Raw genomic sequence first — 57671 nt, forward strand, 5'->3', positions numbered from 1 at the left:
CGGCTGGGTGGGGGGCCTAACCAGCGCCCCCCGACTCACATCCACTTGCTGCGCTTGAAGATCACGTAGAGCAGCACCCCGAGGGCGACCATCATCCCGATGGCCATGGGGTAGCCGAGCGCCCAGTGCAGCTCGGGCATGTCGTCGAAGTTCATGCCGTAGATGGCGCCGATGAGCGTGGGGGCGAAGAGGATGGCCGCCCAGCCGGAGATCTTCTTCATGTCCTCGTTCTGGCGCTGCGCGACCAGGGTCCCGTTGACGTCGAGGATCTGGGAGAGGGCCTCGCGCAGATCCCGTACGCGCGAGGCCGCCCGGGCCAGGTGGTCGTCGACGTCGTCGAGGTAGGCCTGCAGCTCGCCGGGGATCTCGTACTTCCCGAAGCCGGCCTGCAGGTCCTCGACCACGTCGCGCAGCGAGGTGATCACCTGCTGCATGTCGATGACCTCCTGGCTGAGCCGGTAGATCCGCTCGGCGACCGCGGCATCCCCGCTGAACACCTGCCGTTCGATCTGCTCCTGGTCGATTCGGAGTCCCTTCAGCACGGGGTCGTAGCCGTCGACGATCGTGTCGAGCACGCGGTAGAGCACGGCCTCGGGTCCGAGCTCGAGGAGGTTGACGTCCTCGAGCACCGAGCGCTCCCGGCGGGTCGAGGTCAGCGGGTGCTCCTCGTCGAGCTGCGGGCCGGGGGTGCCGTCGATCCAGCTCCCGTCCTGGCAGAGCACGGCCACCGCGCCGGGTCGCAGCAGCAGGTGGAACTCCGCGAAGACGACCTCCTCCTGCTCGTCGACGTAGCGGGCCGAGCGCACCACGAGGAACAGCACGTCGCCGTACCGCTCGAGCTTCGGGCGCTGGTGGGCGTTGAGCAGGTCCTCGAGCAGCAGTGGGTGCAGGTCCCAGGCCTCGCCGAGTTCCAGGATCTGCTCGCGGTCGGGCCGCAGGTAGAAGAACATCACCATCCGGTCCGGGGCCGCACGGGAGAACTCCAGCGCGTCGTCCATCGAGTGGCCGTCGGGTTGGCGCGCGGGGGCACCGTCCGTGACGTACCGGACCATCGGCGCTGCACCGGCGCCGGATCGGGTGGCTCCGTGCGCCTGCCCCCGGGCGCGTTCAGAGCGCCGGTTCCCGGACAGGCTGTGTCGTCGCATGCTCATCGATGTGTCTCCTTCCCTGCTGCTCGGCTCACACGCCGAACACGCCCTCCGCGAAGCCGATCACGTCCGCGATCACCTCGTCGCGATTGGTCTCGTTGAAGATCTCGTGCTCGGCTCCCGGGTAGGTCTTCACGAAGGTCCGTGGGCCGCGCAGCGACTGCAGCCCCTCCCAGCTGGCGGGGAGCGGCACCAGACGGTCCGCCTCGCCGTGCAGGTAGAGCATCGGATGCTCGCCCACGTCGCCGGCCTCCTCGATCGTGCGCATCGCCTGCTGGAGGCCCTCGAGCGTGGGGCGGGCGAAGTCGCCGTGCCACACCAACGGGTCCGCGGCGTAGGCCTCGCCGACGCCAGGATCGCGGGAGAGGGTGCCGGGGTCGATCGGGGTCGACGGGATCTCGTCGAGCGCGAGCAGCTCGTCCACGGTGGCCCAGGAGCCCAGCACCGGACCCGAGAGCACGGTCGCCGCCAGGGCGTCCGCGTGGACCTGGGTGTAGCGGGCGGCGATCAGCCCGCCCATGGAGTGCCCGATCAGCACGATCGGCAACCCCTCGTGCTGGGAGGCGGCGTGCTGGACCACGAGGTGGAGATCCTCGACGACCGGCTCGAAGTCGCTGATCAGCACGCGCTGGCCGTCGCTGCGGCCGTGGCCGAGATGATCCGCGGCGTAGACCGCGGCGCCGGCGTCGTTCAACCGGGCGGCGACCCACTCGTAGCGGCCCACGTGCTCGCCGTAGCCGTGGGAGAGCACGGCGATCCACCGCGCATCGGGACGGGTCCACGCGCGCCCGGCGAGGGTGCCGCCGTGGCCGGCGAGGGAGAACTCGGTGGAGGTGGGGCGGGCGTCAGAACTCATGGGGCCATGATGCCCCGTCATCCCGCGATGCTCGGTACCAGCGAGACGGGAGAGGCGGAGGATCGGGTGAGGGTGCTCATAGAGACGTGATGCCGTCGGGGTCGCACGGGCACACTGTTCCGTTCCGACCGTCCCGTAGGGTCGGGACTGCCTGACCTCGACCCCGAGAGGCATATGAACGACACCACTGGACCGCGCCCCGCCCCGCACGACCACCCCGGCCAGCCTCGTCGGCCCCGTCGGCCCCGCCGCCGGACGGCGCTGCTCGCCCTGCTCGTGATCGCCTGCCTCGTCGCCGTCGGCGGCGTCCTCACCGGGCGGTATCTGGGGTCGCTCGAGGAGGCCTATGAGAAGCGCAGCGTGGTCAGCCTCGACCGCGGGGCCTCCGACGGCGAGCGCCCGCAGGGCGAGGACGACGGCGGGCAGAACATCCTGCTGCTGGGATCGGATCAGCGTGCACCCCAGGACGCCGCCGACCAGGGGGTGACAGGCCAGCGCTCCGACACGATGATGCTCGTGCACGTCCCCCAGGACGGCTCTGCCGCCTACATCGTCTCCTTCCCGCGCGACCTCCAGGTGGACATCCCCGGGCACGGCGAGGACCGCCTCAACGCCGCCCTCGCCTATGGCGGCGTGCCCCTCGCCGTGAGCACGGTCGAGGACTACACGCAGGCCCCGATCGACCATGTCGCCCTCATCGACTTCGAGGGCATCCAGGGCCTCGTCGACACCCTCGGCGGCGTGGACGTGCAGGTGCCCGAATCCTTCGAGCGCGACGGGATGCAGTTCACCGAGGGCTCGCAGCATCTCGACGGCCAGGAGGCGCTCACCTTCGCCCGTGAACGCAAGCACCTCGACGGAGGCGACTTCGCGCGCAACGAGAACCAGCAGCAGCTGCTCAAAGCCATCACGTCCGAGCTGATCAGCGGGAACACCCTGTCCAGCCCCGGAAAGATGCGCGACACGATCGCGGCGCTCTCCCCGTACCTCACGACGGACGAGGGCCTGGACTTGACGGAGATCGTCCGGCTGGGCCTGGACAACCGGAACCTGCGCAGCTCCGATCTGCAGTTCCTGGCCGCACCGCACGGAGACCCGTACACCACCTCCGGCGGCGCGAGCGTGGTGGCGTCCGACGAGGACGGGATGGACTCGCTGCGCACCGCCCTCGCGGAGGACTCGATGGACGACTACGCCGCCGAGCACGCCGACTGAGCCGGCTGCGGGCTGCGGGCTGGGGGTTCAGGGGGAACCGAGCGCGCGAGGGTCCATCAGGAGATGAAAAACCCCGGTTCACCTGAGTGAACCGGGGAATTCCCGCGGTGCGCAAGGGGGGACTTGAACCCCCACGCCGTTTCCGGCACACGGACCTGAACCGTGCGCGTCTACCAATTCCGCCACTTGCGCGTTTCTCCGGCACCGGGTCTCAAGGCGCCGAGACCGAAGATTCCCCTAGGTTACCCCTGCATCACTGTCAGCAGAAGCTGAGGGCCGGCACAGTAACGAACGCCACTTCCCCGACGGATCAGCGCATGCTCTCGGCTTCCTCGAAGGCGTCCTCGATGTCCGCGGGATCGATGCGACGGCGGGCCACCGCGACGTAGAGGATGATCGCGACCAGCACGGCGGGCACGCCCACCATCGCCGCGATCTGCATGCTGGGGCGAACGGTCACGGTGGCGAGCACGGCGACCAGGCCGATCAGTCCCAGCACGGCCGAGAGCATCCCTCCCGGCATGCGGAAGGTGGCTCCCTCGACCTTGAGGCTGCGGAAGCGGAGGTAGGTGACGAGGATGAGCGCCCACACCAGGATCACGGCGAACACCACGAGGCTCATCATGTAGCCGAACACGCCGCCCACCTCGCTGAAGGCGAGCACGCCGGCCCCGAGGATGCCCAGCGAGCTGCAGGCGATGCCCACGATCGGCACCTTGCGCCGGGTGGTGATCGCGGCGATCCGCGGGGCGAGGCCGTCGGACGCCAGGGAGTGCAGCATGCGGCTGCCCGCGTAGAGGTTCGCATTCGCGGCCGACAGCGCCGCGATGAGCACCAGCAGGTTGGTGACGTGGGCGGCGCCGGGGATGCCGATCCGGTCGAAGACCATGACGAACGGGGAGGTGGCGACGTCCTCGCCGGTGCCGGCAGCCTGCTTCCAGGGCACCAGGCACACCACGATGCCGATGCACAGCACGTAGAAGAACGCCAGGCGCACCACCGTGGTGCGGGCGGCGGTGCGGATGGACCTCGCGGGATCCTTCGCCTCGGCGGCGGTGATGGACAGCAGCTCGATGCCGCCGAAGGAGAACATGACCACCGACAGGGCCACCCACACGGAGCTCCAGCCCATGGGGGCGAAGCCGCCCTCGGCGGTGAGCTCGACGAATCCGGCGGCAGGCTGTCCCGGCATCCCGAAGAGCACCAGGATCGCGCCGATCAGGATGAACACGACCACGGCGATCACCTTGATCGAGGACAGGAAGAACTCGACCACGCCGAAGGAGCCCACCGAGGTCATGTTGATCGCGATGATGACGGCGGCGAACAGCAGGATCCCTGCCCAGATCGGGATCGCCGGCACCCAGTACGCGAGATAGGCGGCGCAGGCCACCAGCTCGGCGCCGGTCACGCACACGGTGACGATCCAGTACAGCCAGCGCGTGAGGTACCCCCAGAACGGGGACAGGTAGCGGGCGGCGAGGGTGCCGAAGCCACCGCGCACGGGGTGCCGCGACGCCATCTCGCCCATCGCCAGCGCCACGCTCGCGGCGATCAGTGAGCCGAGCGCGAAGGAGATGATCACGGCGGGGCCGGCGATGCCGATCGCCTCGCCCGAGCCGAGGAACAGTCCGGTGCCCAGCGCCGAGCCCATGGCGATCATCGCCATCTGCCCGTGGCCGAGGGAACGGGCCAGATGCCCGTCGGACCCGCGCTCGACGGCGGGTGCAGGGTTCGTGGAAGGAGTGGTCACCGCACGAGGGTAGCCCGACGGGCCCTCCGGGTCAGACTCCGCGTCCGGTTCCCCGTCAGACTCCGCGTCAGACTCCGCGTTCCCGGTAGCGGTCGACGGCGTCCTTGGCGTCCTTCAGCCCGGCACCGGTGAGTTCGCGGTACACCTTGATGGCCTCGATGTGCCGGCCCTCGTCGGCCAGGGCGCGGCAGCGCTCGGGGATCTGCGCACCGGCCTGGCCACGCAGTTCCTGGAGCTCCTCCTCGCCCACGCCCGCGCGGGTGGCGAGGGCGTCCACAAGGCTCTCCAGCCTGCGCACGTGGGCCTGGAGGTTCTCGATCTGCTTCTGATGCTGAGCGGTGCGTCCGAACATGGCTCGACCCTAGTGGAAGACCGGCACCGCGAGAGCATGGGCCTTCGGCCGGCCCGACGGTCGGACCGACGGTCGGGCCCGGGCCGACGGGTGGGGCCCGGGCCGCTGGTCAGGCGTGGCGCAGCAGGCCCACCGTGATCTGGTCCTCACTCGTGGACACCGCCGGATACAGCGTGATCTGCGCAGAGGAGTCCTCGCCCCCTTCGCCTGCGACGGTGCAGGTGACGGCGGCCCCGTCCTCGGTCCGGCACCCCTGGACGCTCTGCGTGAGGCCCATGTCCGCAACGGCCATCTCGGCGCGGAGGCGGAGGGTCTCCGGGTCGAGACGTGCAGGGTCGGCGGTGAACAGTCGATCCTCCGCGGCGTAGTGGACGCTGACGTCGGGGTCTGTCACCTCGGTCGTGAGCTCGTCCGACAGCTGGGCAGCGGCGAGGAGGACGGCGAGGTCGGTGCCGTCCTCGCCGCTGCGGACGAGGTAGGCGAACAGGACGGAGTCCGTATCGCTGCCCGTGCAGGTGGTCACGGGGGCGGTCAGGGTGAGGTCGGCCTCGCACGTGATGGTGTCGATGCTCGTCATCTCGGCTCCGGCCGCCAGCCTCTCGGGGAGGTCCGGGAGGTCGTCCGGTTCGTCCACCGGTGCCAGGGCGAGCGGTGGGAACGCTCGGGAACCGGCCACGTCGTGCACCGCCGGTGTTCCCGCTGCGTCATCCGGCGATGTGGTGCATCCGCCGAGGGCGGAGGCCAGCACAGCGGCAACCAGGGGCACGTTCCCCACAGCACGGATCCGTCGACTCCTCAGGGCATCACCCGTCCGTCGTCCGCGCCCGCGCGCCGGAAGGGCAACGATCTGCCTCTGCGTTCTCCCGGCCATGGGCCGATGCTATACGAGCTGTTCATCGCCGAGGATCGCCCGAGGAGGATCCGGGGGCGCACGGCGGGGGCGCAGAACGAGGACGACCCCCTTCACGCCTCCCGTGAGGGGAGGGGTGACGGGGGTCGGTCTCGTCGAGCATGTCCGATCAGGCGTACCCGATCAGGCTCTGCGGCATCAGGCCTTGACGGCGCCCTTGGCGGCGACGACCTGGACGAAGAGGTTCGCGAAGATCTCCTCGTGCAGACGCACGGTCGCCTTGTGCTCGCCCAGCGCCTTGATCGGCGTGGGGAACTCGACGGTGCGACGATCGATGTCCTTGTCGAACACTGCCTTGACGCCCTCGGCGATCTCCTTGGAGGAGACGGCACCGAAGAGACGGCCGTTCTGGCCGGCGCGCTCGGCGATGACGACGGGCTTCGACTCGAGAGCCGCCTTGAGCGCCTTCGCGTCCTCGACGTTGGCGATCGCGCGCTTGCCACGGGCAGAGCGGATCTGGTCGAGCTGGCGCTGGCCGCCCTTGGTCCACGGGGTCGCGAGACCGCGCGGCATCAGGAAGTTCCGGGCGTAGCCGTCCTTGACGTCGACGACGTCACCGGCGGTTCCGAGGCCGGAGACCTCATGGGTGAGGATGAGCTTGGTGGTCATGTTTTCCCTTCCTCGCTCAGCGACCGGAGGTCGAGTACGGCAGGAGGGCGATCTCGCGGGCGTTCTTCACGGCCTTCGCGATCTTGCGCTGCTCCTGGACGGTGACTCCGGTGACCCGACGTGCGCGGATCTTTCCTCGGTCCGAGACGAACTTGCGCAGCAGCGCAGCGTCCTTGTAGTCGACGGTCTCGACTCCCGCGGCCTTCAACGGGTTCTGCTTCTTCTTCGGGGGACGAAGTGAGGGCTTGGCCATCGTGGTGCTCCTTCTTTCTGAGGGGAGCCCGGGCATGCACCCGGGATGGATTCATTCAGTGAACTGCAGTGATCGGTGCGAGGGGCCTCATCGGGATGAGGCACCCCCGGTCACGATCAGAAGGGCGGGTCGTCGTATCCGCCCTGGTTCCCTCCGCCGGCCCACGGGTCGGCGTTGGGGGCGCCCTGCGGCGCATTGCTGTAACCGCCCTGACCACCCGGGTTGCCCTGGCCGCCGAAGCCGCCCTGGCCACCACCCTGCGGGGCACCGCCCTGCGGAGCGCCGCCGAAACCGCCACGGCCCCCGCCGCCGCCCCCGCGCTGGACCTTGTTGGCCTTCGCGGTGGCGTACTTGAGGGACGGGCCGATCTCGTCGACGTCGAGCTCGATGCTCGTGCGGTTGTTGCCCTCACGGTCGGTGAAGGAACGCTGCTTGAGGCGACCCTGCGCGACGACGCGGGATCCCTTCTCCAGCGACTCGGCCACGTTCTCCGCGGCGTCGCGCCAGATGGAGCAGCGCAGGAACAGAGCCTCGCCGTCCTTCCACTCATTCGCCTGACGGTCGAAGGTGCGGGGGGTGGACGCGATGGTGAACGACGCGACCGCGATGCCGGACTGCGTGAAACGCAGCTCGGGATCCGCGGTGAGGTTGCCGATCACCGTGATGACGGTGTCATTCGCCATGGGTGCTCCTCTGCTCCGGGGTGCTGTGGTGTGGTGTGGGGGTCAGTGAGCGCAGGTCACTTGGCGTCGAGACGCATGACCTTGGTGCGCATGACGGACTCGTTGAGCCCGAGCTGACGATCCAGCTCCTGGGACGTCGAGGACTTCGCCGTGAACTGCATGACGATGTAGATGCCCTCGGTCTTCTTGTCGATCTCGTAGGCGAACTTGCGCTTGCCCCAGAGGTCGACGTTGTCGATGGTGCCGCCTTCGGTCGGGATGACCTGGACGAGCTTCTCGAAGTTTGCGCTGACAGTCCGCTCATCGACGGACGGGTCGAGGATCACGACCATTTCGTACTTACGCATGTTCTGGTACCCACCTCCTGTGGTCTCTACGGCCACGGTCTCTCCGTGGCAGGAGGGTTCATGCCGCCCGGTCCGAGCATCGGCGATGCACGTCACGGACCGGCCAAGACTACCTGCCGGTCCCGGTGAGGGCCAGGGAGTCTGTGGACGTGCGCCAGGCATCACAGCGAGCGGCCCGTCGGCCCCTCCTCGGGAGGCCCTGACGGAACCCCGCCCGGAGGCATCGGCGCTGGTAGGTTCGGCGAGGTGCAGCCCTACGACATCGAGCTGATGACCTCGCTCTCCCGTCCGTCGCTCGCCTCCGACGGCTCCTTCGCCATCTATGCCGCGTCCCGGCCCGACTGCCGGGCGAACCGGACCGTCGGCCAGCTGTGGAGGATCGATCTCGCCCCCGACCTGGCGGCGGCCGGAGCGACGGCGGCTGGTCCAGCGACGGCCGAACCGGTGGCACGCCGGCTCACCCGCGGGATCGACGACACCGCCCCGCAGCTGTCGCCCGACGGGACGACGATCGCATTCCTCCGCCCGGACTCCCGCGGCCGCCCCCAGGTGCATCTGGTCGACGCCCGGGGCGGGGAGCCGCTCCAGGTCACCGATCAGCTGCTCGGCACCGGTCCGGCGGCCTGGACCCCGGACGGCTCCCGCCTGGTGTTCACGGCGCGTGTCGCCGAGCCCGGGCGATATGGAACGGTCGACGGGCTGGAGCCCGGCGCGGAATCGCCGCGTCGCATCACGGGGTTGCGCTGGCATGCCAACGGCGTCGGCTTCTCGACGGATCGACTCACCCAGGTGTTCGTGGTGGAGGCGTCCTCGGTGGGCGACCAGCCCTTGTACGCCGCGGCGCCGCATCCTGGTGGCCCGCTCGCGACCACCCCTTCGATCCCGGCCCAGGTCACGCAGCTGACCAGCGCGTTCGCTGAGCACACGGCGATCGCTCCGACGGCCGACGGCACGGCGGTGCTCGCCGTGCGAGAGGCCTACGAGGGGCCGGGAGCGGCGCGTCGCGATCTTCGCACCGCGCTGGTCCGCCTGCCCGTCGGCGACCTGCCCGTCGGCGGTCTGCCCACTGACAGCGGCGAGGAGTCCGTGCTGCTCTCTCCGGAGGATGGCCTGCGGATCCAGGACCTGACCGTCCTGGCCGACGGCACGATCGCGATGCTCGCCTCGCAGCCCGGCGCCGGGCGGGACTCCGTCGCGCCCGACGTGGCGCTCTGGCTGCTGGGGGCCGACGGGCCCCGTCGGCTCACCGATCCGGAGTCCCTCGAGCTCACAGGACCGATCGTGACCCATGGCGAGTCGGTGCTGGTCGCCTCGCCGCATCGCGGCCGGGTACACCTGCTGCGCATCGACCGCGCGGGCGCCGTGAGCCGGGTGCTGGACGGCGATCTCGAGGTGCACGGCTGGGATGCCGCCGGCGATCTCGTCCTCGCTGCGGCCACCACGGCGGATTCCGCGGGTGTGCTGCTCGCGCGGACCGGGCACGGGGCACCGGACACCCTCGTGGACACCGGCGCGGACCTGCGCGACGCCGGCCTCGTCCGTCCCCGGGAGCTGGAGCTCGAGGGACGCTCCGGATATCCGGTCCACGGCTGGTCCGCGGTCCCCGAGGGCCCGGGGCCGTTCCCGACCCTGCTCCTGATCCACGGCGGGCCGCACGCGTTCTACGGCGTGGGGGTCTTCGACGAGGTCCAGACCCTGGTCGCTGCGGGATATGCCGTGGTCTACGGCAATCCGCGGGGCTCGGCGGGCTACGGTCGCGCCCATGGACGCGCCGTGCGCGGCGGCTTCGGGACCGTGGACGCCGAGGACGTGATCGACCTGCTCGAGGGGGCCCTCGCGGCCGACGAGCGCCTCGATGCGCAGCGGCTGGGCATCCTGGGCGGCTCCTACGGCGGGTACCTCACCGCCTGGATCATCGCCCACGACCATCGGTTCCGCGGCGCGATCGTGGAGCGCGGCTTCCTGGATCCGCTGAGCTTCCAGGGCACCAGCGACATCGGCAGCTACTTCGGCGACGAGTACCTCGGCACGGACCCCGAGGCCATCGCCCGGCAGAGCGCCTTCGGGCACGCCGGCTCGGTGCGAACCCCCACCCTGGTGATCCACTCCGAGGAGGATCACCGCTGCCCGCTCGAGCAGGGCACGCGGTACTACACGGCCCTCCGGCGCGCCGGAGTGGAGGCCGAGATGCTGATCTTCCCGGGCGAGGACCACGAGCTGACCCGATCGGGCCGGCCCCGGCACCGGGTGGAGCGGTTCGACGCGGTGCTGGAGTGGTGGGAGCGCGTGTTCGGCTCCGCCGAGTTCAGTTCCGCGACGGAGGAGGGCCCCCGAGGCGGCGACCCTACGACGAGCGGCCCATCGCCTTCCTGACCCGCGCGTACCAGCCGCCGGTGCTGCGGCCGCCGGCGACCCCGCCGCCGGCGACGACACCCGCGGTACGCCCCTGCAGCCGGGCTCCGCACCGGCCGCACAGGTACCTGCCGGTGACCGAGGTGTAGACCTTGCCGCGGATCTTGCCGCCGCACTGTTCGCATCGAGTAGGCATACCGGATGATGGCACGTCCGGCCTCACCCCTGTCCACCAGGCACCACGACCGCGGTACCTGACATCAATGTCAGATCATCGCGTCCTCACATCCATGTCACGTATGGATCACCTGGTCAGCGGCCCGTCGGACCGGGATCACCATCGGCGTCCCGCTCTGCGGGTCCACGGCGATCTCGGCCTGCAGGTCGAACACCGCGGCCACCAGCTCCGCGTGCAGCACCTCCGAGGGCGCTCCCTCCGCCACGATCCGACCCTCGTCCATGACCACCAGATGGTCCGCATAACGCGCCGCCTGGTTGAGGTCGTGGAGCACGGCGACGACGGTGCGTCCGTGATCGCGCATGTCCTGGCACAGGTGCAGCACCTCGATCTGATGGGCGATGTCGAGGAACGACGTGGGCTCGTCCAGCAGCGCGTACTCGGTGTCCTGGGCGAGGATCATCGCGATCCAGACCCGTTGGCGCTGTCCGCCCGACAGGCTGGCCACGGAGCGGTCGGCGATCTGCTCGACGGCCGTCGCGCGGAGCGCTTCCGCGACGACCTCGTCGTCCCCGGGCAGCCACTGGCGCCACGGCGAGTGGTACGGATGGCGTCCGCGGGCGACCAGCGCCGCCACGGTGATCCCCTCCGGCACGACGGGGTCCTGCGGCAGCAGGGCGATCCGTCGCGCGATGGCCTTGGACCGCCACTGCGTCAGGGGCCGGCCGTCGAGCAGTGCGGCGCCGGCACGGGGCCGCAGGGTGCGGGCCAGCGCCTTCAGCATCGTCGACTTGCCGCAGCCGTTGGGCCCGATCACGGCCGTGAACGCCCCTCGGCGCACCTCGAGGTCGAAGCCCTCGAGCACGGGCCGCTCCGCATAGGCGACGGTCGCCCCGGCGAGGCGCAGGGATGAGTGCCCGGTGGGGTCGGTGGGACCCGTGGCGTCAGTGGGCTCGGTGGTCTCGGTGGGTGGTGCGCTCATGCGTCGGCCCTCTTCCATTCGGTGACGAGCAGGTACCCCAGGTACAGGCCGCCCACGCCGGCGGTGATGACGCCGACCGGGAGGTCCTCGAACGGGGCGACGTGCTGGACGGTGAAGTCGGCGAGGACCATGATCAAGGCCCCCACCAGCGCGGACAGGGGAAGGTGCGGGCCCGGTGTCCCGCTCATCCGGCGGGCGATGTGCGGAGCGGCCAGGGCCACGAAGGCGATCGGGCCGGCCACGGAGACGGCGGCGGCGGCCAGCAGCACGGACAGCAGGATCGCCGCGGTCCGGGTGCGCGCCGCGTTGCCCCCGAGGGCGTCCGCCAGCTGATCGCCCAGGTCCATCATCCGCAGGTCGTGGGAGAGGAGGGCGATCAGGGGGATCAGCACGGCGAGGGCGACGGCGATCAGTGCGGCCTGTCCGAGGCTGCGGGAGTTCAGGGTGCCCACGAGATAGCCGGCGAGCTGGCTGGAGGCGTCGCGCAGGGACACCGCGACCACGTACTGCGTGAGCGCCAGGGCCATCGCCGCGACGCCGATCCCGGTGATGATCACCCGCGCCGGGGAGGCGAAGCCGAGCCCGGTGGAGACGTGGACGAGGCCGATGGCGACCGCCGCCCCGAGCACGGCGCCGACGGGGGCGGGCACGACGCCGGGCGCGAGCAGCGTCACCAGGGCCACGCCCGCGCCTGCCCCGTTGCCGAGCCCGATCACGTCGGGGCTCCCGAGAGGATTCCGCGTGACGGTCTGGAACAGGGCGCCGGCCAGCCCGAACGCGAGCCCGGCGCCGATCCCGACGAGCAGGCGGGGCCCGCGCAGGCGCTCGAGGACGAACGTGACCTTCGTGCCGGCCCCGCCCTGGGCGGCGGTGACGAGATCGCGCGGCCCCACGCCGAGATCGCCCCAGGCGAGGGTCGCGAGGCCTCCGCCGAGGATCGCCGCCAGCAGGAGCAGACCGAGGGTCCAGGAGCGGCTCATCAGGTGGTCACCATGCCGCGGCGCACGGCCCACAGCAGGAACGGGGCACCGAGGAAGGCGGTGATCACGCCGACCATGAGCTCCTGGGGACGCACGATCACGCGAGCGATCACGTCGGATCCCAGCAGCAGGGCGGCGCCGAGCAGGAGCGAGGCGGGCAGCTGCCAGCGGTGGTCCGTGCCCACGAGGGCGCGCACGAGGTGCGGCACCGCGAGCCCGATGAAGGCGATCGGGCCGACGGCGGCGGTCGCGGCGGCCGCGAGCAGGGTCGCCGCGAGGATCGAGGCGGCGCGCAGCAGGCCCACCCGGGTGCCGAGCGCGGTGGCGACGTCGTCCCCGAGGGCCAGGGTGTTCAGGCCCGGCGCGACCAGGGCGGCGAGGAGAAGCCCGAGCAGCAGGGCGGGAGCCACCGCCGCGAGGGTGCCGTAGGAGGCTCCGGCCAGGGATCCGACCACCCAGTGCCGGTACGACTCGAAGACGTCCGGGCGGGTGAGGATCATGGCCTGGATGTAGGCGTGGAGCACCGCGGAGATCACCGCGCCGGCCAGGATCAGCGGCACCACCGAATGGGTGCCGGCGGGGCGCCCCAGCAGGTAGACCACCACGACCGCGAGGAGCGCACCGGGCAGCGCGACCCACACGGTCCCTGCGCCACCGGAGAAGCCGAGGAAGGCGGTGGCGGTGACCACCGCGGCCGAGGCTCCGGAGGTCACTCCCAGCAGGCCGGGCTCCCCGAGGGGGTTGCGGGTGACGCCCTGGATGAGCAGTCCCGACGCGGCGAGCGCCGCCCCGACCGCGGCGCCGAGCACGGTGCGCGCCCCGCGAGCTGCGACCACCTGCCGCAGGTGCTCCTCCCCAGGGCCGCGCAGCACCGACCACACGCCTCCCAGATCCGTCTCCCGCGACCCCAGGAAGAGGCTCGCCAGGCAGGCCACGACGAGGAGCCCGGCGGTCAGCACCAGCGCGGCCCAGCGCGGGAGCCGGCGCCCGTCGGCCCGACCGGGTGCACCGCCGGCAGCACCTCCGGACGCCCGGCCGGGCCCGGCCGACGCAGGGTCGGCCGGGTCGTGGCGGATCGTGGCGGTCCCGGTCATCTCAGGAGGCGGGGACCTGCGCGATGGCCTCGTCGATCATCGGGAGGTACCGCTCCAGCGCCCACGGGACGGTGAGCGGGGTGATGATCGAGGACCCCGTCACGAACGCCTGGTCCGTGGGGGCCACGATCGCGCCGTGCGAGATGGCCGGGATGGAGGCATAGAGATCCTGCCCCTCGATCTCGGCCCGGTTCGCCTCGTCGGAGTAGAACGTGAAGATCAGATCGGAGTCCTTCAGCTTGTCCGCGTTCTCCAACCCGATCATGGCGGAGTCCGTGCCGGGGACGTCCCACTCGCCGAGCTCCTGGTTGACGGGGTCCACGCTCAACCCCAGGGCACGGACCATCGCCACGCGCTGCTCGTCCTGGTAGAAGACGCCGAGCGTGCCGGGCCCCGAGTTGTAGATGAAGGAGAAGCTGACGTCGGCGTAGTCGGGCTGGGCGGCCTCGTCGAAGGTCGTCCGGATCTCCTCGATCAGACCGGCGGCCGCCTCGTCCTCGCCCAGGGCCCGGCCGATCGTGGTGATCTGCTCTTCCCAGGTGATCACCCAGGGCTGCTCCGCGTAGGCGACCGTGGGAGCGATGTCCGTGAGCACGTCGAACTGTTCCTGGGTGAGACCGGACCAGGGGGCCAGGATCACGTCGGGCTCGAGAGCGAGGACCGCCTCGACATCCAGCTCGGTGCCGCCCGTGAACTGCTCGGGCAGCTCGCCGCCCGCCTCCGAGACGGCGTCGTGGATCCACGGCAGGTAGCCGGTCTCGGGGTCGGCTCCCCAGGGGTACTCCTCGATGCCGACGGGGATGAGCCCGAGGGCGATCGCGGTCTCCGCGGAGCCCTGTCCGAGGGTCACGACGCGCTGCGGCTTCTCGGTGATCTCCGCCGTGCCCAGCGCGTGGTCGAGGGTCACCGGGGAGAAGTCGCCCGCGGATCCGATGTCGGCGCTGTCCGATCCGGCGCCGTCCGATCCGGGCCCGTCCTCCTCGGCGCTGCAGGCGGCGAGGACCATCGGCGCCGCGAGGGCTCCCACGATCCAGGTGCGTCGGGTCGGGCGGCTGAGAACGGGGCTCATGGCACTCCTGCGATGACGTCGAGACCGGCCGAGGATCTCCGCGGCCTACTTAGGTAAGCCTAGCCTCACGTAATTCATCAGCACAGGGGTCGCGGGGCTCGGATCGGTGATCCGGCTCACGCGTCCTGCAGGCCGTCAGGACATCCCGCCTCGGGCCCTTCCCACCATCAGGGCCTCGCATCCATACAGGCAGTTCGGGAGGCCCCGTCGGCTCAGGTCGCGTCGCCCTCCGCCGCCTCGTCCTTCTCCGGCTTGGCGGATGGCTTCTCCGACTTCTCGGGCTTGTCCGACTCCTTGGGATCGTCCGGCTCCTTGGACGGCTTGTCCGTCGAGCCGTCCGGCTTCTTGGGCGACTCGTCCTTCGACGTCTCGGAGTCCTCCTTGGACTTGTCCTTCTCCTCGTCCTTGGACTTGTCCTTCTCCTCGTCGGACGGCTTCTCGGAGGGCTCTTCCGACGGCTCCTCGGAGGGCTCCTCGGTCGTCGGCTCCTCTGTGGGCTCCTCTTCCGTCGGCTCCTCGCTCGGCTCCTCCTGCGTGGGCTCCGGAGCCTGTGTGGCCGGCGGGGCCTGCGTCGGCGGCGGAGCGTTGCGCTCGCGGGTCTCGTTGTCGAGTGTGACCTCGCCGGGGAATTCGAGCATCTCCTGACCCTCGAGCGAGTGCGACATGATGTCGCCCCAGATCGCGGTGGGGAAGGTGCCTCCGGTCATGTTCTGCTCGCCGCCGAAGGGCGTCAGCCGTTCCTCCGTGGTGCCGTCCTCGGACGGCTGGAACATGCCCACGGCCGTGACCAGCTGCGGGGTGAACCCCACGAACCAGGCCGAGCGGAAGCTCTCCGAGGTGCCCGTCTTGCCGGCCACCTGGCGGCCGTCCATGACGCCCTGCAGGTCCCGAGCGGAACCGGTGGTGGGGGGACCCTGGAGCGCGACCGTCGCATTGATGGCGACGTCCTCGTCGATCACCCGCTTCTCGTCGACCTGGTGCTCATAGCGCGAGGAGCCGTCGGGCCGGGTCACGTCCTGCACGATGTAGGAGTCCCGGTGCATGCCGCCCGCGGCGATGGTCGCGTAGACCTCGCCCATCTCGGTGACCGTCGGGGAGGCCGAGCCGAGCACGTTCGAGGCATCGGCCGAGAGCCCGGGGGTCTTCTCCGGCAGCCCCAGGGCGATCGCGGTGTCCATCGTGCGCTGGGGACCGACCTCGAGGTTCGCCTCGGCGTACGCCGTGTTGATCGAGCTGGCGGTGGCCTTCCTCAGGCTCACCCGGCCGTAGTCGGTGTCGCCGAAGTTGTTGACCGTCCAGCCCGGGAAGGACTTCGGCGAGTTGCCGTCCCACTGGGAGTCCAGCGGGTAGCCGTCCTCGAGCGCCGCGATCAGGGTGAAGGTCTTGAAGATCGAGCCGGCCTGCATGCGCGACTGGGTGGCGTCGTTGCGCGGCTGCGTCACGAAGTCCTCGCCGCCGTACATGCCCCGGATCGCCCCTGTGGAGGGATCGATCGTGACCGTGCCGACGCGGTTCTGCTCCGGCCGGTCCTCGGGGAGGTTCTTGACCGCCTCGGTGGTGTTGTTCTGGATCCCGGGATCGATCGTGGAGACGATCGTGAAACCGCCGGTGTTGATCTCGTCCTCGGTGAATCCCTCGGCGACGAGCTCGGTGCGCACCTGGTCCAGCAGGTAGCCCTTGTCCCCGGCCAGGGAGTTCTCGCTCTTGGGCTTGATGGTGTCGGGGAACTCGAGCGCCTCGGCGTCCTCCGAGGACATCTCCCCGACGTTGACCTCACGGGTGATCACGCGGTCCCACAGCTCGACGGCCTTCTTCTCGTTCACGGCAGGGTCGTAGGAGGAGGGGCCGGGGATCACGGCCACGAGCAGCGCGGCCTCCGCGTCCGTCATGTCCGCGGCGTCCTTGCCGAAGTAGGCCTGCGAGGCCTCCTGCACGCCGTAGGCGCCGCGGCCGAAGTAGATGGTGTTCAGGTAGCGCGACAGGATCTCGTCCTTGTCCAGCTCCTGGTCGATCTTCAGGGCCATGACCGCTTCCTTGGCCTTGCCCACGTAGGACGTCTCGCTGCCCGTGTAGTACCGCTCCACGTACTGCATGGTGATCGTGGAGCCGCCCTGGCGGGCGCCGCCCTGGAGGTTGTTGACCAGGGCGCGCACGACGCCGCGCGGCGAGACGCCGCGGTTCTCGTAGAAGGTGGAGTCCTCGCTCGCGACGACCGCATCCTTGACGTTCTGCGGGATCTCGTCGGCGTCGAGCTCGGTGCGGTTGATCTCGCTGAACGTCCCCATCTCGGTCTTGCCGTCGGCGTAGTAGACCCGGCTGGTCTGGGCGAGGGCGAAGTCGGAGGGCTCGGGGACGGTGGTGTCGTTGTAGAGCCAGACGGCGAAGCCGAGCCCGGCGAGGACCATGAGCGCCATCGCGCCGACGATCAGGCGCAGCGAGGGGAACCAGCGCCACGGGTTCTTCCGGCCCGCCCGCGGATAGTTCAGGAAGTTCGTCGCGGCGACCTTCTTCTTCCGCCCCTTGCCGGCTCCGGCCGCGGCAGCACCGGTCGTCGCCGCCGTGCCCGCGTGGCGGGCGTTGACCGAGGTGCGGCTCGCTCCTCCCGAGGAGGCCCCGCTGCCGTTCTTGGACGCGGCGGATTTCGGGCCGGTGGACTTCCCGGCCGTCGAGGCCGCGCCGGCAGCAGCCGTCGTGCGCTTCGCGGCCGACGAGCTCTCGGCGGAGTCCCCAGCGCGGCGACCGGTACGGCTGGTGCCCTTGGGCTCAGCCGGCTTCGGGGAGGACGAGGGCGCGCGGCGCACACCTGCTGCGCGGCGCGCACCACCGCCCGTCGGCTTCTTCGATCGGTTCGATCGGTCCGACGAGCCGCGGGACGAGCGTCGAGAATCGCTCATGACTGCTCCTGGTCCTTCGAGGGGACGAACGGGTCCACGCGCCGGACGGCGCACGGCTTCCCAGTATGAGCACGCCCCCCGGCCCGACGGAACGTCTCAGCGGGGAAACACACAGGGTGTGCACGACTCATGCGGCCTCACTCACATCCACGACCTGGGCGTAACGACCCGGCTGTCGGATCTCAGCCCTGGTCGCGGGCCTCCCACCAGGCCTTCAGCTCGTCGACGGCACGGTCCTCGCCGAGCGGGCCATGCTCCATGCGCAGCTCGAGCAGGTGCTTGTAGGCGTCGCCGACCTCACGGCCTGGCCCGATCGCGAGGATCTCCATGATGCGGTTCCCGTCGAGGTCGGGACGGATCCGCCCGATCTCCTCCTGCTCGGCCAGATGGTCGATGCGTGCCTCGAGCTCGTCATAGGCGCGCGCCAGCCCTCGTGCCTTGCGACGGTTGCGGGTGGTAACGTCCGCGCGGGTGAGCCGGTGCAGATGCGGCAGGAGATCTCCAGCGTCCGTGACATAGCGGCGCACGGCCGAATCGCTCCACGGCGCCTCGGCGTAGCCGTGGAAGCGCAGGTGCAGCTCGACCAGGCGCGCCACCTTCTTGGTGGTGTCCTTGTCGAAGGTCATCGCCTTCATCCGCTTCGCAGTCATCTTCGCGCCCACGGTCTCGTGGAAGCGGAAGGTGACCACACCGCCGGGCTCGTAGCGCCGCGTCGCCGGCTTGCCGATGTCGTGGAACAGCGCGGCCAGCCGCAGCACCAGGTCAGGAGCCTCGCACGGGCCTCCCGAGCCGGCGGGGCTCTCGAGGTCGATGGCCTGGTCCAGCACGGTGAGGGTGTGCTCGTAGACGTCCTTGTGGTGGTGGTGCTCGTCGATCTCCAGGCTCAGGGCCGGCAGCTCGGGCAGCACATGGGCGGCCAGACCCAGCTCCACGAGCAGCTCGAGACCACCGCGGGGGTGGGCGCCGAGCATGAGCTTCACGAGCTCCTCGCGCACGCGCTCGGCGGAGACGATGGTGATCCGCTCCGCGAGGGACTCGATCGCGTCGGCCGTGGAGTCCTCGATGCGGAACCCGAGCTGGGAGACGAAGCGCACCGCGCGCATCATGCGCAGCGGGTCGTCGGTGAAGGACTGCTCCGGGCCGACGGGGGTGCGCAGCACGGTCCGGGAGAGGTCGGCGAGCCCGTCGAAGGGGTCCACGAGCTCGAGGGAGGGGAGCCGCACCGCCATCGCGTTGACGGTGAAGTCGCGGCGGGAGAGGTCGCCCTCCAGGGTGTCGCCGTACGCGACCTGCGGCTTGCGGCTGGTGGGGTCGTAGGACTCGGTGCGATAGGTGGTGATCTCGACCTTCACGCCGTTGCGCACGCCGCCCAGGGTGCCGAAATCGCGGCCCATGTCCCAGATCGCGCCGTCACGGGTCCACGAGCGCAGGATGGCGTCGGTGTCGTCGGGGCGGGCATCGGTGGTGAAGTCGAGGTCGGAGCTCGACCGGCCGAGCACCGCATCGCGGACCGGGCCGCCCACCAGGGCGAGCTCGAAGCCGGCGGCCTCGAAGCGTCGGCCCAGCTCGTGGATCTCCTCCGGGAGCGCCCGGAACATGCGCTCGGACCGGGTCCGGGCGGTGGCGAGACGATCAGCGGCGGCGCCGGGCCCGTCAGCGGGATCGGCAGGGCCGATGGGGTCGGCGGGGCCGGGGGGGTCGGCGGGGACGGCGGGATCGATCACAGGAGGTCCTGTCGTGGGTCGGAGAGAGGGGCGGCACGGCGTCGACGCGATGTGAGGGTGTCGTGCGCCCGCAACCCCTCTACGGTAGCGGCCGCTTACAGTGTCACCATGCCGTCGTCCCCGCTACCCGTGCGCCCGGTGCTCGCGGCACTGCTGACGGCACTGCTCCTTGCCTCATCGGTGCTGGTGGGCGGCTTGGCGACCCCTGCTTCCGCTGCCCCCGCAGCCGGCGTCCCCGCAGAGCCCGCTGCCCCGTCAGCACCGCCGCAGCCCGCCGCAGATGCCCCGGTGAGCATGGATCTCGTCTCCCTCACCCCCACCTCCCTGGGTCCCGACGGCACGCTCAGAGCCGAGGTCGAGGTGACGAACAACTCCTCGAAGCCGCTGCCGGACGTCGCGCTCGAGCTGCGCACCCGCACGTCCCGGGTCACGGATCGGACGGTGCTCGCCGAGTGGCAGGCTGACACGAGCGCGGACACCTCCGGTGCACCCCTCGCGTCCTCCGAGAATCCCTCCGCCCTCGCTCCCGGCGCGTCCCGGACGCTCACCGTGGAGGCCACCGCCGAGGAGCTCGGCTATTCCGAGGCTCCGTACTACTGGGGAACGCGCCGGATCTCCCTGACCGCCGTCGCCGGCGAGGACCCGCAGGGGGCCATCCGCTCCTTCGTGGTGTGGCGTCCGGCCGACGTCGACGCCACGATCACCCAGTCCGTCCTGCTGCCCGTGGCCTCTCGCGACCCCGCGGCGGCGATCACCGACCCCGAGGCGAACGAGCAGTCCCTGGAGTCGGGCCACCTCGCCACGACCCGCGCCCTCGCCCTGCGCGACGACGTCGACTGGTGGCTGGATCCTGCGCTGCTGGACCCGCCGCAGCTCCCGGTCGATCCGACGCCGGACGCCGACACGGCCGAGGAGGACGCGGACCATCCCGTCCCGACCTATGCCGAGGGCAAGCTCTCGGCCGAGCTCGCCACGGCCCTCACCGAAGGCGTCGGGGAGCGCACCGTGCTCGCGATGCCCTACGCCCAGGCGGACCTCGTGAGCCTCGAGGAGGCCGGGTCGACCACGATGAGCAGCGCCGCCACCGAGCGTGCGCAGGCCACCTGGGAAGCGACCGGCATCGATCCCCGCGGGACGGCGATGGCGCTCGACGGGTCGACGGTCGGCGCCGAGTCCCTCCAGCAGCTGGTCGATGCCGGCGCGGACGCGGCCATCGTCCCCGCGACCTCCCTGGAGCAGGATGTCGCCTCGACCGTGACCCCGAGCTCGTTCGGCGTCTACGAATCCGAGGACGGCAGCGGCTCCGAGCTGCCGCTGCTCGCACCGGACCCCGTGCTCTCGGACGAGTTCTCCCAGCTCACCGCCGATTCCGATACCGAGCAGACCCAGCAGCGACTGCTCGCGGAGACCGCCACGATCGCCTCGGAGTACACGACGGCTCCTCGCCATCTGCTCATCAGCCCGGACGCCGCCGCAGAGCTCGATGCCACGGCGGCCGGAGCCGCTCTCGATGCGTTCGCCGAGGCCCCCTGGATCACGACCGGGTCGACGGACTCGCTGCTCACCGCCGCCACGAAGCGGGCGTGGACCACCCACGCCCAGGACGACTCCGGCGACCCGTTCGCCCTGGGCCGTGTCAGCGGCGACGACCTGCTGCCCTCCGGCCCGGGGGCCGACGGTCGCTGGGAGCACCTGGACGCGGTCACCGACCCGGAGCTCCTCGAGCCCTCCGTGCTCACCGGCGCCGGGGACACGTGGTCGCACCTGGACACGCTCGCCTCCGTGATGGACGACGACTCCTCGTTGGAAGTGCCGCGGCTCGAGCTGCTCGCCAGCACGTCACGGCTCTGGCGGGGGAACCCGGAGCGCTCCGCGGAGCTCGAGCAGAGCGCGAAGACCGCGACCACCGAGATGCAGGGCAAGATCAAGGTGGTCCCCGCGTCCGGGTACAACCTGATCTCGGACTCCGTGGGCGTGCCGGTCACGATCTCCAACGGCCTCGACACCCCGATCACGGTGAGCACCCGGGTGACGTCGGACCGTCCGCTGGTGCAGATCGGTGACATCGAGGCCGTCGAGGTCCCCGCGCGCAGCCAGGTCGATGCGACCGTCCCGGTCGAGGCGGTCGCCAACGGGACGGTCACCCTGACCACGGTGCTCACCTCGGAGGACGGCCAGGTCCTCACCGAGCCGGTCACCGTGCCCCTGACGGTCAACCCGGCCTGGGAGAACTGGACCACGCTCGTGGTGGTCATCGCGATGGGCGTGCTGGTGATCGTGGGCGTCGCCCGTGCCCGGCACACCGGCGCCTCGACCCGTGCCCCGGCGGCTCATGGTCCGGAGGACCCGGTCGAGCTGTCCCGAACCGGCCTGTCCACGGCCGACACCGGCACGGTCGCGGCGATCTGGTCCGAACGCGCCAAGGAACCACCCAGCCCGCCCGACACCGACACCGACACCGTCTCTGACCCCGACACCGACCCCCGTGAGGAGGACCGCCCATGAGCTCCGCCCTCCGTGTGCAGCACGTCCCGCGCCATCGCCGTCACGGCGTGCCCTCCAGCCGTTCGAAGCTCATGCAGGCCAGCGTGCTGATGGCCGCCGGGTCCACGGTCTCCCGCCTGCTGGGCTTCGTCCGCAACTTCATGTTCGGCGTGATCCTCGCCGGGTCCACGTCCGCCGCCGCCAGCTCGTTCAGCGCCGCGAACACTCTCCCGAACACCGTCTGGCTGCTCGTGGGCGGCGGCACCCTGAACGCCATCCTGGTCCCCGCGATCGTGCGGGCCGTCAAGCGCCCGGACCGGGGCAGCGACTACATCTCCCGCCTCATGACCCTCGTCGCGACGGTCTCCCTGGCCATCACCGTGATCTGCATGCTCGGGGTCCCGCTCCTGCTGCCCCTGACCAGCGGTGTGCTGCCTCCGGAGACCTACGCCCTGGCCGTGCAGCTCGGCTACTGGATGATGCCGCAGGTCTTCTTCTCGGCGCTGTACGTGATGTGCGGGCAGCTGCTCAACGCCCAGGACTCCTTCGGTCCGTACCAGTGGGCCCCGGTGCTCAACAACCTGGTGGGCATCGTCGGAGCCGCCCTGTTCCTGGGCATGTGGGGCAAGGTCGGCGCTCCCGCGGAGTGGACCCTGCCGATGATCATCGCGATGGCGGCGATCAATGTCGGCGGCTCGGCCGCGCAGGTCGTGTTCCTGTTCTGGTACGTCAAGAAGCTCGATCTGCGGCTGCGGCCGCGCTGGGGATTCCGCGGTCTCGGGCTGGGCAAGCTCTCCAAGATCGGTCTGTGGACCCTCGCGATGCTGGGCCTCGGCCAGCTCGGCGTGTGGGCCACGCGCTGGTCCACCGCCCGCGCCGGTTTCATGACCGAGAAGCTCCGCGACCACCCCGAGCAGGCGGCCCGCTATCCCGGGCTGCTCAGCCTGGACTGGGCCTACATGGCCTTCATGATCCCGCAGGGGATCATCGCGGTCGCCGTGGTCACGGCCGTCTTCCCGACGATCTCCCGGCGCGCGGTCGACGGAGACCACGCCGGCGCCCTCGCCCGGTACGCGGAGACCAACCGTCTGCTCGCGATCCCGATGATGCTGTGCGTGGCCGTGTTCATCGCTCTGGCGGGACCGATCATGTGGGTGATCGGCGGCGGCACCGGCGAGATCGGTGCCCGCGCCAACGGCAACGTGCTGGTCGCCTACATGCTGGGCCTGGTTCCCTTCGCCTCGCTGTACCTGATCAAGCGGGTGTTCTACGCCTACGAGGACGCGCGCACGCCCTTCCTCTCGCAGATCCCGATCACCGTGATCAGCCTCGCGGCGATCCCGGTCATCCTGCTCACGGTCGACCCGATGTGGGCGACGATGACCGCGGCAGCCTGCACCAGCCTCGGGAACCTCGTGGCCTGGCTGCTCGGGATGTGGCAGCTGCGACGGCACGCGAGCCGGCTCGGCACCACACCGCCGAGCATCCGCATCGGAGCGATCGCGGCGGGCAAGCTCCTGGCCGCCACCGTGCTCAGCTGGGCGGTCGGCGCGGGCCTGGTCGCGCTCCTCGACGACGTGATCTGGTCGCACCGCCTGGTAGCGGTGCTGATCGGAGCGGTCATCGGAATGGTGATGGCGGGGGTGTTCACCACCGTCGGATGGTTGCTGAAGATGAGCGAGGTGCACATGCTGGTCGGGCAGGTACAGCGTGTCGTGACCCGGTTGGCGCGTCGCGGCCGGCCCGTGACCTCGTAGCATGGAAGACGCTCGTGACGGTCGCACGCCCGCACGACGAGGATAAGGACGGTTCGTGAACACGATCTCGCTAGAGGACACCCTGCGCTCTCGGTGGACGCTCGAGGGGAAGATCCCCCTGGCCGGCGTCGCCGACGGCGCTGTGTGGCATCGCGCCCGCACCGTGGCCACCGGGGAGAGCGTCGTGCTCTTCATCGTGCAGGGCGAGACCGCCCTCGAAGCGGCCGACGCCGTGCGCCGCGCCTATCTGGTCGATGACCCCCACCTGCTGCCCGTCCGCGAGATCGTCGTGCTCGACGACCCCCGGGACGACAGGACCAGGGCGGACAAGACCGGGGACGACGGAACCTCTGACGACGGACCCGCGGACGACGGGACCGGTGCTCCTGCCGGGAACGGGCCGACGACGGTCGTGGAGTACCCGGTGCCGACAGCGCCACCGCTCGCCGCGCTGCTGGGCTCGACGAGCCTGCATCCGGAGACCGCCCGGTCGATCATCGGCGAGGCCGCATCCGGCCTCGAAGCAGCTCGCCGTCGCGGGGTGCGCCATCAGTTCCTCGACTCGAACCGACTCTTCGTCAACACCCGCTCCGGAGAGGTCGTCGTGCTCGGGATGGGGGTGGAGGCCGCCTCGCACCCCGGCCTGGACCGCTCCCGTGAAGTCGCCTCCTTCCAGGACACCGCGGCACTGGTCGCCCTGCTCTACCGCGCCCTGACGGGGAAGACCCCGAAGCACGGCCCGTCCGGGCTGGTGCCGCTGCCCTCGACCCTCGTCGACTCGCCGATCCCTGCGGACCTCGATCTGCTGTGCGACCTGGTGCTCAACGAATCGGCCGACGACGTCCCCGAGACCACGCGCGAGCTGATCTCGGCGCTCGAGCCCTGGCAGTCGATCCCGGTCACCCTCGAGGCCTACCCCCAGGCGGCAGCGGCACGGCCCGCCGCGACCGGAGGCACCGCCGACGCCGGCAGCACCGCGCGCGCCGACAACACCGCCGACGCCAGGGACCTCGAGAACGCCACCGACACCAGCGATACCGACGACACCGTCGTGCGGTCGGCGTCCGGCGCCGCCGTCAGCACCGGGGCGCCAGCGGCGCCCGGGAAGACTGCGGATGCCGAGCTCGCCGAGGACGACACCGACGCCGACACCGACACCGACACCGACACCGACACCGACACCGACACCGAGGACACTGTCGTCCGGCCGACCGCCGGTCTCGTCGGAGCGGCCGGGGCGGTGGGCGCCGCTGGTGCCGTCGCCTCCCGTGCCGGGGGCACGTCGACCGGGGGCACCTCCGCGGAGGCTGCGGACGCCCAGGCGATGAACGACCAGGCGGTTGCCGACCCCGCGGGGGCAGACCAGCCCCTTGGTGACCACGCTGCCGCTGATCAGGCTGCTGCTGACGAATCTGCCGCGGACCAGGCCGCAGAAGAGGCCCGCGCCTCGGCTGCTGCCCAGGAGAGTGCTCGACAGGCCGCCGAGGAGTCCGCGCGCCAGTCGGCCGACGCCAAGGCGATCGTCCAGGAGCTCCGCCTCGATCAGAAGCGCGGAACCAGCCCGTTCCCCGGACATCTGGAGGTCGCAGCACCCGTCGAGCCGGCGTCCCAGGACACCCTGGGCGAGGGCATCCCGGACAGGAGCACCGAGGACCCGAGCAGGTCAGCGCGAGGATCCGAGTCCGCGGACCAGTCGGCATCGTCGGTGCAGGAAGAGACCGCAGCTCTTCCCGCTCTCGGTGCCGGTGCGGCTGCCGCCGCGGGGGCAGGGGCTCTCGCCTCGTCGGCCTCGCACCCTGCCGATGCAGCGTCCGTCTCGTCCACCTCGTCTGCCCCGTCCACCTCGTCAGCTGGCGGATCTCACCAGCCGCTCGCCCCTGCAGGTGGAACAGGCGGCGCTGACGGAACCGCCGGCGCAACCGCTCAGCATCCGTCGCGGCATCGGGGTGACCCGACGCAGCGCGCCGCCGCGCAGACCCCCCAGCAGGCTCCGGAGGACGACGGGTCCGACATGGCGGCCGCACCGTCGGCCGCAGTGCCTGTCCTCGGCCGCACCGAGCCCGTCGCGCCGGCCCGCACGGGCCCGATCGTGGTGCGTGGGCGGGATCGGACCGGGGACGATCAGGAACCGGAGGAGACCACCACCCCCTCCATGCGCAGCTCGCTCCTGCGTGACGTGGTCAGCGTTGCCGTGGATTCCGATGATCCGAGCACCTATGCCCTCGGCCCCCGTGCCCCGGAGGAGCGCTCCCGGCAGTCCCAGTGGATCATCGCCGGTGCGGTGCTGCTGACGATCATCGCCGCCGTGTTCGCCGTGACCACTGCGACCTCGGGCCTGCGGGACAGGATCTCGGACCCGCTGGAGACCAAGGCCGCGCCGACCACGCCCGAGGCGACGGAGTCCGGCGAGGCCCCCGTGGAGCCCACGAAGGAGCCTCCGAAGAAGCCCGAGCTCCCCGTCCCGGAGATCTCCGGGGTCGAGCTGTCCGCCGAAGGTGGCGGGGAGCCCGACCACACTGACCAGCAGGACCGTCTCACCGACGGAGATCCGGCCACGTTCTGGTCGACGCAGCACTACGCCAGCCCGGATTACGGCGGCATCAAGGACGGGGTCGTCCTCGAGCTGTCGTTCGCCGAGAAGTCGAAGCTCACCGCCCTCACCGTGACCACCGCCCGCAACACCGGCGGCACCCTCGAGCTGCGCGCCGTGAAGGATGACGGCTCCCTCGGCGACGTCCTCGCCACGGGTGAGTTCGCCGGCGACGGGGAGGTGCGCCTGGAGCCCGACAAGCCGGTCGATGCGGAGAAGGTCGCCCTGTACATCCCCGAGCTGCCTCCGGACAGCAACGAGGCGGGCCGCTTCCGCGCCCGGATCGCCGAGATCACCGCGGAATGACGCCGAAGGTGCCCCGCAGCTCACGGCCGCGACGACGGGATTCGGTCCCGTCGTCCGCCGGCCGTCAGAGAGCGAGGCGACGCTCACGTTTTGCCACGATGCTCGGCGTCCCTATTCACGTGGTGCTGATCGCCCTCGTCATCTCGGCTCTCCTCGGCGTGCAGCTCACGGTCGCTCTCGAGCAGTCGACCGCCAATCGTGCGCGCACCGTCTCCTCCTCGGTCGACTCCGCGGCAGGGGCCGGGAAGAATTCGTCCGGTGTTCCCGTTATCAATGAAGGCAGCATCGGAACCGAGGTGCAGAGGCTCGTCGACGCCGGCATGATCCAGCCGCCGACGAGCTTCGATCCCTCGGCCTGCCTGAGACAGCAGGGGATCCCGGAATCGATCCTCATCATGGAGGAGGTGGCATGGAACGCCGACGAGACGCCGGCCTGGCTGCTCGTGCACGGTCCGATGGACCGCGAGACGTTGCAGGCCAACGGCGGCACGGTCTCCGCCACCGTCGTGACACCCGAGTGCGGGAGCCAAGCGTCCGACGCCACCGATCCGGCCGAGCTGAGGCTGTGGTCCGGAGAGGTGATGATCGGCTCCCTGTGAGCCTGGTTCCGTCCCCGGCCCCGTCCCTCCCCATAGCCCATACTTGATCGCGGTCCTCCCGCTGACTGCCGACGACCCACGACGACCCCCACGGAAGGACATCCCTGACATGTCTCAGCCCATCCAGGCCCTGAACATCCTCGGCGCCCCTGCGGCGTCCGCTCCGGCCGCTGCCCCGGCCACCGCTCCCGAGATCTCCGGTGACGAGACCATCCACGAGGTCGTCATCGTCGGCTCCGGCCCCGCCGGCTACACCGCCGCGATCTACACGGCCCGCGCCGAGATGAAGCCGATCGTCATCGCGGGTGCGCTGGATGCCGGTGGCGCGCTCATGACCACCACCGACGTCGAGAACTTCCCGGGCTTCGCCAACGGCATCCAGGGCCCGGAGCTCATGGCCACCATGCAGGAGCAGGCCGAGCGGTTCGGTGCAGAGGTCATCTACGACGATGCCGTGGATCTTCAGCTCGAGGGCGAGATCAAGACGGTCACGCTGGACGACGGCACCGTGTACCGAGCCAAGTCGATCATCCTGTCCACCGGTTCCGCGTACCGCGAGCTCGGCGTCGACGGCGAGAAGGAGCTCTCGGGCAAGGGCGTCAGCTGGTGCGCCACCTGTGACGGCTTCTTCTTCAAGGATCAGGACATCGTCGTCATCGGCGGCGGCGACAGCGCCGTGGAGGAAGCCACCTTCCTGACCCGCTTCGGCAAGTCCGTGACCCTGGTGCATCGCCGCGACGAACTGCGCGCCTCGAAGATCATGGCCCGCCGGGCCGAGGCGGATCAGAAGCTGACCTTCGCGTGGAACAGCGAGGTCGTGAGCATCAACGGCGCGGAGAAGGTCGACTCCGTGACACTGCGCGACACCGTCACCGGGGAGGAGCGCGTCATGCCGACCTCCGCCGTCTTCGAGGCCATCGGCCACCTGCCGCGCACCGACCTGCTGCGCGGCAAGGTCGACCTCGACGATGAGGGGTACATCCTCTGCGAGGGACGCTCCACCTACACCTCGGTGCCCGGGGTGTTCGCCGCCGGCGACGTCGTCGACCACACCTACCGGCAGGCGATCACCGCAGCAGGCTCCGGCTGCCAGGCTGCTCTGGACGCGGAGCGCTGGCTGACCGATCAGGCCGCCCTGGCCGACGAGCTGGCGAAGTCCGCAGCGTCCGAGACGGTGGCCGTCGACGCGGCGCCCGTCGGGCGCTGATCGACCGCTGAGGATGCCGGGAGCGCCTTCCCGGCCGGAGGTCCAAGCCATGGAGGAGATCGACGTCGACGCATCCTCGTCCCCGTCCACCTCCTCGCGATCCTCGACCGGGCCCGCCCCGTCCTCGCCCAGTTCCGCACCGTCCCCGCCCGGTTCCGCACCGTCCCCGCTCATCCCCTCGACGTCGCAGCCCGAGCCCAGCGTCGCCGTCGTTCTGGTGACGGCCGACTGGGCGGGGCCGGCCCGGCCGGCTGCGACCGTGCTGCGGGAACTCTCCCGACGTTGGGGCGACCAGGTACGAACAGGCATCATCGACGCATCCCAGGACGCGTTGCTCGACCTCCTGGCTGTCGACGTCGTTCCCACATGGCTGAGGCTCATTCGACTCGACGTCCACGTCATCGATGCTCCCTCGAACGCGAGTGACGACAACCCGAGGCCTGCAACCCGTAGCGGCTCCGCCACCGCGGAGTCCGGTCTCTCCGCCCGTGACGCTGAGGACTCGGCAGAGGGCGCAGCCGCTGGCGCAGAACCTGGCCGAGCAGGTGGCTCAACAACTCACTCAGCACCGGGCTCAGCTGCGGCGTGGACCGATGTCCCGGTGGGCGTCGCCACGGCGACGACAACGACTACGACTACGGACGGTCCTGCCGGCTCCGAGGAGCATCTGCTGGTCCGCAACCTCACTGTCACGTCCAGCACGGGCGAACGGACAGTCCTTGCCGGAACGTGGAGGATCACGACACGACGCAGGGGAGCTCTTCCGAAACACGAGGTCGCTCGCGACTTCGGCCCGGATGTCGCAGACACGGACGCATGACCGCCGCACCATGACGGCCGGATCCCTTTGCACCATCTGACTGAAGCCCGGAATGTCGACGTCGAGCGCTCTGTCAAACTGACGACGCCTGCAGCGCTTGACGTGCAGAGACAGCTTTGTGCACATAGTTGTCCACATTGATATCCACACCACGACGCGGCTCCATACACATAGTTGTCCACAGCACACTGTGGACAACGAGACGGCGAGAAGATCGCGACAACGTCACTGAATATATAGATGACCAGGGCGAACGCTGATCTTCGGCCACATTCGGCGCGAATCGACTTGTTGTCGATGTGGCACTAACTGTGATGCCAGTCACATGTCGGATTTCGGTTTTCCACAAGGTTGCGCACAGTGTGCATAACGCGAGGAGCGCGCAGACTGCGGCCGTGAGGCTCCAGTGAACTTCCGTCGAGGACGGAGACTCGGCAGTCGATTGAGGAGCTTCACGTGCGGGGTCGGTTCACCCGTCGAAATGGTCTCGGGGGCAGTCATTACTTCCCGTATCGAACGGACGAGGTTCACGTGGGCCCGGAGCATGGAGGGCCGAAGCTCCTCAGCCATCGAATGGCCAGATTCTGTTCATCCTCCGAATCCGGTGTCACCGCGTCCACAGCCCGCTGTGCCAGCGCGGCGCGTTTCGCGTGAAACCTGCCCGCCCCGTTCCCAGCATCTTCATGCGGGAACACGAAGCGAATCAGCCTTGGACCGCGACAAATTGTTCACCTCACAATCTCCGCTGGAAAGCCCAGCCACACCGTAGGCCGCCTCTCGCAGCTGCCGACACAGCACGCCCGCAGCGTGTTTCATGTGGAACCGAGCCGTCTTGCCACCGCGGTAGCTCCCGTTCGTGAGAGGGATGTGGTCCCGATAGTGGGCATTCGGTGACGCACGAAGCACCAGCTGGCGCCGATGGGTTCACGGTGAACGCATCGAGCACGTTTCACGTGAACCGGGTGAGGAGCCGCAGCCTTGTCCCTCACTCCAAGTACAGCGGCGCTTACGGCCTAGATCTCAGGCCCAGTTCCGACTGCTGACCCAAGTCCCGGTTCAGAGCCACGTCCAGAGCGAGTCCATGTCGTACTCCACGCTGAACCGACCCACTCCCATGCACTCTGTATTCGACGATCAATACGAGAGTCCTGAGAGAACCCTCGAGCACCGAACACCACATTGTTCGCAGCGATGGCGCCGACCGAGCCCCAGTAGCGTTTCACGGGAATCTCAGGTCTTACGAAGGCCACAGGTCGTCATGACGCCACGGCGCATGACACCTTGACACAGACGGGGGCTCGCTGCCCGATCTACGGGTTCTCTGCATAGGAACATGGATCGGGGACTTTGGAGACGTTGCAGCGTTACACGTGAAACACGGGGAGGACTACTCTCCCCGTGTTCTACCCCGTCCTGCGTACACAGTCGGCGAGGGAAGACATCCGGTCACTCATGCGAAGGCTCGTCACCACTGCCCATGCAGTTGTACGAGCGCTGCACACGAGATTCACGTGAAACAACTGGCGGCGCAAATGGTCTGGTGAGGCCACACCTTTTGACGACCGGGCGGGGCAGGGGTTCCAGCAAACCGCCCCGCGGCACTATCGACACATGCTTCGAGTTTCACGTGCAACTCGAATCAGGCGCTGTCAGTATCCTCAGTTCGCGGGGTAGTTCTTCTGTGGCCCAACGGCGTCGGTGCGCCCACCCCTTGGCTACAAGGGAATACGTGCATGCCCTCTACCGGCATGCACTGCTCATCGTCCAGTTTCACGGGAAACGTCGTCGGCAGATCAACCGTTCTCTCCGTACTCGGGGCAAGACGCAAGGATGCTCCGTTTCACGTGGAACTGTCATCCCACACGCTGGTCCAATTCCGAATCAGCAGATCTTCGGGACGCAACGAGCATCAGCCGAACGACATCGCAAGGTGTGCCGACTTGAGGTTCTCGCGGCTCTTGACCCAGATGGGACTGGTCGACGTACTAGGAATACGTTTCACGGGAAACTGCCGCTGGAGCTCGGCGTCACAGCGCCTCTAGGACGAACTGCATGGTTTCACGTGGCACATGGCCGCCCTGGTGCTCCGTTGAGCAGGGTCGACAGTCGCACACATACGAAGAAGAGTTGGAACCTACCCATCGATAACGACCATCGACTGGGATCATCATGCTCGCTACGGAGCCCAATCGAAGTTCAACGTGAAACACCAGGAGTCGTCATCGGCGCCGAGAGTCTTCGCCGTGCCCTAGGTTCCACGGGAAACCGTTGAGTTCTGTTGGGCTCAAAGCTCTCCGCTCGGCGTCTGGTTCAACAGCCCTGGAGCGATGCCTCCGCACCTGCGCCCGAAGGCGAACCTCACCATCAGCAGCGTTGGAGCAGATAGGCGTTTCACGTCAAACGGCCGTGCCCGAGGAGCACCGCGTCGCCCGGCAACTAGAGAGTTCCACGCGAAACTCTCACCTAGCAGATGCGAGGTGACGCCCCGGCTGGGACCGGATCAACCAGAAAACACGGAAGCTGAAGCACCTAGTGACGGCCGCTGGGGCTCAATCCACAGTTGTGTACACATCGGTGGATAACTCGAAGAATCCCACTCCCACCTGCGGCGGGATCTCAACAGGCTATCCACAATCTGACTCCCGGCCGAGGCGTCACGTTCACCGGGCGACCGTGGCTAACGGTTCTCCGAGACGGGCCAGCACGGTTGTGACAGGTCGGGAATCAACGTCACATACAGCTGGTTGAAGCCACATGTGACGCTCGCCACACCCTTTGCCTCTCCGTGCCGTCGGGGACCACTCCCACCCGGCAGAAGCACGGAGCACTCGCGCTGCCCGCATACCTCCCGGCGTGTATCAGGGCCAGCACCCCGCGGTCCGCGGGGTGCTGGCCCGAAGAATCACGCCCCGAGCAAGGCCCCTACAGAGCACCACCCTCCAGGACACAGACGAGGGGCCGGCGATTCCGCCGGCCCCTCTTCGCTGTCAGTCCAACTTCGCGCTGATCAGTCCTCGGAGTCCTCATCGGAGCTCGTGACCGGAACAGCCAGACCCATCGAATCGATCAAACGATCCAGATCCTCGAGATTCGTGAACTCCAGCGTGATCTTGCCCTTGCGCTTGCCCACGTCGATGCGAACAGGCGTCTCCAGCCGGTTCGACAGCCGGCTGGTCAGGTCAACCACATGGGGATCGTAGGTCGTGCGTCGAATCGTGCGGGCAGGGGCCTGCTGCCCGCCGCGAGCCACCAACCGCTCGACCGCACGCACCGACAGGCCTTCGCTGACGATCCGCTGAGCGAGCTCCTCCATCAGGGCAGGATCGTCCAGGGAGAGAAGGGCTCGGGCATGACCGGCGCTCAGGGCACCGCTCGCCAGTCGACGCTGCACGAGTGCGGGCAGGCGCAGAAGGCGCAGCGTATTGGTGATCTGCGGACGCGAGCGACCGATCCGTTCACCCAGCTCGTCCTGGGTGCAGCCGAAGTCCTCCAGCAGCTGCTGGTAGGCGTTCGCCTCTTCCAGCGGGTTCAGCTGCGCACGGTGCAGGTTCTCGAGCAGGGCGTCACGGAGCAGGTCATCGTCGCTGGTCTCGCGGATGATCGCAGGGATCGCGGTCAGCTCGGCGCGACGGGCCGCCCGCCAGCGCCGTTCACCCATGACCAGCTCGAAGGATTCACCTTCGTCGGTGACGGGGATCGGCCGCACGACGACGGGCTGCAGAACGCCGACCTCACGCAGCGAGAAGGCGAGCTCGTCGAGCTCGTCGTCATCGAACATCGTGCGCGGGTTCCGCGGGTTCTCCCGGATCTCATGGATCGGGATCTCGGCGAACTCGGCGCCGGGGACGCTCACCAGCTCCTGGCGGCCGATCCCGTCGGCAGCGGTTCCCGCGTCCGAGGGGGTCTCTTCAGAGGCGGGCGGTGTCGCGTCGACCTCTTCAGGCTGTGCCACTTCAGCAGCAGCCGGAGCCGGCTGCACGGCCTCGAGGTCGACAGCCGGATCAGATGTCCGCTCCACCGCGACGGCCGACGGTGACTCACTTTCCGAGGCGCTCTGTGATGCTGAGCTCGTGGCTGCTGCTGCCGACGGGGTGTCCGAACTCGGCTCCGGGTCTGCAGGAGCGGCCTTCGCGTCAGTGGCCGTCGCGTCTGTCGCCTTCGCGTCAGCAGGCTTCGCAGCAGCGGGCTTCTCGGAGGCCGCGCTCTGCGCAGGAGTCGGTGTCGTTGACGCGATCTTCGGCGCCTCGGACTCTGCAGGGACCGCGTTCGCTGCCGTGGACTTCGTGGACGTGGACTTCGTGGACGAGGACTTCGTGGACGACGGTTTCGTCGTCCGGGACTTCGTGGATGGCGCCTTCGTGGATGACGCCTTCGTGGTCGACGCCTTCGACGAGGACGACTTCGACGAGGACGTCTTCGAGGACGAACCGGCCTTGCTCGTGGTGCGCGCGCGGGCGGGCTTGGCGGGTTCCGGGCTCTCAGGGGCCTCGGTCGATCCCTCCGTGGACGACGCGGAGCCACGGGAGGTCGTCGCCCGGGTCGATGCGCCACGGCCGCGGCGCTGGGCGGCCGCCCGTGCCATCTCGCCCGCCAGATCCGTGCGAGCGCCCCGGTCCCGCTGTGGGTAGTCCTGGCCCTCGGAAGCTTTCTCCCCGGAGAAGAACATGTCCACCGGACGAGTGCTCGACGGTGCCTGATCAGTGGCGGACGCTCGCTGCGCGCGGGTGCGCAGCTCCTGCTCCGGAGCGGGGCTCGAACCAGCGCCCGGGATCAGGGCGCCGAGTCCTCGACCGAGTCCTCGCTTCTGCGTCATGGCCGTTGTCCTTCCGGAAAGTGTTGTTCAGCAGGGGATGGTCCTGAGGCACGCGGGGCGTCGTCGCGACTGTGCCTCGAGGGTGCTGTCATGGGGCGGGTCGGATGGTGAGCTCGTGGGCGGCGGCCCGGTAGGCCAGGGCGCCGCTCGAACTCGGATCGTACGTGAGCACCGTCTGCCCATAGCTCGGGGCTTCCGAGATACGCACGGAGCGGGGGATCGTCGTCTCCAGGGTCTGCTCCGGGAAGTGCTCCCGGACGTCCTGTGCGACCTGTGCGGCGAGCCGGGTTCGGGCGTCGTACATGGTCAGCATGATCGAGGAGACCACCAGCTCGGGGTTGAGATGCTGGCGGATCAGATCGATGTTGTTCAGGAGCAGGCTCAGGCCCTCGAGCGCGTAGTACTCGGCCTGGATCGGGATCAGCACCTCGCGGGCCGCGACCAGTGCGTTCACGGTCAGCAGGCCCAACGACGGCGGGCAGTCGATCAGCACGTAGTCCAGGCGGGGCATCCCTTCGGAGTCGCGGTGATCGAGGTAGTCACGGATCGCGTTGCGCAGTCGGTTCTCACGGGCCACCAGGGAGACCAGCTCGATCTCCGCGCCGGAGAGGTTGATCGTGGCCGGCGCGCACTGCAGCCGCGGCATGTCCGGGACGTCCTGGACCACGTCCGCCAGCGGAGCGGACTCCACGAGCACCTCGTACATGCTCTGGACGTCGGCGTGGTGCTCGATGTCCAGCGCGGTGGAGGTGTTCCCCTGCGGATCCGCGTCGATGACCAGCACGTGCAGTCCGCCCATGGACAGGGCCGCTGCCATGTTCACGGTCGTCGAGGTCTTGCCGACGCCGCCCTTCTGGTTGGCGATCGTGATGATCCGGGTCGACTCCGGGGCGCCGAACTGGACGCCATCGAGCTTCTTGCGGCGTGCGTGATCTCTGGCGAGCTCGCGCATCAGCGGAGTGTCTTCCATTGCACCTCGTCCTGGGGAGGAGTCTTCGTGCTGTTCAGCCACGGGCCTCTCCCTTCCTGGTCGCCTGTGCACGGCGACGCACGTGGACCACTGTAGTGGGAACCTCGACCTCACCGATCCCGTACTGCGCAATGCGCGGATCGATGCCGCCCAGCTTCGTCAGGGCCTTGGTGGCCCTGTCGACCTCTTCGGCCGCAGACCCGCCCTTCATCGCCAGCAGCTCCCCGCCCTCGGCCACCAGCGGAAGGGTCCAGCGGGAGAGCTTGTCCAGCGCCGCCACCGCCCGAGCGGTCACGACGTCGAACGTCCGCTCGCCATGGAGGTCCTCGGCGCGGGAGCGCACGACCTCGAGGCCGAGGCCGAGCTCGGCGTCGACCTCCTCGAGCCAGGTGGCTCGTCGCTGCATGGTCTCCACGAGCGTCACCGTCAGGTCGGGGCGGGCGATCGCGAGGACCACACCGGGAAGGCCGGCGCCGGAGCCGATGTCGGCGAGAGTGCGTGCCGACGGATCGATGGCGTCGGCCATGAGGGCGCAGTTGAGGATGTGTCGTCCCCAGAGCCGGTCGACCTCGCGGGGCCCGATGAGACCGCGTTCGGGTCCCTGCTCGGCGAGCATGCTCGCGAAGCGCTCCGCCAGGTCGAGACGGTCTGCGAACAGACGCTCCGCCGACGGGCGCAGGGGATCGGGAAGGGGCAGCACCGGACGCCTCAGGAGGCCGGGTAGATCACGACGTGGCGGTTCTTGCCGTCACCGTCGGACTCGGACCGCAGACCCTCGCGCTTGGCGACGTCGTGGACGACCTTGCGCTCGAAGGGGTTCATCGGGCGCAGCGGGATCGCGGCGCCCCCCTCCTTGGCCTCCGAGACAGCCTTCTCGGCGAGCTCCTCGAGGCTGCCCTTGTGCTCGGCACGGAATCCGCCGATGTCCAGCATCAGACGGGAGCGATTGCCGGTCCGGGACTGCACCGCCAGGCGCGTGAGCTCCTGCAGCGCGTCCAACAGCTCGCCCTTGGGTCGGTTCAGCGCCGCGAGGCGATCAGCACCCGCGACCTCCACGGAGGCGCGGTCGCCGTCCACGTCGATGTCGATGTCCCCGTCGAGGTCCGCGATATCCAGCAGCTCCTCGAGGTAGTCGGCGGCGATGTCGCCCTCCTCCTCGAGCCGGCGCATCCGCTCCTCCGAGGTCTCGGCCGGAGTGGCCTCAGCGGTCTCGTCCGCGGCGTCATCCGTGGTGGGGGCAGGAACGGACGTCTCGGCAGCACCGTCGTCGGTAGCACCGTTGCCGGCTGCACCGCTGTCAGCTGCGCCATCGGCCTCGCCGGCGGAGCGCGCGAGAGGTGCTTCGTCGTCCGGGACGTCGTTCTCCTCGGGACCGGCGGGAGCGTGCGCGGCGGGCTGTGCGGTCACGTCCTGCTCGGGAGCAGCGCTCAGGTTCTCGGCGGCCTCGTCGGCCGTGGGGACATCAGGCGTGCTGTCGTTCATGAGGATCCTCCGGGGACATGCTCGGGATGAAAGAGGTGCGCCCCGGGAGCATCGGTGCTCCCGGGGTGCGAGGTCACTTCTTACGCTTCTTCTTCGCGCCCTTGTTCAGCGCGGACGAGCCCGACGACGGCGGGGTCGGGGTCTCACCCGCTGCCTCCTGCGCCGCACGACGCTCCTCGGCCGCCTTCTCCCGGGCGGCCCGTGCACGCTCGAGCTTCTCCTGGTCCGAGAGCTTCTTGCCGCCCTTGTTCTTGGACGCCGGCTGCACGCGCAGCGGCTGCTCGGGCTCCGGCTCGGCCGAGACCTTCTTCGGCGGGGTGAAGTCGAGGGGCTCGAGGCCCTTCTTCTCCCGCTTGGCGTTGATGCGCTCGTGCCGCGCCTTCGCGGCGTCCGATCCCGGCGTGGGGGCCGCCTGGATGACGATGTACTGCTGGCAGAAGGTCCACACGTTGGTGGTCAGCCAGTAGATGAGCACACCGATCGGCATGCCCGGGCCCGTGATCACGTAGATGAACGGGAGCATGTACAGCATCATCTTCTGGGTGCTGGCCATGGGGCCTTCGAGGGCCGCCTTGGGCATGTTCTTCATGGTCAGCGACTTCTGGGTGAAGAAGGTGACCGCGCACATGCAGGCGATGATGATGCCCGCGACGATGCGGGTGGTGACGCCGCCGTCACCGGGGCTCAGGAAGCTGTAGGCGATGGTGATGTCGCCGAAGAACGTGGAATGGCTCGCACTCTTGGCAAGCTCAGGGGTCAGCGGACCGAAGGCGGTTCCCGCTGCCGCGTCGGGCAGCTTGTTGAACAGCACGCGGAACAGGCCGAAGAAGATCGGCATCTGCAGCAGCACCGGCAGGCACGAGGAGAACGGGCTGGCGCCCGCCTCCTTGTAGATCGCCATGGTCTCTTCGGCCATCTTCTGCTTGGAGGCCTGGTCCGTCTTGCCCTTGTACTTCTTCTGGACGGCCTGCAGCTCCGGGGAGACCATCTGCATCGCGCGCGAAGCGCGGATCTGACGCACGAACAGCGGGATGATCAGGGTTCGCACCACGACGGTGAGGCCCACGATCGAGAGCACCCAGGTCAGCCCGGAATTCGGCTCCATGAACACCGACAGCACGGCATGGAACTTCACCATGAGCCATGCGACGGCCCATTCGATCGGATACAGGGGGTTCATCGGCCTGGTCTTCCTGCCGCACGGATGCGCATGACGTTCATACGAGGTGTCGGCTGTGGTCGGGAATCTTGGACAAGAGTAGGCCCTAGTGGGCTGAGTGCCGCAGTCGGGGTGGATTCCTCCACATGCCCGGGGCGGGGACCGGGTCGGGGCCCCCGTGACTGAGGGGATTGCAGCGAAGAATCCGTCCCGAGGTCAGGATCGTTCCCTTCACGGCGCCGTGCACCCGCAGGGCATCCATGCCGTACTGCGAGCACACCGGGTCGTACCGGCAGGCCGGCGGGGTGTAGGGCGAGATGCCGACCTGATAGCCGCGCACCAGGAGGGCGAGCAGCCGGCGCGGGAGCTGGAGCACCACCTGCGCAGGAGCACGACGGCCCCCTGGGTCACCGGCTGGACGGCCGGCTGGACGGGGAGCACCGGTGCCACCGACGTCGGCGGAACGCCCGGCGACCTCACCAGTCCCGTCGCCCGTCACCGGACACCGCCGCGACGACGCTCGAGCTTGCGCACCGCCGAGCCGAGCCCGGAGACCACGTCGGCCTCGAGCTCGTCGAAGGGCTGCTCGTCGATGCCGGGCAGTGCGCGCAGCACGATGGCCGACCCCGGAGGCAGGCCTGCGAACTGCGGGCGCACGATCTCGCGCAGGCGACGGGTCACCCGATTGCGCACCACGGCATTGCCGATCCGCTTGGACACGACGAATCCCACGCGGGGTGCATCTCCGTCCTGCGGAAGCAGGGAGAGGTGCACGACCACGTGGGATCGGGCGCTGCGCACTCCACCACGAGTGATGGCGCGGAACTGTTCGCCGGTATGCAGCCGGTGACTAGACCAGTTCACAGGACCGTTGCCTGAAATCCCTGGTCACGTCGGCAGATCCGTCTCAGGCGGAGAGCTCGGCGCGACCCTTGGTGCGACGTGCGTTCAGGATGGCGCGGCCGGCGCGGGTACGCATGCGGGCGCGGAAGCCGTGCTTCTTCGCGCGACGACGGTTGTTCGGCTGGAACGTGCGCTTGCTCATCGGTTCTCCTCGATCATGGGCACGGACGTGCCCTTCGCGGTGGTCTGTAGGTCTGCTGCACGAACGGGCCGTCCGGGCGCACCCGCTCTCGCGGGGCGGCTGCCGTGACACCGATCCGACACCGGAAAGGGGTCCGCAGTGGACCCGGGAACCGCATCGGGACGTCGCGCAGCGCTGACTGGTCGATCTTAGGAGCGAGTCCGCGACGGGTCAACGGCAGGAGCCCGTAGAGGGCGCGTTGTGGCCGGATTCTCACTTATCCCCGGCGATTCGTGCCCGGACCGGTGCTCGAGCCGCCGTCCGACCGCCGCTGGGCGGAGACCGGGAGGCATGTCCACGACGAGGCCCGGCCGGAAGGGCGGGGGACGCGAAGGGTGGGGAGGCGAAGGACGAGGGAGACGGACGCCTCACAGAGAGTTGTCCACAGCGTTGATCCACAATACAGCCGCTATTGTGGAAAACTATCCGGACCGCCTCTCGTCCCCCTACGGAGAAACCTGATGTCTGACGCGAATGTCGCCGCGATCTGGGAGCGCACCCTGCAGACCCTGCGCCGTGACGACACCGTGTCCCAGCGCGTGATCGCCCTGCTGACGCTGTCCCGCCTGATGGCCGTCGTCGCAGACACTGCCCTGGTCGCAGCCCCTTCCACCTCGGCGAAGGAGCTCTTCGAGCACCGCATCGCCGGCGCCCTGTCCGCGGCGCTGAGCGAGGCCACCGGGCGCGAGATGCGCTTCGCCGTGACGGTCGACGAGACGCTGTTCGACGACGGCGATGAGGATCCGACCCCCAGCAGCGCCGTGACCTCGGCGTCCGACGCCAGCAGTACACATCTTGTGGACAGAGATGTGGACACTCCCACCCAGGAGATCCACAACGCGCCCTTCCGCCGTGACGAGGGGTCGGTGCTGCCCTCGAGCGACCAGCCAGGGCAGGCCGCGATGCCCCTCAGCGGCTCCACCGCCAGCGCGGCGCACTTCGCGACCGAGGACCGCTTCTCCCTCGGCGGTGCCTACACCGGCACCGCGGCGGACGATCCCAGCGCCTACGCGGGATTCTCGGCGCTGTCCGGCTCGTCGGCCCCCTCGCCGGCACTGGCCCCGCGCCGACCGGCCCGCACCGGGCAGTCCACCCTCGGCGAGGACTCCCGGCTCAACGCCAAGTACACCTTCGACACCTTCGTGATCGGCTCCTCGAACCGCTTCGCGCAGGCAGCGGCGTCGGCCGTGGCGGAAACCCCGGCCAAGGCCTACAACCCGCTGTTCATCTACGGCGGCTCGGGCCTGGGCAAGACCCACCTCCTGCACGCGGTCGGTCACTACGCCCAGAGCCTCTACCCCGATGTCGTGGTGCGCTACGTGAACTCCGAGGAGTTCACCAACGACTTCATCAACTCCGTGCAGTCCGGTCAGTTCGGCAAGGCGCAGGAGTTCCAGCGCCGGTACCGCGACATCGACATCCTGCTCATCGACGACATCCAGTTCCTGCAGCGTGCGCCGGAGACGATGGAAGCCTTCTTCCACACGTTCAACACGCTGTACAACACCGACAAGCAGATCGTCATCACCTCCGACCTGCCCCCGAAGGAGCTGGGCGGCTTCGAGAACCGCATGCGGTCACGCTTCGAGATGGGCCTGATGACGGACGTGCAGCCGCCGGACCTCGAGACCCGGATCGCCATCCTGCGCAAGAAGGTCGCCCAGGAGGACACCGGCGAGGTGCCCCATGACGTGCTCGAGTACATCGCCTCGCACATCGCCACCAACATCCGTGAGCTCGAGGGGGCTCTGATCCGCGTGCAGGCGCTGCACTCCCTCTCGCGCCAGCCCATGGACGTGACCCTCGCCGAGAGCGTTCTGAAGGATCTGCTCTCGCACGACGACGGCACCCAGATCACCGCCTCGACGATCATCGTGCAGACCGCCACCTACTTCGGCCTGTCCGTCGAGGAGATCGTGGGCACCGGGCGTTCGCGCCGGCTCGTCTCAGCGCGACAGATCGGCATGTACCTGTGCCGAGAGCTCACCGACATGCCTCTGATCCGCATCGGCGAGGAGTTCGGTGGTCGCGACCACACCACCGTGATGCACGCGAACAAGAAGATCAGCGAGCTCATGAAGGAACGACGAGCGATCTTCAACCAGGTCACGGAGCTCACAGCCCGGATCAAGAGCAACAACTCCGCTCCCCGGAAGTAGCGGTTCGCGGCTGCCGCGTCCGGCACGGAGGGTCGTGGTGGGTCCGGAGAGCGGGATCCGGTGCGGCCGTGACGGCTCGGGAACGGGCTGTCGTCACCCTGAGAAGAACACGGCAGGTCAGAGCGTAGTTCTCCCCAAATGTGGATAACTCTGTGGACAATGTGGAATGACAAGCATCCACGCACGAGCCGATGTGCATCGAGGAATGACAAGAACTGCTCGACACCGGGGGCACGTGCACACTCCACCCACGAGGACCACACGTCGATCAACGATCCATCCACGTGAGCCTCGTACGTGGTGACCTGCGCCGATCGCAGTTATCCACTGTATTAACAGCCGTGAAGAAGAGGACTGTAGTTCTGTGCTCGACGGGGATGTGGAGGGGCGGGACGTCGACGAGGGCGGCGAGATCGTGTGATTCCTGGGTGCTGGGGAGCGTTCGGGAGCTGGGGACGAGGATGGTGGGGATCCCGGATCGGCGTCGGACCCGCGCGAAGGAGCTGGTGCGCGAGGACGGGAAGTCAAGGATCAACCCCGGTGTGTCGGCGAGAGGCCGCCAGAACCGATACGCTGTGCTCCGTCCGTGCCTGTTCTGGCTTTCGACCACTGCGAAGGAGTGGCAACGGTGAAGTTCCACCTCGATCGCGGCGTCCTCGGCGACGCCGTCTCCTGGGCCACCCGAACCCTCCCCGTGCGACCGGCGATGCCGATCCTGCAAGGCGTGCGGATCGTTGCTGAAGCCGGAGGTGAACTGCAGCTGTCGACCTTCGACTACGAGGTCAGCGCGCAGATCCGGCTCGACGCGGAGATCGAGCAGCCCGGTGAGGTTCTCGTCCAGGGGCGCATGCTCTCCGACATCGTCCGGGCTCTGCCCAACAAGGACGTCTCCATCGCCCTCGAAGGGACGAAGCTGCAGGTCCGCTGCGGATCGGCCCGCTTCGCCCTGGCGACGCTCCCGGTCGAGGAGTACCCCCAGCTGCCGAGCATGCCCCCGGTCGCCGGTTCCGTCGCGGCCGACGTCTTCGCCGAGGCGATCAGCCAGGTCACCGTTGCCGCCTCCAAGGACGACACGCTTCCGCTGCTGACCGGCGTGAAGGTCGAGATCTCCGGCGAGACCATGACGCTCATGGCGACGGATCGCTACCGTCTGGCACTGCGCGAGCTCACCTGGAACCCGGCGACGCCCGGCACCGAGCAGACTGCTCTGGTGCGAGGTCGCACGCTGCACGAGGTCGCCCGGTCCCTGTCCACCGGAGGCAGCGTCGAGATCGCCCTGGCCGAGGACTCCTCCGCGAACCTCATCGGTTTCGAGGCCGGTGGCCGCCGCACCACATCGACCCTGGTCGACGGGGAGTACCCGCCCGTGCGTCGGCTGTTCCCCGAGACCACCGCGATCACCGCCGTGGTCTCCACCGGAGCCCTCATCGACGCCGTCAAGCGCGTCTCCCTCGTGGCCGAGCGCAACACCCCCGTGCGCCTGTCCTTCACCGAGGGCCAGGTCGCGCTCGAGGCCGGCGCCGGAGACGACGCCCAGGCCAGCGAGGTGCTCGAAGCCCATCTCGAGGGCGAGGACCTCGTGGTCGGATTCAACTCGGGTTTCCTGCTCGACGGGCTCGGCGCTCTGGGTGCCGAGTTCGCACGGCTGACCTTCACCGACTCGATCAAGCCGTCCGTGATGAGTGGCCAGGACTCCCTCGAAGGGACCCCGGACACGTCGTACAAGTACCTGATCATGCCGATGCGGATCTGAGCGAGGGAGTGGTCCCTCCATGCAGCTGACCGCTCTCGACCTCACCGACTTCCGCTCGTACGAGCAGCTCAGCCTGCCCGTACGACCGGGGATCACCGTGCTCGTGGGCCAGAACGGGCAGGGCAAGACCAACATCGTCGAGGCCGTCTGGTATCTCGCCACCCTGTCCAGCCATCGTGTTCCCCACGACGCCGCACTCGTGCGTCGCGGCGAATCGACCGCGATCATCCGGGCGAGCTTCCTGCGGGCCGGCCGCCCTGTGCAGGTCGACCTCGAGGTCACCCCGGGCAAGGCCAACCGGGCACGGCTTCAGGGGCAGAACGTGTCCCGGCTCCGTGATCTGCTCGGCGAGGTGAGGGCAGTGCTCTTCGCTCCCGAGGACCTGGGCCTGGTCAAGGCGGATCCCGAAGGCCGTCGACGCTTCCTCGACGAGCTCCTGTTCGAGATCGCCCCCCGCTTCGCCTCGGTCAAGGCCGACTACGACCGCGTCCTCAAGCAGCGCAGCAATCTGCTCAAGCAGATGCGGTCCATGCGGCGCGGCGGCAGCGGACGCAGCGTCGGCGGGCTGGACCCTGCGGATTCTGCGAGCTCGACCCTCGAGGTGTGGGATCAGCAGCTGGCCCGATTCGGGGCCGAGCTCCTGCGCGCCCGCCTGCACCTGGTGAACCGTCTGCGGCCTCATCTGGGCTACTCCTACCTGCGGGTCTCCTCCGACGAGGGCGCCGAGCAGGCTCTGGATCTGCCTCCCGACCAGCGCGGGAATCTCTCCTCGCCGGCTGACGTCAGCTATCGCTCGACCGTTCTCGACGAGCTCGGCACGATCACCGGTGAGCTCCCGAGCACCCGGGAGATCCACGACGCGATGCTCACCATGCTCTCGACCCGGCACGACGAGGAGATCGACCGCGGCGTCAGCCTCACCGGCCCCCACCGTGACGACCTCGAGATCCGACTGCACGACTTCCCGGCCAAGGGCTACGCCAGCCACGGCGAATCCTGGTCCCTGGCCCTCGCCCTCCGCCTGGCCTCCTACGACCTGCTGCGCCTCGAGGAAGGCGATCTCGGCGACGGCGAACCGATCCTGATCCTCGACGACGTGTTCAGCGAGCTCGACGTGCACCGCCGCGAACGCCTCGGCCGGATCATCACCGATGCCTCCCAGGTGCTCGTGACGACAGCCAACGACACCGACATCCCCGACTCCCTCGACGGGGAGATGCATGTGGTCGACGTGAGCCTGGGATCCGCCGTGCCCCGCGAGGGCGGTCTGTGATGACGCCGCCCCGGGCGGGGAAGGGCTCCAGCGGGTCCGACGGCGGGAGCCCCGTGCGGCAGCGACTGGCGAACCCCTATGACCTCTCGACCTGGAGGACGCCTCCGCACGATCCCGATCCCCAGGTCGGGACCGGAGCTGCGCGCGAGGAGCCGACGGTTCGCCAGGAGCCGACTGCGCGTGAGGAGCTGCCCCGGGGCGCCGATTCCGGGAGGGGTCACGCCGGTGCTGCGTCCCGGCCGTCCACGGTGACCGGCCGTCGACCGGCTTCGACCGATCTCCGCGGGGAGGCGGACGACCCCGGCGAGGCCTACGATCCGCCCGAGCTGCCGACCCCTCCGGACCCCTTCGAACTGGCACGGCGCACCGTGAACCGCTCCCGAGCGGCCGCCCGGGATCGCGGCCTGTTCCCGATCTCGGCGAAGACCCAGGCTCGTGACGTGAGGGACCGTTCGGGCAGCTCACCAGGCTATTCGGGGTCCCGGCCGGACCCCCGGGATCCCCAGGGAATCGAGTCCGTGCTGCGCAAGGTGCTCGGCAACCTCGGGTGGAACGCCGGGATGAACGCCGGTCGGGTGCTGGAGGAGTGGGACGACATCGTCGGGGAGAAGGTCAGCGCGCACTGCCGCCCCGTCTCCCTCGAGGACGGGGTGCTCGTGATCAGCGCGTCCTCCTCCGCCTGGGCCTCGCAGCTGCGGATGCTCACCCCCCGCCTGATCACTACCATCGAGGAGCATGTCGGCTCTCACGTCGTCGCCGAACTGCGGGTGACCGGACCGGCCGCTGCCGAACGGACCTGGAAGAAGGGGCGACGCACCGTCACCTGGCGCGGCCCGCGCGACACCTACGGCTGAACCCCACGACCTCGGCTGGTGAGGTCGAGTTCATCCGCCGACGCGAGCCTCGGCGCCTGACCGCTCTCCTGCTACCGTGGAGGACGACGAGCTGAAGAGCTCGCGTGCACTGGGGTCGGTGAAATTCCGAGCCGGCGGTGATAGTCCGCGACCCGATGGCCTCTGGCCCTCGGTTGACCAGGTGGAACTCCTGGACCGACGGTCAGAGTCCGGATGGGAAGCGCACGCGAACGACGTCCTCGAGAGCTCTCTCGCCGCGCACCCTGGTGCGCCGCGACCGAGCACCCCGTGGGGCGGCGTTCCCGTACCCCTTCCCCTCCACCGGGACCGCGAGCAGCGGACCGGAGGAGAGACCGTGCTGAACCCTGCCGAGCGCAGCGCGCTGCATCGCGCGCTGGAGATCGCGGCGCACCCCGCCGTCGCCTACGGACCGAACCCACGGGTTGGCTGCGTGCTGCTGGATCGCGAGGGCACGGTCCTCGCCGAGGGATACCACCGCGGCGCCGGCACGCCCCACGCCGAGGCCGACGCCCTGAACCACGCCCGGAACCGCGCCCTGGCCGGCACTGCCCCCAGGCTCCACGGAGCGACCGCCGTCGTCACCCTCGAACCGTGCACGCACACCGGCCGCACCGGCCCCTGTGCCCAGGCACTCATCGACGCAGGCGTCGGCCGCGTGGTGGTCGCCCGTCGCGACCCCAACCCGGTGGCTGCCGGCGGGGTCCAGCTGCTGCGCGAGGCCGGTCTCGAGGTCGATCTCGACATCCCCGCAGACCTCGCCGCAGCAGCCGGCGCGCTCAACCGCGGCTGGGAGCACGGACTGCACCACGCACGGCCCCTGGTCACCATGAAGCTCGCCCTCACCCTCGACGGGAGAGCCGCGGCGGCCGACGGCACCAGCCGGTGGATCACCGGGGAGGCCGCCCGCCAGGAGGTCCATGACCTGCGCACCACCTGCGACAGCGTCCTGATCGGGACCGGCACCGCTCGCGCCGACTCGCCGAGCCTCACCGCGCGCAGCTCCGATGGCTCTCTGCGCCCTCGCCAGCCGGTCCGGGCGGTCATGGGCACCGGCGTCTTCCCGCCGCTGCCCACCCCGGACGGCGCCGGCGAGGCGATCGCCCTGCGCACCCGGGACCCGTCGGCCGCCCTGGAGGACCTCTTCGCACGCGGCCTGCGCCATGTGCTGCTCGAGGGCGGCCCCTCGCTGGCCGCGGCGTTCCTGCACGACGGACTCGTGGACGAGCTGATCGTCCATCTCGCACCCACCCTGCTCGGTGCCGGCCGCTCCGCGACCGGTGACCTCGGCATCTCCACCCTCGCCGACCGCCTCGACCTCGACCTCGTCGACTCCACTCCTCTGACCTCATCGGATGGCCGTACCGACCTCCGCCTCACCCTGCGGCCCCGCGCCGCCTGACCCGGAAGGACCACCATGTTCACCGGCATCATCGAAGAGCTCGGCACCGTCGAGACCATCGAACGGACCGACTCCTCGGCCCGTCTGCGACTCCGCTCCCCCTACGTCCTGGACGGCATCTCCCTGGGCGACTCGATCGCCGTCAACGGCTGCTGCCTCACCGTCACGGACGTCGAGGGCGAGCTGTGGAGCGCCGACGTCATCTCCACCACGCTCGCCGCCACGAACCTCGGCGACCTGCAGGTCGGGGACGGCATCAACCTCGAACGCTGCGTGCGGGCCGACGGCCGCCTGGACGGACACATCGTCCAGGGCCACGTCGACGGCGTCGGCGAGATCGTGAGCCGCGAGCAGGACGGGGGCACGACGCTGCTGCGCATCTCTCTGCCGGGTGCCGATGCGGACGACCCGCAGGGCATCGCGCGCTACGTCGTGGCGAAGGGCTCCCTGGCCGTGGACGGCATCAGCCTGACCGTGGCCGCGATCGACGCGGACGAGGTGACCATCGGACTGATCCCGGAGACGCTCGCGCGCACGACGCTGGGCACGAAGGGAGTCGGTGACCGGGTGAACCTCGAGGTCGACGTGCTCGCCAAGTACGTCGAGAAGCTGCTCGGCGCGCGCGCCGTCCCGACCGCGACCCCTGCGACGGAGGCCCGCTGATGACCATCTCGACGACCGCGCCGACGACCACGCTGCGACTGGACCCCATCGAGGAGGCGATCGCCGCGATCGCCGCCGGCCGACCCGTGGTGGTCGTCGACGACGAGGACCGCGAGAACGAGGGCGATCTGATCCTCGCCGCCTCCGCCGCAACCCCGGAGCTGCTCGCCTTCGCAGTGCGCTACTCCAGCGGACTGCTCTGCGCCCCGATGACCGCTGCCCGCGCCGATGCGCTCGAGCTGCCGCTCATGGTGGAGCACAGCACCGACCCCCTGCGCACCGCGTACACGATCAGCGTCGATGCGAGCCAGGGCGTGACCACTGGAATCAGCGCCGCGGATCGCGCACGTACCCTGCAGGTGCTCGGCACGGAGGGTGCCGCCCCCGGCGACCTCATCCGTCCCGGGCACGTGCTGCCGCTGCGCGCCCGGGACGGCGGCGTGCTCGAACGGCGCGGGCACACCGAAGCCGCCGTCGACCTCACCCGGCTCGCCGGCCGGACCGAGGTGGGCATGATCGTCGAGCTCATCCATGACGACGGCACCATGATGCGGGGCCCCGCCCTGCGGGACTTCGCCGACGAGCACGAGCTGGTGATGGTCTCCATCGAGGCCCTGGCCGAGCATCGTCGCGCGGCCGAAGCATCGGACCTCGAGGTCACCGACGAGATCACCCTGCCCACACCGCACGGCACCTTCCGGGCGTTCGGCGTGCGGGAAGGAACCGCCGAGCACCTGGTCCTCGCCCGCGGCGACCTCACCACGGCCGATCCCGTGCTCACCCGGATCCACTCGGAGTGCGTGACCGGGGACGTCTTCGGCTCGCTGCGCTGCGACTGCGGACCGCAGCTCGAGGAGTCCCTGGCACGGATCGATGACGCCGGCCGCGGGCTGCTGATCCTGCTGCGCGGCCACGAGGGGCGCGGCATCGGCCTGCTGGCGAAGCTGTGCGCCTATGCCCTCCAGGAGCAGGGCCGGGACACCGTCGACGCCAACCTCGACCTGGGGCTGCCCGTCGACGACCGCTCCTTCGCGATCGTGCCGGCGATCCTGGACCGCCTCGACGTCGGCGCGATCACCCTGCTCACCCACAACCCCACCAAGGCCGACGCCCTGCGAGCCGGCGGGATCGAGGTCGCCGGGATCGTGCCGCTGAGCACGCACGTCACCCCCGAGAACCTCGCCTACCTCACCACCAAGCGGGACCGGCTGGGCCATTCCCTCGCCGGCCTGCCCGCGACCTCCTCGAGCAGCTCCCTGAACACCACCCTGAACACCTCACCGAACGGAGATCCCGCATGAGCGGACATGGAAGCCCCACGATCGACCTCTCCTCCCACGCCGACGGGCCCGCCCTGCGGATCGCCATCGTGGCCTCCTCCTGGCACGAGCAGGTCATGGACGGTCTCATCGCCGGCGCCCAGCGAGCCTGTGCGGAGGCCGGGATCGCCGAGCCCCTGCTGGTGCGCGCCCCGGGATCCTTCGAACTGCCGGTGATCGCGGACCGCCTCGCCCGGACCCACGACGCCGTGGTGGCGCTCGGCGTGGTCATCCGCGGAGGCACCCCCCACTTCGAGTACGTGTGCGCGGCGGCCACGGACGGACTGTCCCGGGTAGCTCTCGACCACGGCACCCCGATCGGGTTCGGGCTGCTGACCTGCGATGATGATGAGCAGGCGCTCGATCGGGCCGGGCTCGACGGATCCCGTGAGGACAAGGGCCACGAAGCGGCGTCCGCGGCGATCGCGACCTCGCGCGTGCTCTCCGGGCTCCCGACCGGCGACTGATCGGCGACTGATCGGCGACTGATCCGCAGCGCAGCCCTCTCCCGTCGGGCCGTGGCCCGGCACATCGCACCGGTCCGGCGGGAGAGGGATCCGGGGGTGATCCGCGAGCGGGAGCCGGACCCGCGCAGGGGCCGCTTTGCCGCGATATCACCCGGGGAGGCGTATGGGACCCCGTCCCGAGGCCCGCGAGAGCCGTCCAGAGGCCGTCCCGGCCCGTGTGGTGGTGGATCTGGGTCGTGTTGTCCACAGAAACGGCGAGGTTAATAGGTTCAGCACGCGATCTCCGCTAGAATATGAGGAGTTCGGCCGACGTCCTCCGACGTCCTCGTGGACTTCGATCCCGTCGGCCCGATCGCTGTGGCCTACAGAGGTGCCCCGCGCGTGCGCGCGCGAGGCCATCTCCGTGGGCCGCCTGCGTGCCGGGCCGGGGACTCGTCCTCGGGATCGGCTGCACACCCTCGGCGCTCTTCCTGGACCGAGGGTTCCCAGGACTGCGAGGAGCCACATCAGGTGAGCGACAGCGACCGCCCCATGCCCGACCCGGACGCGCCCCAGGGTGCCCCGGACCCGTCGCCCGACACGGCCGTGAACGCCGCCGCGACCGAGGCGGCCGAGACCGTCGAGGCGACGGACGCCGCCGTCGTGGGATCCGCCGGTGAGCGCGCAGCCCATGCCCCGGAGCACTACGACGCCTCGGACATCACGGTCCTCGAAGGCCTCGAAGCGGTCCGCAAGCGCCCCGGCATGTACATCGGATCCACCGGTGAGCGCGGACTGCACCACATGGTCCAGGAGATCGTCGACAACTGCGTGGACGAGGCGATGGCCGGTCATGGCGACACCATCGAGGTGACGCTGCAGGCCGACGGCGGGGTGAAGGTCGTCGACCACGCCCGTGGCATCCCGGTCGCGATGCACCCCACCGAGGGCAAGCCCGCCGTCGAGCTCGTGCTCACCGTGCTCCACGCCGGCGGCAAGTTCGGCGGTGGCGGCTACGCCGTCTCCGGCGGCCTGCACGGCGTGGGCTCCTCCGTCGTCAACGCCCTGTCCATCCGGATGGAGGTCGAGATCCGCCGCGACGGCCACGTGTGGCGCCAGTGGTACAGCCGCGGCGTCCCGCAGGTCGAGCTCGAGAAGGGCGAGGAGACCGACGAGACCGGCACGAGCATCACGTTCTGGGCCGACGACGAGATCTTCGACGAGACCGAGTACGACTTCGAGACCCTGCGCAAGCGGTTCCAGCAGATGGCGTTCCTCAACAAGGGCCTGCGCATCACGCTGACCGACGAGCGCATCTCGGAGACGACGGGCGAGGACGACGACGATCTGATCGACGTCGAGCTCGAGGCGGAGGGGACCTCGACGGACAAGGGCCCCCGCACCATCTCGTACCTGTACGAGCGCGGCCTGCAGGACTTCGTCGAGTTCATCAACACGACCAAGCGGGCCGAGGTGATCCACCCCGACATCATCTCCTTCGAGTCCGAGGACACCGACGTGCAGATCTCCGTCGAGGTCGCCATGCAATGGACCGGGGCGTACTCGGAGTCGGTGCACACCTACGCGAACACGATCAACACCCATGAGGGCGGCACCCACGAGGAGGGCTTCCGTTCCTCGCTGACCTCGATCGTGAACCGTTACGGACGCGCTCAGGGCCTGCTCAAGGAGAAGGACGCGAACCTCACCGGCGAGGACATCCGTGAGGGCCTCACGGCGGTCATCTCGGTGAAGCTCGGCGAACCGCAGTTCGAGGGCCAGACCAAGACGAAGCTGGGCAACACCGTCGCCCGCACCTTCATGGTCAAGGTGATGACCGATCAGCTGCAGGACTGGTTCGTCTCCCACCCGATGGAGGCCAAGTCCATCGTCATGAAGGGCCAGGCGGCGGCCGCGGCCCGCGAGGCGGCCCGCAAGGCCCGCGACGCGACGCGTCGGAAGTCCCCGCTGGAGACCGGCGGCATGCCCGGCAAGCTGCGCGACTGCTCCTCGCGCAACCCTGCCGAGTCCGAGATCTTCATCGTCGAGGGCGACTCCGCCGGTGGGTCCGCCGTGCAGGGCCGCGATCCCCGCACCCAGGCCATCCTGCCCATCCGCGGCAAGATCCTGAACGTGGAGAAGGCGCGCCTGGACCGGGCCCTGGACAACCAGGAGGTCCGCTCGCTGATCACGGCCTTCGGCACCGGCATCGGGGACGACTTCGACGCGACCAAGCTGCGCTATCACAAGATCGTGCTGATGGCCGATGCCGACGTCGACGGCCAGCACATCTGCACCCTGCTGCTGACGCTGCTGTTCCGCTACATGCGTCCGCTCATCGAGCTCGGCCACGTGTTCATCGCGATGCCGCCGCTGTTCCGCCTGAAGTGGACCAACGCCCCGCACGAGTACGTGTTCAGCGATGTGGAGCGCGACGAGCGCCTCGAGGCCGGCCGCGCCGCCGGTCGCCGTATCCCGCGAGACAACGGGATCCAGCGCTACAAGGGTCTGGGCGAGATGGACTGGAAGGAGCTCCAGGCCACCACGATGGACACCAACACGCGCACGCTGAAGCAGGTCACGGTCGATGAGGCCGCCGACGCCGACACCATCTTCTCCGTCCTGATGGGCGATGACGTCGAGTCCCGGCGCCGGTTCATCCAGGAGAACGCCAAGGACGTCCGCTTCCTCGACATCTGATCTCGGCACCCGGAGCGGCGCGGGGCGAGAGCCCGCGCCCCTGGGAGCGCCACGACCATCGGCCCCACCTGAAAGGCCTTCCGCCTCATGAGCGACACCCCGCAGGACCCCACGAACCCCGACGAGAACCCCGAGCTGCCTGCGGGGATGGCCGGTCAGGCCACCCCCGAGGGCGCCCATGAGGTCTCCACCTCCGAGGCGACCGACCGCACCGTCACCCTCGTCGACCCGCTCGACGAGCACGAGATCGACCGCATCACCCAGGTCGACCTCAACCAGGAGATGCAGCGCTCCTACCTCGACTACGCGATGAGCGTGATCGTCTCGCGCGCGCTGCCCGACGTGCGCGACGGCCTCAAGCCCGTGCACCGTCGGATCGTCTACGCGATGTACGACGGCGGCTACCGCCCCGACCGCTCCTTCTCGAAGTGCGCGAAGGTCGTCGGCGAGGTCATGGGCAACTACCACCCCCACGGCGACAGCGCGATCTACGACGCCATGGTGCGCCTCGTGCAGCCCTGGGCGATGCGCTACCCGCTGATCCTGGGCCAGGGGAACTTCGGCTCCCCGGGCGACGACGGCGCGGCCGCTCCGCGATACACCGAGTGCAAGATGGCCCCCCTGGCCCTCGAGCTCGTGCGCGACATCGACCAGGAGACGGTCGATATGCAGGGCAACTACGACAACACCGTCGACGAGCCCGTCGTGCTGCCCGCCCGTTTCCCGAACCTGCTGGTCAACGGCTCCTCCGGCATCGCCGTGGGCATGGCGACGAACATCCCGCCGCACAACCTGCGCGAGGTCGCCGACGCCGTCCAGTGGCTGCTGAAGAACCACGAGGCCACGAAGCCCGAGCTGCTGGACGCATGCCTGCGCTACATCAAGGGTCCCGACTTCCCCAGCGGCGCGACCATCGCCGGCACCAAGGGCATCGAAGAGGCGTACCGTACCGGTCGCGGCTCCATCTCCCAGCGTGCCGTGGTCTCCACCGAGGAGATCAACGGGCGCATGTCCCTCGTGGTCACCGAGCTGCCGTACCAGGTCAACCCGGACAACCTCGCGCGCAAGATCGCCGAGATGGTCAAGCTCGGGAAGATCCAGGGCATCGCCGACATCACCGACGAGACCTCCGGCCGCACCGGCCAGCGCCTGGTCATCACGCTCAAGCGCGACGCCGTCGCGAAGGTCGTGCTGAACAACCTCTTCAAGCACACCCAGCTGCAGGAGAACTTCTCCGCGAACATGCTGGCGCTCGCGAACGGGGTGCCGCGCACCCTGTCGATCGACTCCTTCGTGCGCGAGTGGACCAAGCACCAGATCGACGTCATCGTGCGTCGTACCCGGTACCGCCTGCGCAAGGCCGAGGAGCAGATCCACATCTACCGCGGCTACCTCAAGGCGCTCGACGCGCTCGACGAGGTCATCGCCCTGATCCGTCGTTCCCCGGACGCCGATGAGGCGCGCGTGGGGCTGATGAACATGCTCGAGATCGACGAGGTCCAGGCCAACGCGATCCTCGCGATGCAGCTGCGCCGTCTGGCCGCCCTGGAGCGTCAGAAGATCACCGATGAGCACAACCGCCTGCAGGCCCTCATCGAGGAGTACACCGCGATCCTGGCCTCGCCGGAGCGCCAGCGCGAGATCGTCTCCGAGGAGCTGCAGGAGATCGTCGACAAGTACGGCGACGACCGCCGCACCGAGATCCTGCCCTTCGACGGCGACATGTCCATGGAGGACCTGATCCCCGAGGAGGACGTGGTCGTCACCATCACCCGCGGCGGCTACGTAAAGCGCACCCGCGAGGACCAGTACCGCGCCCAGAAGCGCGGCGGCAAGGGAGTGCGCGGCGCCTCGCTGCGCGCGGACGACGTCGTCGAGCACTTCTTCACCACCACGACGCACCGCTGGCTCCTGTTCTTCACCAACCAGGGCCGCGTCTATCGCGCCAAAGGCTACGAGCTGCCTGAGGCGGCGCGCGACGCCAAGGGCCAGCACGTCGCGAACCTGATGGCGTTCCAGCCGGAGGAGAGCATCGCCTCCGTGCTCGCGATCGACACCTACGAGGACACCCAGTACCTGGTGCTCGCGACGGCCTCCGGCCTGGTGAAGAAGACGGCCCTGACGGCCTTCGACTCCAACCGCAGCGGCGGCATCATCGCGATCAACCTGCGCGACATCGACGGGATCGACGGCACGCAGCCGGACCGCGTGATCGCGGCCCGTGCGGTCAACGCCGACGACCACCTGATCCTGGTCTCCCGCAACGGCCAGTCCGTGCGGTTCCCGGCGGCCGACGACGTGCTGCGGCCGACGGGCCGTGCGACCAGCGGTGTCACGGGCATGAAGTTCCGTCACGATGACGAGCTGCTGGCGATGGATGTGCTGCGCCCCGATCAGTTCGTGATGACCGTGACCGATGGCGGCTACGCCAAGCGCACGAGTCTGGACGAGTACCGCGTGCAGGGTCGTGGCGGCCTGGGTATCCGGGTCGCGAAGCTCCCTGACGACCGCGGTCACCTGGTGGGCGCCGCCGCCGTCGACGAGTCCGACGAGCTGCTCGTGGTGATGGAGAAGGGCCGTGTGGTCCGCTCGCGCGTCGCCGAGGTGCCGCCCAAGGGTCGCACCACGATGGGCGTCGTCTTCGCCAAGCCCGACAAGGGCGATCGGATCCTGCTGGTCACGACCAGCCCCGAATCCGAGATCGACGAGGAGGAGATCGAGGGCGCCGAGGCGCCCGTTCTCGCCGACGCCGAGGGTGATGGCGTGGGTGAGGCCGTGGATGCCGCGGATGGGGATGCTGTGGAGATCTCGTCCGATGGAGAGTCGGAGCAGGACCAGGCCCCGTCCGATGATCTAGGCTCTGACGAGTCCGAGAAGTCGCCGGCCGGCGACGACGACCAGATCGAGGAGTGATCCGTGAGCACGAGTGACTCGAGGTCCGCGAGCGGCACCACGACGTCTCCGGAGGCGACCACCAAGCTCCCGGCCTTCCAGGACGGCGCTGAGGGCGGCGCGAAGACCACCTCGGAGCAGTCGATCGGTTCCGGCAAGGGGACCGCGTCCAAGGGCGCCAGCCGCAGCCCGAAGAAGACGACGACCTCGGCGGCCGCGCCGGAGAACGAGAAGCGCGGCCCCCGCCGCGTGCGCCTCACGCTGGCGCGGCTGGACCCGTTCTCGGTGATGAAGCTGTCCTTCCTGGTGGCGATCGCGCTCGGTATCGCGACCGTCGTGGCCGTGATCCTGACCTGGAACCTCGTCGACGCGATCGGCCTGTGGGACAAGGTCGACCAGCTGGGACGCGACCTCAACGGCGGCAGCCCGCTGCCCTTCATGGAGTTCTTCCAGTTCTCCAAGATGGTCAGCTACGGCACGATCGTCGCTGTGGTGAACGTCGTGATCATCACCGCGCTCGGCACCCTGCTGGCCTTCCTCTACAACCTGGTGGCGGCGCTGCTGGGCGGATTGAAGCTGACCTTCACCGACGAGTGATCCCGTGCGCCGACCAGGCGCACCACCTCGCCGGGCACCGGGCGGGCACCCTCACCAGGTGCCCGCCCGTTCTGCCTTCGGGGCTACTGATCGGGGCCCGGGCGCGACCGGGCGCGCACTGCCTGCCGGAGCATCACGGCGCCGACGACGCACTGGAGCACGGCGAGCACTCTCGCCAGGTCACTGTCCGTGATCACCACGAGGCTGATCCCGGTGAGGACGACGAGGGAGCTGGCGATGAGCTGGACGGGTCGGGAGTGGATAGGGGCCTCCTGGGGTGTCGGAATCAGGCTGTCTGCAGGTCGGTGACGTCGGCGATCTGGGCGTGCAGGCGGGAGAGGGCTGCTTCGGCGTTGACGGTCGCGGCGACGCCGTGGGCACCGGCGCCCAGGGAGATCCGTCGCTCGGGGTCACCGCTGAGGTCGAGGTCGGCGACGACGGGCCAGGCGGTGGTGGAGCCGAAGGGGGTGATGGTGCCGCGCTCGTACCCGGTGGCCTGCTGCGCGACGTCCTTGTCCGGCATGGACAGGCGGTTCACGCCGAGGAAGGAGCGCAGCTTGGGCCAGGAGATCTCCCGATCGCCCGGGACCAGCACGAAGAGGTACTGGCCCTCGGCGCGTCGCACCACGAGGGTCTTGATGATGTCCCGCGGCTCGACGCCCCGGGCGGCGGCCGCCTCCGCGAGGGAGCCGACCCTCCCGTGACGGGTGATCTCGTACTCCAGCCCGGAGGCCGTCAGGGCATCGACCGCTCGCTGTTCGCTCATGCCCCCACCCTAGAGACCGCCCGCGCATCCAGTGCGACCCAGGCGCTGTTCTCAGGCCGTCAGCACAACGCCTTGGTCGCACTCGGGCGAGGGCGTCGCACTCGGGCGAGGGGCGAGCGTGTGACCGACCACGGGATCCTCGGGATGAGCGCGTCATCTCGCTAGGGTCGGAGGATGGCCTCCTCGACGACCTCCGCCCCCACTCTCCCCGACGCCCCGGAGGACTATCCCTGGACCGGCCCCGCCGTGCGCTCGGCGCTCCTGCTGGGCAGCGGGATCGTGGACCTGGACCCGGAAGGAGCAGACGACGCCCCGACCGAGGCATCGACCGGGGCCCGGGACTGTGCTCTCGTGGACGTCGCCGCGATCGATCAGGCCCTCGCCGCCGAGGGTGCCGCGCCGCTCGCCGAACGCACCCTGGTGGTGGCCGTCGGCTCGAACCAGACTCCGGAGACGATCGCTCGCAAGTACGCCCGCTCCGGCCGTGACCTGCAGATCGCCACCCCGTTCGTGCGCTGCACGGTGCACGGTCTGGCCGTCGGGCACTGCGCCCACACGTCCGCGCGCGGGTACATCCCCGCCGCCCCGTACCGGGCCGACGGCGAGCGGATGGAGCTCGTGGCCACGTGGTTCGACGACGCCCAGCTCGCGGTGGTCGACGAGACCGAACCGAACTACGAGCGGGTGCGTCTGGACGCCTCGCGGTTCCCGCTCACCCTCGCCACCGGCGAGACCCCCGCCCGCTACGACGTGTACGCCTCCAGCTGGGGAGTCGTCGCCCACGAGCGGGCCATCCCGCTGCGCCACCGTCAGCAGGAGATGTTCGACGAGCTGGTAGCGCTCACCGGGGCCGAGCTGCTGATCGGGAACGCCGCCGAGGTGTGCGCCCGCCTGGCTGCGGCGCCGGACGCGCTGAACGCCCTGGTCCGAGAGCACGGCCTGGTGGCCGAGGACGGGCTTCGCTGAGGACGGGCTCCCCGGGGGACCGTGGTGCCCTCGTGCGAATATATGTAGCTAAGCTATATAGATCAGTCACTCGTGCGAGGGAAGGGCCAGCATGACGACGTCGATCTGGTGGGTGCGGGACGATCTGCGGATCCACGACAACCCGGCCCTGCGGGCCGCGGCGGCCGACGGCGAGGTGGTGGCCGTGCACGTGGACGAGCAGCTCGCCGGGGTGCGTCCACCCGGCGCCGCCTCGCTGTGGTGGCTTCACCATTCGCTGACCGAGCTCGGAGCTCGGCTGCGCGAGCACGGGGTGCCGCTGGTCCTGCTCAGCGGCGACCCAGAGCAGCTCATCCCCCAGCTCGTGGATGAGACTGCGGCCCAGGCCGTGGTCTGGACCCGTCGCTATCACGAGCCCCGTCGCGCGGTGGATGCCCGCCTGAAGGCGAGCCTGCGCGAGAGCGGACTGAGGGCCGAGAGCGTCGACGGCTATCTGCTCCACGAGCCGTGGACGATCTCCACGCAGTCGGGAGACCCCTACAAGGTCTATTCACCCTTCGCACGGGCCTGCCGCGAGACCGCAGAGCCCCGCCTCCCCGAGGGGCCGCCGCCGCGGCTGCGTGGACCTGAACTCACCGGACCTCGGAACAGCAACCACTGGCTCGACGAGGTCGAGTTCGCCCGGGGACTGGATGGCCGCGGATGGCTCCCGACGGCGCCGGACTGGGCCGGTGGGCTGCGGGAGGCCTGGACCCCGGGGGAGACGGGTGCCCGGGCACGCCTGGATGCCCTCGAGAACGTGCTCGACCAGTATGCGGAGGATCGGGATCGTCCCGGCGTCGACGGGACGTCGGGACTGTCCCCGCACCTGCGCTACGGGGAGGTGTCCCCGCACGAGGTCTGGCACCGCAGCCTGACGTCGGGCCGCGCGACGGGCCCGGAGACGTTCCGCTCGGAGCTGCTGTGGCGGGAGTTCGCGTGGCACCGCCTCTACCACCTGCCCGATCTCGCGACTCGCAACGTGCGACCCCGGTTCGACGCCTTCGACTGGCGTGACGACGAGGAGGGCCTTCGCGCCTGGCAGCAGGGCAGCACAGGCATCGACCTGGTCGATGCCGGGATGCGGGAGCTCTGGGTGACCGGGTGGATGCACAACCGGGTGCGCCTGGTCGTCGCGTCGTTCCTCACCAAGAACCTGCGCGTGCACTGGCGTC

45 protein-coding genes, 1 tRNA gene and 1 riboswitch (1 of these 47 running past the window's edge) are annotated in these 57671 nt (G+C 69.5%); of the genes, 21 read left to right on the forward strand and 25 right to left on the reverse strand.

Annotated elements, in window-relative coordinates; translation table 11 throughout:
- Positions 1 to 35: 35 nt before the first annotated feature.
- Both ACT3UL_RS16060 and ACT3UL_RS16065 read right to left on the reverse strand, forming a co-directional pair.
- Entirely contained in the window at positions 36 to 1151 is a 1116-nt protein-coding gene (locus tag ACT3UL_RS16060; protein ID WP_444579390.1) for a magnesium and cobalt transport protein CorA, read from the reverse strand.
- A 28-nt stretch (positions 1152 to 1179) separates the two neighbouring features.
- Positions 1180 to 2004 carry a lysophospholipase gene (locus ACT3UL_RS16065; RefSeq protein WP_444579392.1) on the reverse strand — a complete coding sequence of 275 codons (825 nt, stop codon included), beginning with the start codon at positions 2002 to 2004 and terminating at the stop codon, positions 1180 to 1182.
- A 174-nt stretch (positions 2005 to 2178) separates the two neighbouring features.
- On the opposite strand from ACT3UL_RS16065, the gene ACT3UL_RS16070 reads away from it, so the two are divergent.
- Positions 2179 to 3219, forward strand: a complete 1041-nt coding sequence (locus ACT3UL_RS16070; protein ID WP_444579394.1) for an LCP family protein — start codon at positions 2179 to 2181, stop codon at positions 3217 to 3219.
- Between the two features lie 108 nt (positions 3220 to 3327).
- Here ACT3UL_RS16070 and ACT3UL_RS16075 read toward each other — a convergent pair.
- The 8 genes from ACT3UL_RS16075 to rpsF all read right to left on the reverse strand — a co-directional run bounded on the left by ACT3UL_RS16075 (position 3328) and on the right by rpsF (position 8126).
- Positions 3328 to 3411, reverse strand: a tRNA-Leu gene (locus tag ACT3UL_RS16075).
- Positions 3412 to 3529: 118 nt separating this feature from the next.
- A complete protein-coding gene (locus tag ACT3UL_RS16080; RefSeq protein ID WP_444579453.1) occupies positions 3530 to 4888 on the reverse strand; it encodes an amino acid permease in 1359 nt (452 codons plus the stop codon).
- Positions 4889 to 5039: 151 nt separating this feature from the next.
- Entirely contained in the window at positions 5040 to 5324 is a 285-nt protein-coding gene (locus ACT3UL_RS16085) for a ribosomal protein L7/L12 (protein ID WP_444579396.1), read from the reverse strand.
- Positions 5325 to 5433: 109 nt separating this feature from the next.
- The gene (locus ACT3UL_RS16090) at positions 5434 to 6099 is read right to left on the reverse strand and encodes a hypothetical protein (RefSeq protein ID WP_444579397.1); all 666 of its coding nucleotides are present in this window, start codon (positions 6097 to 6099) and stop codon (positions 5434 to 5436) included.
- 273 nt (positions 6100 to 6372) lie between these two features.
- A complete protein-coding gene (gene rplI, locus ACT3UL_RS16095; protein WP_444579399.1) occupies positions 6373 to 6843 on the reverse strand; it encodes a 50S ribosomal protein L9 in 471 nt (156 codons plus the stop codon).
- Positions 6844 to 6859: 16 nt separating this feature from the next.
- Positions 6860 to 7096: a 30S ribosomal protein S18 gene (gene rpsR / locus ACT3UL_RS16100; protein WP_193117716.1), complete on the reverse strand. Its 237-nt coding sequence runs from the start codon at positions 7094 to 7096 to the stop codon at positions 6860 to 6862.
- A gap of 116 nt (positions 7097 to 7212) precedes the next feature.
- On the reverse strand, positions 7213 to 7779 hold the full coding sequence (locus ACT3UL_RS16105) for a single-stranded DNA-binding protein (protein WP_444579401.1): 567 nt from the start codon (positions 7777 to 7779) through the stop codon (positions 7213 to 7215).
- A 56-nt stretch (positions 7780 to 7835) separates the two neighbouring features.
- Positions 7836 to 8126, reverse strand: coding sequence for a 30S ribosomal protein S6 (gene rpsF, locus ACT3UL_RS16110; RefSeq protein ID WP_193117714.1), 291 nt, complete (start codon positions 8124 to 8126; stop codon positions 7836 to 7838).
- A gap of 246 nt (positions 8127 to 8372) precedes the next feature.
- On the opposite strand from rpsF, the gene ACT3UL_RS16115 reads away from it, so the two are divergent.
- Complete coding sequence (locus ACT3UL_RS16115) at positions 8373 to 10499, forward strand: S9 family peptidase (protein ID WP_444579403.1); 2127 nt, start codon at positions 8373 to 8375, stop codon at positions 10497 to 10499.
- Positions 10500 to 10771: 272 nt separating this feature from the next.
- Here the strand turns inward: ACT3UL_RS16115 and ACT3UL_RS16120 are convergent, their stop codons facing one another.
- The 6 genes from ACT3UL_RS16120 to ACT3UL_RS16145 form a co-directional block, all read right to left on the reverse strand.
- Entirely contained in the window at positions 10772 to 11638 is an 867-nt protein-coding gene (locus ACT3UL_RS16120) for an ABC transporter ATP-binding protein (RefSeq protein WP_444579405.1), read from the reverse strand.
- On the reverse strand, positions 11635 to 12618 hold the full coding sequence (locus tag ACT3UL_RS16125) for a FecCD family ABC transporter permease (RefSeq protein ID WP_444579407.1): 984 nt from the start codon (positions 12616 to 12618) through the stop codon (positions 11635 to 11637). Before ACT3UL_RS16125 ends, ACT3UL_RS16120 begins: the two co-directional genes overlap by 4 nt.
- Entirely contained in the window at positions 12618 to 13712 is a 1095-nt protein-coding gene (locus ACT3UL_RS16130; protein WP_444579409.1) for a FecCD family ABC transporter permease, read from the reverse strand. Before ACT3UL_RS16130 ends, ACT3UL_RS16125 begins: the two co-directional genes overlap by 1 nt.
- 1 nt (position 13713) lies before the next feature.
- Positions 13714 to 14781, reverse strand: coding sequence for an iron-siderophore ABC transporter substrate-binding protein (locus tag ACT3UL_RS16135; RefSeq protein ID WP_444579410.1), 1068 nt, complete (start codon positions 14779 to 14781; stop codon positions 13714 to 13716).
- Between the two features lie 212 nt (positions 14782 to 14993).
- Positions 14994 to 17675 (reverse strand): transglycosylase domain-containing protein, encoded by a 2682-nt coding sequence (locus ACT3UL_RS16140; protein WP_444579411.1) that lies wholly within the window; start codon positions 17673 to 17675, stop codon positions 14994 to 14996.
- Positions 17676 to 17857: 182 nt separating this feature from the next.
- The gene (locus ACT3UL_RS16145; protein ID WP_444579454.1) at positions 17858 to 19273 is read right to left on the reverse strand and encodes a CCA tRNA nucleotidyltransferase; all 1416 of its coding nucleotides are present in this window, start codon (positions 19271 to 19273) and stop codon (positions 17858 to 17860) included.
- A 234-nt stretch (positions 19274 to 19507) separates the two neighbouring features.
- On the opposite strand from ACT3UL_RS16145, the gene ACT3UL_RS16150 reads away from it, so the two are divergent.
- The 5 genes from ACT3UL_RS16150 to trxB all read left to right on the forward strand — a co-directional run bounded on the left by ACT3UL_RS16150 (position 19508) and on the right by trxB (position 28342).
- On the forward strand, positions 19508 to 21904 hold the full coding sequence (locus tag ACT3UL_RS16150; protein WP_444579412.1) for a DUF6049 family protein: 2397 nt from the start codon (positions 19508 to 19510) through the stop codon (positions 21902 to 21904).
- Positions 21901 to 23640 (forward strand): murein biosynthesis integral membrane protein MurJ, encoded by a 1740-nt coding sequence (murJ, locus tag ACT3UL_RS16155; RefSeq protein ID WP_444579413.1) that lies wholly within the window; start codon positions 21901 to 21903, stop codon positions 23638 to 23640. Before ACT3UL_RS16150 ends, murJ begins: the two co-directional genes overlap by 4 nt.
- 55 nt (positions 23641 to 23695) lie before the next feature.
- On the forward strand, positions 23696 to 26536 hold the full coding sequence (locus ACT3UL_RS16160) for a hypothetical protein (protein WP_444579414.1): 2841 nt from the start codon (positions 23696 to 23698) through the stop codon (positions 26534 to 26536).
- 98 nt (positions 26537 to 26634) lie between these two features.
- A complete protein-coding gene (locus tag ACT3UL_RS16165; RefSeq protein WP_444579415.1) occupies positions 26635 to 27135 on the forward strand; it encodes a hypothetical protein in 501 nt (166 codons plus the stop codon).
- Between the two features lie 109 nt (positions 27136 to 27244).
- A complete protein-coding gene (trxB, locus tag ACT3UL_RS16170; RefSeq protein ID WP_444579416.1) occupies positions 27245 to 28342 on the forward strand; it encodes a thioredoxin-disulfide reductase in 1098 nt (365 codons plus the stop codon).
- Positions 28343 to 32169: 3827 nt separating this feature from the next.
- Here trxB and ACT3UL_RS16175 read toward each other — a convergent pair.
- Positions 32170 to 33114, reverse strand: coding sequence for a ParB/RepB/Spo0J family partition protein (locus ACT3UL_RS16175; RefSeq protein WP_444579417.1), 945 nt, complete (start codon positions 33112 to 33114; stop codon positions 32170 to 32172).
- Between the two features lie 118 nt (positions 33115 to 33232).
- Between ACT3UL_RS16175 and ACT3UL_RS16180 the strand changes: the two genes are divergently transcribed.
- On the forward strand, positions 33233 to 33790 hold the full coding sequence (locus ACT3UL_RS16180) for a hypothetical protein (protein WP_444579418.1): 558 nt from the start codon (positions 33233 to 33235) through the stop codon (positions 33788 to 33790).
- A gap of 273 nt (positions 33791 to 34063) precedes the next feature.
- Here the strand turns inward: ACT3UL_RS16180 and ACT3UL_RS16185 are convergent, their stop codons facing one another.
- The 7 genes from ACT3UL_RS16185 to rpmH all read right to left on the reverse strand — a co-directional run bounded on the left by ACT3UL_RS16185 (position 34064) and on the right by rpmH (position 38631).
- Complete coding sequence (locus ACT3UL_RS16185; protein ID WP_444579419.1) at positions 34064 to 34945, reverse strand: ParA family protein; 882 nt, start codon at positions 34943 to 34945, stop codon at positions 34064 to 34066.
- Between the two features lie 34 nt (positions 34946 to 34979).
- On the reverse strand, positions 34980 to 35645 hold the full coding sequence (gene rsmG / locus ACT3UL_RS16190) for a 16S rRNA (guanine(527)-N(7))-methyltransferase RsmG (protein WP_444579420.1): 666 nt from the start codon (positions 35643 to 35645) through the stop codon (positions 34980 to 34982).
- A gap of 8 nt (positions 35646 to 35653) precedes the next feature.
- A complete protein-coding gene (locus tag ACT3UL_RS16195) occupies positions 35654 to 36427 on the reverse strand; it encodes a Jag family protein (RefSeq protein ID WP_444579421.1) in 774 nt (257 codons plus the stop codon).
- A 73-nt stretch (positions 36428 to 36500) separates the two neighbouring features.
- A complete protein-coding gene (gene yidC / locus ACT3UL_RS16200) occupies positions 36501 to 37607 on the reverse strand; it encodes a membrane protein insertase YidC (RefSeq protein WP_444579422.1) in 1107 nt (368 codons plus the stop codon).
- A gap of 85 nt (positions 37608 to 37692) precedes the next feature.
- On the reverse strand, positions 37693 to 38085 hold the full coding sequence (yidD, locus tag ACT3UL_RS16205) for a membrane protein insertion efficiency factor YidD (RefSeq protein WP_444579423.1): 393 nt from the start codon (positions 38083 to 38085) through the stop codon (positions 37693 to 37695).
- Complete coding sequence (gene rnpA / locus ACT3UL_RS16210) at positions 38082 to 38450, reverse strand: ribonuclease P protein component (RefSeq protein WP_444579424.1); 369 nt, start codon at positions 38448 to 38450, stop codon at positions 38082 to 38084. Before rnpA ends, yidD begins: the two co-directional genes overlap by 4 nt.
- 43 nt (positions 38451 to 38493) lie before the next feature.
- The gene (gene rpmH, locus ACT3UL_RS16215; RefSeq protein ID WP_193117699.1) at positions 38494 to 38631 is read right to left on the reverse strand and encodes a 50S ribosomal protein L34; all 138 of its coding nucleotides are present in this window, start codon (positions 38629 to 38631) and stop codon (positions 38494 to 38496) included.
- Between the two features lie 500 nt (positions 38632 to 39131).
- On the opposite strand from rpmH, the gene dnaA reads away from it, so the two are divergent.
- The 11 genes from dnaA to ACT3UL_RS16270 all read left to right on the forward strand — a co-directional run bounded on the left by dnaA (position 39132) and on the right by ACT3UL_RS16270 (position 54746).
- Positions 39132 to 40829, forward strand: coding sequence for a chromosomal replication initiator protein DnaA (dnaA, locus tag ACT3UL_RS16220; RefSeq protein WP_444579425.1), 1698 nt, complete (start codon positions 39132 to 39134; stop codon positions 40827 to 40829).
- Between the two features lie 628 nt (positions 40830 to 41457).
- Positions 41458 to 42582, forward strand: coding sequence for a DNA polymerase III subunit beta (dnaN, locus tag ACT3UL_RS16225; RefSeq protein WP_444579426.1), 1125 nt, complete (start codon positions 41458 to 41460; stop codon positions 42580 to 42582).
- A gap of 19 nt (positions 42583 to 42601) precedes the next feature.
- A complete protein-coding gene (gene recF / locus ACT3UL_RS16230) occupies positions 42602 to 43855 on the forward strand; it encodes a DNA replication/repair protein RecF (protein ID WP_444579427.1) in 1254 nt (417 codons plus the stop codon).
- A 53-nt stretch (positions 43856 to 43908) separates the two neighbouring features.
- Entirely contained in the window at positions 43909 to 44709 is an 801-nt protein-coding gene (locus tag ACT3UL_RS16235; RefSeq protein ID WP_444579428.1) for a DUF721 domain-containing protein, read from the forward strand.
- A 100-nt stretch (positions 44710 to 44809) separates the two neighbouring features.
- Positions 44810 to 44939, forward strand: a riboswitch (FMN riboswitch).
- A 125-nt stretch (positions 44940 to 45064) separates the two neighbouring features.
- Positions 45065 to 46129: a bifunctional diaminohydroxyphosphoribosylaminopyrimidine deaminase/5-amino-6-(5-phosphoribosylamino)uracil reductase RibD gene (ribD, locus tag ACT3UL_RS16240; RefSeq protein ID WP_444579429.1), complete on the forward strand. Its 1065-nt coding sequence runs from the start codon at positions 45065 to 45067 to the stop codon at positions 46127 to 46129.
- A 15-nt stretch (positions 46130 to 46144) separates the two neighbouring features.
- A complete protein-coding gene (locus ACT3UL_RS16245; protein WP_444579430.1) occupies positions 46145 to 46792 on the forward strand; it encodes a riboflavin synthase in 648 nt (215 codons plus the stop codon).
- Positions 46792 to 48093 carry a 3,4-dihydroxy-2-butanone-4-phosphate synthase gene (gene ribB, locus ACT3UL_RS16250; RefSeq protein ID WP_444579431.1) on the forward strand — a complete coding sequence of 434 codons (1302 nt, stop codon included), beginning with the start codon at positions 46792 to 46794 and terminating at the stop codon, positions 48091 to 48093. Before ACT3UL_RS16245 ends, ribB begins: the two co-directional genes overlap by 1 nt.
- On the forward strand, positions 48090 to 48578 hold the full coding sequence (ribH, locus tag ACT3UL_RS16255) for a 6,7-dimethyl-8-ribityllumazine synthase (protein WP_444579432.1): 489 nt from the start codon (positions 48090 to 48092) through the stop codon (positions 48576 to 48578). The genes ribB and ribH overlap by 4 nt, the downstream gene beginning before the upstream one ends.
- 510 nt (positions 48579 to 49088) lie before the next feature.
- Positions 49089 to 51257 (forward strand): DNA topoisomerase (ATP-hydrolyzing) subunit B, encoded by a 2169-nt coding sequence (gene gyrB, locus ACT3UL_RS16260; RefSeq protein ID WP_444579433.1) that lies wholly within the window; start codon positions 49089 to 49091, stop codon positions 51255 to 51257.
- Positions 51258 to 51344: 87 nt separating this feature from the next.
- Positions 51345 to 54170 carry a DNA gyrase subunit A gene (gene gyrA, locus ACT3UL_RS16265; RefSeq protein WP_444579434.1) on the forward strand — a complete coding sequence of 942 codons (2826 nt, stop codon included), beginning with the start codon at positions 51345 to 51347 and terminating at the stop codon, positions 54168 to 54170.
- A gap of 3 nt (positions 54171 to 54173) precedes the next feature.
- Positions 54174 to 54746 (forward strand): DUF3566 domain-containing protein, encoded by a 573-nt coding sequence (locus tag ACT3UL_RS16270; protein ID WP_441448144.1) that lies wholly within the window; start codon positions 54174 to 54176, stop codon positions 54744 to 54746.
- Positions 54747 to 55032: 286 nt separating this feature from the next.
- Here ACT3UL_RS16270 and ACT3UL_RS16275 read toward each other — a convergent pair whose 3' ends face one another.
- Positions 55033 to 55512, reverse strand: coding sequence for an aminoacyl-tRNA deacylase (locus ACT3UL_RS16275; RefSeq protein WP_444579435.1), 480 nt, complete (start codon positions 55510 to 55512; stop codon positions 55033 to 55035).
- A gap of 174 nt (positions 55513 to 55686) precedes the next feature.
- Here ACT3UL_RS16275 and ACT3UL_RS16280 point away from each other — a divergent pair, with 174 nt between their 5' ends.
- Both ACT3UL_RS16280 and ACT3UL_RS16285 read left to right on the forward strand, forming a co-directional pair.
- Complete coding sequence (locus tag ACT3UL_RS16280) at positions 55687 to 56478, forward strand: hypothetical protein (RefSeq protein WP_444579436.1); 792 nt, start codon at positions 55687 to 55689, stop codon at positions 56476 to 56478.
- Positions 56479 to 56569: 91 nt separating this feature from the next.
- Positions 56570 to 57671 carry the 5' portion of a cryptochrome/photolyase family protein gene (locus tag ACT3UL_RS16285; protein WP_444579437.1) on the forward strand. Its footprint extends 275 nt past the window's final position, so the window shows 1102 of its 1377 coding nt (coding positions 1-1102); it begins with the start codon at positions 56570 to 56572; its stop codon lies off the right edge, out of view.

It is taken from the genome of Brachybacterium sp. 107, from assembly GCF_052379725.1.
Lineage (GTDB): Bacteria > Actinomycetota > Actinomycetes > Actinomycetales > Dermabacteraceae > Brachybacterium.

What these genes read in the sequence shown, in the direction of transcription:
- ACT3UL_RS16140 (WP_444579411.1), bottom strand. Translation starts at nt 17,675, where the DNA reads ATGAGCGATTCTCGACGCTCGTCCCGCGGCTCGTCGGACCGATCGAAC.
- ACT3UL_RS16245 (WP_444579430.1), top strand. Translation starts at nt 46,145, where the DNA reads ATGTTCACCGGCATCATCGAAGAGCTCGGCACCGTCGAGACCATCGAA.
- dnaA (WP_444579425.1), top strand. Translation starts at nt 39,132, where the DNA reads ATGTCTGACGCGAATGTCGCCGCGATCTGGGAGCGCACCCTGCAGACC.
- ACT3UL_RS16275 (WP_444579435.1), bottom strand. Translation starts at nt 55,512, where the DNA reads ATGAGCGAACAGCGAGCGGTCGATGCCCTGACGGCCTCCGGGCTGGAG.
- ACT3UL_RS16125 (WP_444579407.1), bottom strand. Translation starts at nt 12,618, where the DNA reads ATGAGCCGCTCCTGGACCCTCGGTCTGCTCCTGCTGGCGGCGATCCTC.
- rpsF (WP_193117714.1), bottom strand. Translation starts at nt 8,126, where the DNA reads ATGCGTAAGTACGAAATGGTCGTGATCCTCGACCCGTCCGTCGATGAG.
- ribH (WP_444579432.1), top strand. Translation starts at nt 48,090, where the DNA reads ATGAGCGGACATGGAAGCCCCACGATCGACCTCTCCTCCCACGCCGAC.
- murJ (WP_444579413.1), top strand. Translation starts at nt 21,901, where the DNA reads ATGAGCTCCGCCCTCCGTGTGCAGCACGTCCCGCGCCATCGCCGTCAC.
- ACT3UL_RS16195 (WP_444579421.1), bottom strand. Translation starts at nt 36,427, where the DNA reads ATGAACGACAGCACGCCTGATGTCCCCACGGCCGACGAGGCCGCCGAG.
- rpmH (WP_193117699.1), bottom strand. Translation starts at nt 38,631, where the DNA reads ATGAGCAAGCGCACGTTCCAGCCGAACAACCGTCGTCGCGCGAAGAAG.
- ACT3UL_RS16130 (WP_444579409.1), bottom strand. Translation starts at nt 13,712, where the DNA reads ATGACCGGGACCGCCACGATCCGCCACGACCCGGCCGACCCTGCGTCG.
- ACT3UL_RS16070 (WP_444579394.1), top strand. Translation starts at nt 2,179, where the DNA reads ATGAACGACACCACTGGACCGCGCCCCGCCCCGCACGACCACCCCGGC.
- ACT3UL_RS16185 (WP_444579419.1), bottom strand. Translation starts at nt 34,945, where the DNA reads ATGGAAGACACTCCGCTGATGCGCGAGCTCGCCAGAGATCACGCACGC.
- gyrA (WP_444579434.1), top strand. Translation starts at nt 51,345, where the DNA reads ATGAGCGACACCCCGCAGGACCCCACGAACCCCGACGAGAACCCCGAG.
- ACT3UL_RS16150 (WP_444579412.1), top strand. Translation starts at nt 19,508, where the DNA reads ATGCCGTCGTCCCCGCTACCCGTGCGCCCGGTGCTCGCGGCACTGCTG.
- ACT3UL_RS16135 (WP_444579410.1), bottom strand. Translation starts at nt 14,781, where the DNA reads ATGAGCCCCGTTCTCAGCCGCCCGACCCGACGCACCTGGATCGTGGGA.
- trxB (WP_444579416.1), top strand. Translation starts at nt 27,245, where the DNA reads ATGTCTCAGCCCATCCAGGCCCTGAACATCCTCGGCGCCCCTGCGGCG.
- rplI (WP_444579399.1), bottom strand. Translation starts at nt 6,843, where the DNA reads ATGACCACCAAGCTCATCCTCACCCATGAGGTCTCCGGCCTCGGAACC.
- ACT3UL_RS16080 (WP_444579453.1), bottom strand. Translation starts at nt 4,888, where the DNA reads ATGGCGATGATCGCCATGGGCTCGGCGCTGGGCACCGGACTGTTCCTC.
- ribB (WP_444579431.1), top strand. Translation starts at nt 46,792, where the DNA reads ATGACCATCTCGACGACCGCGCCGACGACCACGCTGCGACTGGACCCC.
- rpsR (WP_193117716.1), bottom strand. Translation starts at nt 7,096, where the DNA reads ATGGCCAAGCCCTCACTTCGTCCCCCGAAGAAGAAGCAGAACCCGTTG.
- ACT3UL_RS16120 (WP_444579405.1), bottom strand. Translation starts at nt 11,638, where the DNA reads ATGAGCGCACCACCCACCGAGACCACCGAGCCCACTGACGCCACGGGT.
- ACT3UL_RS16065 (WP_444579392.1), bottom strand. Translation starts at nt 2,004, where the DNA reads ATGAGTTCTGACGCCCGCCCCACCTCCACCGAGTTCTCCCTCGCCGGC.
- ACT3UL_RS16060 (WP_444579390.1), bottom strand. Translation starts at nt 1,151, where the DNA reads ATGAGCATGCGACGACACAGCCTGTCCGGGAACCGGCGCTCTGAACGC.
- yidC (WP_444579422.1), bottom strand. Translation starts at nt 37,607, where the DNA reads ATGAACCCCCTGTATCCGATCGAATGGGCCGTCGCATGGCTCATGGTG.
- ACT3UL_RS16165 (WP_444579415.1), top strand. Translation starts at nt 26,635, where the DNA reads ATGCTCGGCGTCCCTATTCACGTGGTGCTGATCGCCCTCGTCATCTCG.
- ACT3UL_RS16145 (WP_444579454.1), bottom strand. Translation starts at nt 19,273, where the DNA reads ATGTTCCGGGCGCTCCCGGAGGAGATCCACGAGCTGGGCCGACGCTTC.
- recF (WP_444579427.1), top strand. Translation starts at nt 42,602, where the DNA reads ATGCAGCTGACCGCTCTCGACCTCACCGACTTCCGCTCGTACGAGCAG.
- ACT3UL_RS16105 (WP_444579401.1), bottom strand. Translation starts at nt 7,779, where the DNA reads ATGGCGAATGACACCGTCATCACGGTGATCGGCAACCTCACCGCGGAT.
- ACT3UL_RS16085 (WP_444579396.1), bottom strand. Translation starts at nt 5,324, where the DNA reads ATGTTCGGACGCACCGCTCAGCATCAGAAGCAGATCGAGAACCTCCAG.
- ACT3UL_RS16280 (WP_444579436.1), top strand. Translation starts at nt 55,687, where the DNA reads ATGGCCTCCTCGACGACCTCCGCCCCCACTCTCCCCGACGCCCCGGAG.